At 62.3% G+C, this 56,390-nt stretch carries 51 protein-coding genes and 1 tRNA gene (1 of these 52 running past the window's edge); 22 read left to right on the plus strand and 30 right to left on the minus strand.

Annotated features, from left to right (window positions below; translation table 11 throughout):
* Positions 1–275 precede the first annotated feature (275 nt).
* The 5 genes from HMPREF2743_RS06445 to purD all read right to left on the minus strand — a co-directional run bounded on the left by HMPREF2743_RS06445 (position 276) and on the right by purD (position 7,165).
* The gene (locus tag HMPREF2743_RS06445) at positions 276–959 is read right to left on the minus strand and encodes a DUF2334 domain-containing protein (RefSeq protein WP_070524526.1); all 684 of its coding nucleotides are present in this window, start codon (positions 957–959) and stop codon (positions 276–278) included.
* A 108-nt stretch (positions 960–1,067) separates the two neighbouring features.
* Complete coding sequence (locus HMPREF2743_RS06450; protein ID WP_070818411.1) at positions 1,068–3,176, minus strand: S9 family peptidase; 2,109 nt, start codon at positions 3,174–3,176, stop codon at positions 1,068–1,070.
* A 9-nt stretch (positions 3,177–3,185) separates the two neighbouring features.
* On the minus strand, positions 3,186–4,043 hold the full coding sequence (locus HMPREF2743_RS12625; RefSeq protein WP_070524530.1) for a phosphoribosylaminoimidazolesuccinocarboxamide synthase: 858 nt from the start codon (positions 4,041–4,043) through the stop codon (positions 3,186–3,188).
* Positions 4,044–4,411: 368 nt separating this feature from the next.
* Positions 4,412–5,851 carry an adenylosuccinate lyase gene (gene purB, locus HMPREF2743_RS06460; protein WP_070818412.1) on the minus strand — a complete coding sequence of 480 codons (1,440 nt, stop codon included), beginning with the start codon at positions 5,849–5,851 and terminating at the stop codon, positions 4,412–4,414.
* A gap of 39 nt (positions 5,852–5,890) precedes the next feature.
* Positions 5,891–7,165, minus strand: a complete 1,275-nt coding sequence (gene purD, locus HMPREF2743_RS06465; RefSeq protein ID WP_070524537.1) for a phosphoribosylamine--glycine ligase — start codon at positions 7,163–7,165, stop codon at positions 5,891–5,893.
* A 34-nt stretch (positions 7,166–7,199) separates the two neighbouring features.
* Between purD and HMPREF2743_RS06470 the strand changes: the two genes are divergently transcribed.
* On the plus strand, positions 7,200–7,628 hold the full coding sequence (locus HMPREF2743_RS06470; protein ID WP_070524539.1) for an HIT family protein: 429 nt from the start codon (positions 7,200–7,202) through the stop codon (positions 7,626–7,628).
* A 23-nt stretch (positions 7,629–7,651) separates the two neighbouring features.
* Here the strand turns inward: HMPREF2743_RS06470 and HMPREF2743_RS06475 are convergent, their stop codons facing one another.
* The 3 genes from HMPREF2743_RS06475 to HMPREF2743_RS06485 form a co-directional block, all read right to left on the minus strand.
* On the minus strand, positions 7,652–9,103 hold the full coding sequence (locus HMPREF2743_RS06475; RefSeq protein WP_070524541.1) for a sensor histidine kinase: 1,452 nt from the start codon (positions 9,101–9,103) through the stop codon (positions 7,652–7,654).
* 11 nt (positions 9,104–9,114) lie between these two features.
* Entirely contained in the window at positions 9,115–9,819 is a 705-nt protein-coding gene (locus HMPREF2743_RS06480; protein ID WP_070446030.1) for a response regulator transcription factor, read from the minus strand.
* 133 nt (positions 9,820–9,952) lie between these two features.
* Positions 9,953–10,726, minus strand: coding sequence for a MerR family transcriptional regulator (locus tag HMPREF2743_RS06485; protein ID WP_070524543.1), 774 nt, complete (start codon positions 10,724–10,726; stop codon positions 9,953–9,955).
* 80 nt (positions 10,727–10,806) lie between these two features.
* Here HMPREF2743_RS06485 and HMPREF2743_RS06490 point away from each other — a divergent pair, with 80 nt between their 5' ends.
* Entirely contained in the window at positions 10,807–12,096 is a 1,290-nt protein-coding gene (locus HMPREF2743_RS06490) for an MFS transporter (protein WP_070524544.1), read from the plus strand.
* Positions 12,097–12,146: 50 nt separating this feature from the next.
* Here the strand turns inward: HMPREF2743_RS06490 and HMPREF2743_RS06495 are convergent, their stop codons facing one another.
* Positions 12,147–13,892, minus strand: a complete 1,746-nt coding sequence (locus HMPREF2743_RS06495; RefSeq protein WP_070524547.1) for a pyruvate dehydrogenase — start codon at positions 13,890–13,892, stop codon at positions 12,147–12,149.
* Positions 13,893–14,061: 169 nt separating this feature from the next.
* On the opposite strand from HMPREF2743_RS06495, the gene HMPREF2743_RS06500 reads away from it, so the two are divergent.
* On the plus strand, positions 14,062–15,564 hold the full coding sequence (locus HMPREF2743_RS06500; RefSeq protein ID WP_070818413.1) for an MFS transporter: 1,503 nt from the start codon (positions 14,062–14,064) through the stop codon (positions 15,562–15,564).
* Positions 15,548–16,075, plus strand: a complete 528-nt coding sequence (locus tag HMPREF2743_RS06505) for a TetR/AcrR family transcriptional regulator (RefSeq protein WP_070818414.1) — start codon at positions 15,548–15,550, stop codon at positions 16,073–16,075. The genes HMPREF2743_RS06500 and HMPREF2743_RS06505 overlap by 17 nt, the downstream gene beginning before the upstream one ends.
* A 41-nt stretch (positions 16,076–16,116) precedes the next feature.
* Here the strand turns inward: HMPREF2743_RS06505 and HMPREF2743_RS06510 are convergent.
* A tRNA-Thr gene (locus tag HMPREF2743_RS06510) sits at positions 16,117–16,189 on the minus strand.
* A gap of 185 nt (positions 16,190–16,374) precedes the next feature.
* Between HMPREF2743_RS06510 and HMPREF2743_RS06515 the strand changes: the two genes are divergently transcribed.
* Genes HMPREF2743_RS06515 through otsB form a run of 5 tightly spaced genes read left to right on the plus strand, consistent with a single transcriptional unit; the run spans position 16,375 to position 21,181 of the window.
* A complete protein-coding gene (locus HMPREF2743_RS06515) occupies positions 16,375–18,051 on the plus strand; it encodes a threonine/serine exporter ThrE (protein WP_070818415.1) in 1,677 nt (558 codons plus the stop codon).
* A 50-nt stretch (positions 18,052–18,101) separates the two neighbouring features.
* Positions 18,102–18,461, plus strand: coding sequence for a hypothetical protein (locus HMPREF2743_RS06520; protein ID WP_070524555.1), 360 nt, complete (start codon positions 18,102–18,104; stop codon positions 18,459–18,461).
* Between the two features lie 2 nt (positions 18,462–18,463).
* Entirely contained in the window at positions 18,464–19,885 is a 1,422-nt protein-coding gene (locus tag HMPREF2743_RS06525) for an alpha,alpha-trehalose-phosphate synthase (UDP-forming) (protein ID WP_070818416.1), read from the plus strand.
* Entirely contained in the window at positions 19,882–20,406 is a 525-nt protein-coding gene (locus tag HMPREF2743_RS06530) for a hypothetical protein (RefSeq protein WP_070524558.1), read from the plus strand. Before HMPREF2743_RS06525 ends, HMPREF2743_RS06530 begins: the two co-directional genes overlap by 4 nt.
* 31 nt (positions 20,407–20,437) lie before the next feature.
* Positions 20,438–21,181, plus strand: a complete 744-nt coding sequence (gene otsB / locus HMPREF2743_RS06535; protein ID WP_070744576.1) for a trehalose-phosphatase — start codon at positions 20,438–20,440, stop codon at positions 21,179–21,181.
* Here the strand turns inward: otsB and HMPREF2743_RS06540 are convergent.
* The gene (locus HMPREF2743_RS06540) at positions 21,178–22,263 is read right to left on the minus strand and encodes a LacI family DNA-binding transcriptional regulator (RefSeq protein WP_070818417.1); all 1,086 of its coding nucleotides are present in this window, start codon (positions 22,261–22,263) and stop codon (positions 21,178–21,180) included. The genes otsB and HMPREF2743_RS06540 overlap by 4 nt on opposite strands.
* Before the next feature lie 72 nt (positions 22,264–22,335).
* Between HMPREF2743_RS06540 and HMPREF2743_RS06545 the strand changes: the two genes are divergently transcribed.
* From HMPREF2743_RS06545 to HMPREF2743_RS06560, 4 genes are read left to right on the plus strand one after another with little or no spacing between them, the layout of a single operon-like run.
* On the plus strand, positions 22,336–23,460 hold the full coding sequence (locus tag HMPREF2743_RS06545) for a metal ABC transporter solute-binding protein, Zn/Mn family (RefSeq protein ID WP_070818418.1): 1,125 nt from the start codon (positions 22,336–22,338) through the stop codon (positions 23,458–23,460).
* A complete protein-coding gene (locus HMPREF2743_RS06550) occupies positions 23,461–24,162 on the plus strand; it encodes a metal ABC transporter ATP-binding protein (RefSeq protein ID WP_070818419.1) in 702 nt (233 codons plus the stop codon). It abuts the gene before it with no gap.
* Entirely contained in the window at positions 24,140–25,084 is a 945-nt protein-coding gene (locus HMPREF2743_RS06555; RefSeq protein WP_210400247.1) for a metal ABC transporter permease, read from the plus strand. The genes HMPREF2743_RS06550 and HMPREF2743_RS06555 overlap by 23 nt, the downstream gene beginning before the upstream one ends.
* 11 nt (positions 25,085–25,095) lie before the next feature.
* The gene (locus HMPREF2743_RS06560; protein ID WP_371441230.1) at positions 25,096–25,914 is read left to right on the plus strand and encodes a CE1 family esterase; all 819 of its coding nucleotides are present in this window, start codon (positions 25,096–25,098) and stop codon (positions 25,912–25,914) included.
* 134 nt (positions 25,915–26,048) lie between these two features.
* Here HMPREF2743_RS06560 and rlmB read toward each other — a convergent pair whose 3' ends face one another.
* From rlmB to HMPREF2743_RS06585, 5 genes are read right to left on the minus strand one after another with little or no spacing between them, the layout of a single operon-like run.
* Positions 26,049–26,993 carry a 23S rRNA (guanosine(2251)-2'-O)-methyltransferase RlmB gene (gene rlmB, locus HMPREF2743_RS06565; protein WP_070818422.1) on the minus strand — a complete coding sequence of 315 codons (945 nt, stop codon included), beginning with the start codon at positions 26,991–26,993 and terminating at the stop codon, positions 26,049–26,051.
* Positions 26,994–27,034: 41 nt separating this feature from the next.
* Positions 27,035–28,456, minus strand: coding sequence for a cysteine--tRNA ligase (cysS, locus tag HMPREF2743_RS06570; RefSeq protein ID WP_070818423.1), 1,422 nt, complete (start codon positions 28,454–28,456; stop codon positions 27,035–27,037).
* A 47-nt stretch (positions 28,457–28,503) separates the two neighbouring features.
* A complete protein-coding gene (ispF, locus tag HMPREF2743_RS06575; RefSeq protein ID WP_070524577.1) occupies positions 28,504–28,986 on the minus strand; it encodes a 2-C-methyl-D-erythritol 2,4-cyclodiphosphate synthase in 483 nt (160 codons plus the stop codon).
* Positions 28,979–29,740, minus strand: coding sequence for a 2-C-methyl-D-erythritol 4-phosphate cytidylyltransferase (gene ispD, locus HMPREF2743_RS06580; protein ID WP_070818424.1), 762 nt, complete (start codon positions 29,738–29,740; stop codon positions 28,979–28,981). Before ispD ends, ispF begins: the two co-directional genes overlap by 8 nt.
* On the minus strand, positions 29,712–30,296 hold the full coding sequence (locus HMPREF2743_RS06585; RefSeq protein ID WP_010188874.1) for a CarD family transcriptional regulator: 585 nt from the start codon (positions 30,294–30,296) through the stop codon (positions 29,712–29,714). The genes ispD and HMPREF2743_RS06585 overlap by 29 nt, the downstream gene beginning before the upstream one ends.
* Positions 30,297–30,584: 288 nt before the next feature.
* On the opposite strand from HMPREF2743_RS06585, the gene HMPREF2743_RS06590 reads away from it, so the two are divergent.
* Together HMPREF2743_RS06590 and radA are read left to right on the plus strand one after the other, a co-directional pair.
* Complete coding sequence (locus HMPREF2743_RS06590; protein WP_070524581.1) at positions 30,585–31,160, plus strand: hypothetical protein; 576 nt, start codon at positions 30,585–30,587, stop codon at positions 31,158–31,160.
* A 203-nt stretch (positions 31,161–31,363) separates the two neighbouring features.
* A complete protein-coding gene (gene radA / locus HMPREF2743_RS06595) occupies positions 31,364–32,746 on the plus strand; it encodes a DNA repair protein RadA (protein ID WP_070744588.1) in 1,383 nt (460 codons plus the stop codon).
* Here radA and HMPREF2743_RS06600 read toward each other — a convergent pair.
* Positions 32,733–33,473: a hypothetical protein gene (locus HMPREF2743_RS06600; RefSeq protein ID WP_070524585.1), complete on the minus strand. Its 741-nt coding sequence runs from the start codon at positions 33,471–33,473 to the stop codon at positions 32,733–32,735. The two genes, radA and HMPREF2743_RS06600, sit on opposite strands and share 14 nt — an antisense overlap.
* Before the next feature lie 107 nt (positions 33,474–33,580).
* Positions 33,581–34,204 carry a carbonic anhydrase gene (locus HMPREF2743_RS06605; RefSeq protein ID WP_070818425.1) on the minus strand — a complete coding sequence of 208 codons (624 nt, stop codon included), beginning with the start codon at positions 34,202–34,204 and terminating at the stop codon, positions 33,581–33,583.
* Positions 34,205–34,245: 41 nt separating this feature from the next.
* Between HMPREF2743_RS06605 and HMPREF2743_RS06610 the strand changes: the two genes are divergently transcribed.
* Positions 34,246–35,106 carry an HhH-GPD family protein gene (locus HMPREF2743_RS06610; RefSeq protein ID WP_070818426.1) on the plus strand — a complete coding sequence of 287 codons (861 nt, stop codon included), beginning with the start codon at positions 34,246–34,248 and terminating at the stop codon, positions 35,104–35,106.
* Here HMPREF2743_RS06610 and HMPREF2743_RS06615 read toward each other — a convergent pair.
* Both HMPREF2743_RS06615 and HMPREF2743_RS12440 read right to left on the minus strand, forming a co-directional pair.
* On the minus strand, positions 35,072–36,388 hold the full coding sequence (locus tag HMPREF2743_RS06615) for a threonine/serine exporter family protein (RefSeq protein ID WP_070818427.1): 1,317 nt from the start codon (positions 36,386–36,388) through the stop codon (positions 35,072–35,074). The two genes, HMPREF2743_RS06610 and HMPREF2743_RS06615, sit on opposite strands and share 35 nt — an antisense overlap.
* Positions 36,388–36,558 carry a DUF4236 domain-containing protein gene (locus HMPREF2743_RS12440; protein WP_010188861.1) on the minus strand — a complete coding sequence of 57 codons (171 nt, stop codon included), beginning with the start codon at positions 36,556–36,558 and terminating at the stop codon, positions 36,388–36,390. The genes HMPREF2743_RS06615 and HMPREF2743_RS12440 overlap by 1 nt, the downstream gene beginning before the upstream one ends.
* A gap of 62 nt (positions 36,559–36,620) precedes the next feature.
* Between HMPREF2743_RS12440 and HMPREF2743_RS06620 the strand changes: the two genes are divergently transcribed.
* Complete coding sequence (locus HMPREF2743_RS06620; protein ID WP_070744594.1) at positions 36,621–37,847, plus strand: lipase family protein; 1,227 nt, start codon at positions 36,621–36,623, stop codon at positions 37,845–37,847.
* A gap of 18 nt (positions 37,848–37,865) precedes the next feature.
* On the opposite strand, the gene HMPREF2743_RS06625 is transcribed toward HMPREF2743_RS06620, so the two are convergent.
* Positions 37,866–38,699, minus strand: coding sequence for a DUF1266 domain-containing protein (locus HMPREF2743_RS06625; protein WP_070524597.1), 834 nt, complete (start codon positions 38,697–38,699; stop codon positions 37,866–37,868).
* A gap of 133 nt (positions 38,700–38,832) precedes the next feature.
* Here HMPREF2743_RS06625 and HMPREF2743_RS06630 point away from each other — a divergent pair, with 133 nt between their 5' ends.
* From HMPREF2743_RS06630 to HMPREF2743_RS06640, 3 genes are all read left to right on the plus strand, one after another.
* Positions 38,833–39,393, plus strand: a complete 561-nt coding sequence (locus HMPREF2743_RS06630) for a hypothetical protein (protein WP_070524599.1) — start codon at positions 38,833–38,835, stop codon at positions 39,391–39,393.
* A complete protein-coding gene (locus HMPREF2743_RS06635) occupies positions 39,393–40,253 on the plus strand; it encodes a hypothetical protein (RefSeq protein ID WP_070524601.1) in 861 nt (286 codons plus the stop codon). The genes HMPREF2743_RS06630 and HMPREF2743_RS06635 overlap by 1 nt, the downstream gene beginning before the upstream one ends.
* A gap of 75 nt (positions 40,254–40,328) precedes the next feature.
* Positions 40,329–41,219: a cation diffusion facilitator family transporter gene (locus tag HMPREF2743_RS06640; protein ID WP_070524604.1), complete on the plus strand. Its 891-nt coding sequence runs from the start codon at positions 40,329–40,331 to the stop codon at positions 41,217–41,219.
* A 154-nt stretch (positions 41,220–41,373) separates the two neighbouring features.
* Here HMPREF2743_RS06640 and HMPREF2743_RS06645 read toward each other — a convergent pair whose 3' ends face one another.
* Positions 41,374–44,157 carry an ATP-dependent Clp protease ATP-binding subunit gene (locus HMPREF2743_RS06645; protein ID WP_070818428.1) on the minus strand — a complete coding sequence of 928 codons (2,784 nt, stop codon included), beginning with the start codon at positions 44,155–44,157 and terminating at the stop codon, positions 41,374–41,376.
* A gap of 256 nt (positions 44,158–44,413) precedes the next feature.
* Here HMPREF2743_RS06645 and HMPREF2743_RS06650 point away from each other — a divergent pair, with 256 nt between their 5' ends.
* Positions 44,414–45,679, plus strand: a complete 1,266-nt coding sequence (locus tag HMPREF2743_RS06650) for a serine/threonine protein kinase (RefSeq protein ID WP_070744598.1) — start codon at positions 44,414–44,416, stop codon at positions 45,677–45,679.
* A gap of 35 nt (positions 45,680–45,714) precedes the next feature.
* Here the strand turns inward: HMPREF2743_RS06650 and HMPREF2743_RS06655 are convergent, their stop codons facing one another.
* From HMPREF2743_RS06655 to lysS, 4 genes are all read right to left on the minus strand, one after another.
* Positions 45,715–47,115 carry an MDR family MFS transporter gene (locus HMPREF2743_RS06655; protein ID WP_070744600.1) on the minus strand — a complete coding sequence of 467 codons (1,401 nt, stop codon included), beginning with the start codon at positions 47,113–47,115 and terminating at the stop codon, positions 45,715–45,717.
* Positions 47,116–47,285: 170 nt separating this feature from the next.
* On the minus strand, positions 47,286–48,230 hold the full coding sequence (locus HMPREF2743_RS06660; RefSeq protein WP_070524706.1) for a hypothetical protein: 945 nt from the start codon (positions 48,228–48,230) through the stop codon (positions 47,286–47,288).
* Positions 48,231–48,264: 34 nt separating this feature from the next.
* Positions 48,265–49,221 carry a hypothetical protein gene (locus HMPREF2743_RS06665; RefSeq protein WP_070524610.1) on the minus strand — a complete coding sequence of 319 codons (957 nt, stop codon included), beginning with the start codon at positions 49,219–49,221 and terminating at the stop codon, positions 48,265–48,267.
* A gap of 156 nt (positions 49,222–49,377) precedes the next feature.
* Positions 49,378–50,952: a lysine--tRNA ligase gene (gene lysS / locus HMPREF2743_RS06670; protein ID WP_070818429.1), complete on the minus strand. Its 1,575-nt coding sequence runs from the start codon at positions 50,950–50,952 to the stop codon at positions 49,378–49,380.
* Positions 50,953–51,122: 170 nt separating this feature from the next.
* On the opposite strand from lysS, the gene HMPREF2743_RS06675 reads away from it, so the two are divergent.
* On the plus strand, positions 51,123–53,222 hold the full coding sequence (locus HMPREF2743_RS06675) for a PhoX family protein (RefSeq protein ID WP_070818430.1): 2,100 nt from the start codon (positions 51,123–51,125) through the stop codon (positions 53,220–53,222).
* Positions 53,223–53,249: 27 nt separating this feature from the next.
* Here HMPREF2743_RS06675 and HMPREF2743_RS06680 read toward each other — a convergent pair whose 3' ends face one another.
* The 4 genes in view from HMPREF2743_RS06680 to HMPREF2743_RS13010 are tightly spaced (at most 39 nt apart) and all read right to left on the minus strand, a layout consistent with a single transcriptional unit that may run on beyond the window.
* A complete protein-coding gene (locus HMPREF2743_RS06680; protein ID WP_070818431.1) occupies positions 53,250–54,197 on the minus strand; it encodes a 2-dehydropantoate 2-reductase in 948 nt (315 codons plus the stop codon).
* Between the two features lie 39 nt (positions 54,198–54,236).
* Positions 54,237–55,010 (minus strand): pantoate--beta-alanine ligase, encoded by a 774-nt coding sequence (locus tag HMPREF2743_RS06685; RefSeq protein WP_371326361.1) that lies wholly within the window; start codon positions 55,008–55,010, stop codon positions 54,237–54,239.
* Complete coding sequence (locus tag HMPREF2743_RS06690; protein ID WP_083298930.1) at positions 54,992–55,669, minus strand: Rossmann-fold NAD(P)-binding domain-containing protein; 678 nt, start codon at positions 55,667–55,669, stop codon at positions 54,992–54,994. The genes HMPREF2743_RS06685 and HMPREF2743_RS06690 overlap by 19 nt, the downstream gene beginning before the upstream one ends.
* Positions 55,670–56,390, minus strand: the 3' portion of a protein-coding gene (locus tag HMPREF2743_RS13010) for a DUF6779 domain-containing protein (RefSeq protein ID WP_070818450.1). 518 nt of this gene lie beyond the right edge of the window; 721 of the gene's 1,239 nt are visible here — the last part of the coding sequence; its start codon lies off the right edge, out of view; its stop codon occupies positions 55,670–55,672.

Consider the following 56,390-nt stretch of genomic DNA (forward strand, 5'->3'; position numbering starts at 1 on the left):
ACACACAGCAGAAACAGAAAGGACAGCGCCACCCCTCAAAACACACCGAAACCCGCCAACCACAACCAGGTTGACGGGGATACCGGCGATCCCTAGCCACGATTCACGCGCTTCCCACTGGGGGTTAAGCCCTTAAAGGGCGAAACCCGCCAACCGGATGAAGGTTGACGGGTACTCCGGCGATCCTGGAGGGCGCGTCTCCCTATCCATACAGGCCAGCGGACACCGGGATATGCGGATGGTTTAACGTGACGTGAGGATTCGGGTGGGCACGGCTAGCGCGGCGCAAAGGCCCTGTAGTCAGCGGGGCTGGCGCCTGCTTCGATGGCGCGCTCGGCGGCCTTGAGGAAATCGGACACTACCTTGCGGTCATCGAGGTTGCGGCCAGAGATTGATAGACGGACAGTGTTACCGCGCTGCGCGGAGCGCTCCGCGGCGCGAATAATATTGCGGCGCCACCACTTGGCCGAACCGAAGCCCTCGCCAAAAGACAGGTTGCGGGCTTGGTGGAGCTCGCCGGTGCGCAGGTCATGGATGCCACGGGTGGAGGCAGCAAAGTCGAAATCAAACTCGGGAAGGACTTCTAGTGTTCCCTCCGACATGCGCCAGCGCGGTGGTGCAAAAATAGTCGGCTCAAAGCCGATTCTGGCCATCTGCCGCGTCGCGCCCTTGAGGCGCAGACGCGCCTCGTGCGCATCCAGGTTTGCGAATTCCGCACGACGACCCTGCACGGCTTGATCAAAGCCGTTGAGGATGAGCACTCGGCCTGACTCTGCCTGCTCACGCAACCACGAGCGCGTCGACTCATCCTTAGCTAGGTGCCAATTGCCATCGATGTGGGGTGCCACCAGCAAGGAAACAGGAACGTTTGCTTTGTCGAACTGCATGAGCAGATCTGAGGCTTGGCTTCGGGTGTCGTCGAAGATACTGGAAATCGAAACCAGAAGGTGGCCATGCATAAGAAGAATTATCGCACAGCCACCGCCCCGGCGCGCGCTGAAGGAGATTCGGCGCTCCCCCACATGGGCAGCGTGTAGCTGATTAGCCACACAGCGCACGCGGCAAGCCTAAGACTCAGCACCCGTGGCCTGGTTAATCAGCCACGCATACTCGAATGCCGCCTGCCGCCACTTGGCGTAGCGTCCGGACACACCACCATGACCGGCGGCCATCTCAGTCTTGAGGAGGAATTCGCCGCCGGTGGCGACGTCGCGAAGCTTGGCCACCCACTTCGCCGGCTCGACATACAGCACGCGGGTGTCATTAAGCGAGGTCAACGCCAGAATATTCGGATACTCCTGCGGCGCGATGTTCTCGTACGGCGCATAGGAGGCCATGTAGTCGTAGACCTCCGGATCGTGGTACGGGTCGCCCCATTCCTCCCACTCCACCACCGTGAGCGGCAGCTCCGGCATGAGAATCGAGGTCAGCGGATCCACAAAGGGCACGTTAGCCTCGATGGCCTTGAACCTATCCGGCGCCATGTTCGCCACCGCGCCCATGAGCAGGCCACCGGCGGAACCGCCTTCAGCCACCAAGGTCTCCGGCGTGGTCACCCGGCGCGCGATGAGGTCATCAGCCACCGCGATGAAGTCAGTAAACGTGTTCTTCTTAGCCAGCATCTTGCCGTCGTCGTACCAGTTGCGGCCCATCTCACCGCCGCCGCGCACGTGCGCCATGGCAAAGATCATGCCGCGGTCCATAAGAGACAAACGGAAGACCGAGAAGTACGGGTCCATATTCGCCTCATAGGAGCCGTAGCCATAAAGCAACGTCGGGTTCGGCTGCGTGCGGTCCAAGTCCGCGCGGTGCACGATGGACACCGGCACCTTCCTCCCATCGGGAGCTTCAGACCACACACGGTAGGCCACGTACTCATCCTTGTCATAGCCGCCCGGAACTTCCTGCTCCTTGAGAAGCGTGTACTCGCCAGTGGCCACGCGGTAGTCAAAGAGCTGTGCCGGCTGGATGAAGGAGGTATAGCTCACGCGCAGCACCGGTGCATCCCACTCCGGGTTGCCGGCCACGCCAACGGTGTAGAGCTCCTCGTTGAAGTGGATCTCGCTAAGAGAGGACCAGCCTTCACGCACGTCCATCACCGCGGCACGGCCAATGCCGCCGCGGCGATAGCCCACGACGATTTGGTCGCGGTAGCAATCCACGCCCTCAATGCGCACTGTGTCATCATGCGGCATGAGGAGGGTGAGTTCATCTAGGGCAGGCAGATCCTCAGTAACCGGACAGTAGCCCAACGCAAAGTTGGGGCCGGTGGCATTGTGCGTGACCACCCAATAATCGGTACCTGCCACCACGGCGTGGTCGACGTCGTAGTCCACGCCGGCCTCGCGCTCCCAGAGGCAGCGGAACTCCCCTTCCGGATTATCCTGCTCGAGCACCCACACCTCATTCGTCGTCTTCGAGCCGGAGACAATCATGATGTACTTCTCGCTGCGGGTCGTGCCCACGCCAATGCCGAAACGCGAATCCTCCTCGCGCATGACCACGACGTCCTCCGACTGCGGGGTGCCCACGCGGTGGCGCCACACGGTGTCCGGCCGCCATGCGTCATCCACGGTGGTGTAGAAGATGAACTCCTCCCCCACCCACGTCGCGCCGTAGAAGATGCCTTCCAAGCGGTCCTCCAACAGCTCACCAGTGCGCAGATCCTTGATAAACAGCTCAAAGCGCTCGTCCCCAGCCACGTCGACCGAATAGGCCAACAAATCACCGGAATCGCTCACCGTGGACGCACCCAAGGCGAAGAACTCGTGGCCTTCGGCGAGCGCGTTGACGTCGAGAAGCACCTGCTCCCCGTCGGGAGCGCCTTCCTCCGGAATGGTCGGCGGCGTCCACGGATCAGAGCCTTCCGACACCGGGATGCGGCAGCTGTAGCCGTACTCCTTGCCCTCCTCAGTGCGGCCGTAGTACCAGTACTTGCCGCGGCGCTGGGGCACGGACATGTCCGTCTGCTTGATGCGGGACTTGACCTCGGAGAAGATGTTCTCCGTCAGGGTCTCCAGGTGCGCGGTGCGCTCCTTGGTGTAGGCGTTTTCCGCCTCAAGGTACTCGCGGGTCTCCGGGGCGTCTTTCTCACGCAGCCACTCGTAGTCATCGACGAAGCTGCGGCCGTGGAACTCTCGCGTGATGGGCCGCTTGGCAGCAATCGGGGCGTTCATTCAGCCTCCTTAAAAAGTGGTTCCGGACAGGCGTTCAAAGGCCTCAACATAACGCGCGCGGGTGGCCTGGACAACGTCGTCTGGCAGGCGCGGCGGCGTGGACTCCTTGTCCCACCCGGAGTTGGTGAGCCAATCGCGCACGTACTGCTTATCAAAGGAAGGCTGGACCTTGCCTTCCTCATAGGTATCGGCCGGCCAGTAGCGCGAGGAGTCCGGGGTGAGGACTTCATCGGCCAAGACCAAGGTGCCGTGCTTGTCGACGCCAAACTCGAACTTCGTATCCGCCAAAATAATGCCCTTCTCCTCCGCCAGTGCGGCGGCCGTGGCGTAGATGCGCAGGGTGGCATCGCGCAGCTCCTCGGCGCGTTCGCGGCCGAGCTTCTCCACGACGACATCGAAGGAAACATTCTCATCGTGGTCGCCCTGCTCCGCCTTAGTGGCTGGGGTAAAGATGGGCTCGGGCAGGCGGGAAGCTTCGGTCAGCCCCTCGGGCAGCTCGACGCCGCACACGCTGCCGGATGCCTTGTATTCCTTCAGCCCGGAGCCGGTGAGGTAGCCGCGGGCGACGCACTCGAAGGGCAGCATGTCGAGCTTCTGCACGACCATGGCGCGTCCGAGGACTTCTTCGGGAATGCGCTCATCATCGAGCGGGCCGGCGAGGTGGTTCGGGAAGTCAATGGCATCGAAGAAGAACTTCGAGGTCGCCGTGAGCACGCGGCCCTTGTCCGGAATGGCGGGCTCAAGGGCGTGGTCATAGGCGGAAATGCGGTCGGAGACCACCATGAGCAGGGTATTGCCGTCGATTTCGTAGATATCGCGCACCTTGCCGGAGGCGATGTGGGCATAGGAAGAAAGTTCTGGACGCATGACATACATCCTAGACCCGTCTAGGCTGCTTCAAGATACATCCCAAACTTGGGGAGTAAGGCCTGCGCAGCATCGGTGTACAAGAAGGAATCCCGCCGGCACCGGCGCTACCGGTTCAATGCATCCCCAGAATGGTCTAAAAGCTAGTGTTGGGTAGCCCGGGGATGTTGATAGAAGGTCGTTTCGATCAAATAAGGACGAGAAAACTCAATCTGGGCAACCTTATTTGATCGAAACGTACATGGACCGGGCCAGCGCGGTACGTTTTCGTAAATAGAGCGCCGAAAACTCGCGTTTGAGAGGGCTTGTCTGCGAAAACGTACCGCGCCGGGTCGCCCCAGCTCACCGGATACCCCCAGGCGCGTGAGCTAGAGGATTTCGCCCGGGGTGTAGGCCGCGGCCTTCGGGTGCTGGTCAACAATCGCCTTGATGCGGCCCAGAATCTGGCTCACCTGCGACTCGGCAGCACCGATGAAGGCGTGCTTGTCCGACAGCGCGGCCTCGAGGGCGGTGGCATCGAGCGGCAGGCGCTCGTCGGCAGCTAGGCGCTCGATAAGGTCCTGCTCCCCGCCATTCTCACGCATGTTGAGCGCCACGGCGACGGCATTTTCCTTAATAACCTCGTGCGCGGTCTCACGGCCCACGCCCGCGCGCACCGCCGCCATGAGGATGCGGGTGGTGGCGAGGAAGGGCAGGTAGCGCTCTAGCTCACGGTCGATCATCGCCGGGAAGGCACCGAATTCTGCCAGCACGGTGAGGAAGGTTTCAAACATGCCGTCAATGGCAAAGAAAGCATCCGGCAGTGCCACGCGGCGCACCACCGAGCAGAACACGTCGCCCTCGTTCCACTGCTGGCCGGACAGGTCCGCCACCATCGTCAGGTAGCCGCGCAGGATGACCTGGAAGCCACCGACGCGCTCGCAGGAGCGGGCATTCATCTTGTGCGGCATCGCGGAGGAACCAACCTGGCCCTCCTTGAAGCCTTCAGTCACGGTTTCGTTGCCAGCCATGAGGCGAATGGTCGTGGCCAGCGAGGACGGCGCAGCACCGAGCTCCACCAGCGCGGACACAGCATCAAAGTCGAGGGAGCGCGGGTAGACCTGCCCCACCGAGTTGAAGACGCGGGAGAAGCCTAGGTGATCCGCAATGCGGGTCTCCAGCGCCGCGAGCTTGTCTTCGGAGCCGCCCATCAGGTCGAGCATGTCCTGCGAGGTGCCCATCGGGCCCTTGATGCCGCGCAGCGGGTAGCGGCTCAGCAGGGATTCCACGCGCTCGATGCCCAGCAGCAGCTCGTCGGCAGCGGACGCGAAACGCTTACCCAGGGTCGTGGCCTGAGCGGCGACGTTGTGGGAACGGCCGGCCATCACCAGCGTCTGGTACTGCGCGGCACGCTCACCGATGCGTGAGACCACCGCGATGGCTTTATCACGGGTCAGCTCCAAAGAACGCAGAATCTGCAGCTGCTCCACGTTCTCCGTCAGGTCACGCGATGTCATCCCCTTGTGGATGTGCTCGCAGCCGGCCAGGGCGTTGAACTCCTCGATGCGCGCCTTGACGTCGTGGCGCGTCACGCGCTCACGCTCCGCGATGGAGGCGAGATCTACGTTCTCAACCTGCGCCTCGTAGGCGGCGATAGCCGAGGCAGGGATGTCGACGCCAAGATCCTTCTGCGCCTTCATCACCGCGATCCACAGCTGGCGCTCCAGGATGATCTTGTGTTCTGGGGACCAGATTTCAGCCATCTCTGGGGAAGCGTATCGAGCGGACAGGACGTTGGAAATGTTCTTCTTTTCAGCCACGTCGCTCATTATTCCACGCCTCGCCCCAAAGGAGGCATTATCAGCAGATTAGATGCTGATCTGGCCCTTCTCCGCTGGCAGCGCGATGTCTGTGCGGAAGAAGCTGCCCTCCAGCTCGATACCGCCGAGAACCTCGTAGGCGGCGGCGCGGGCATCGGCGAGGGTGGCACCACGGCCGAGAACGTTGAGGACGCGCCCACCGTTGGAGACGTAGCCGCCCTCCCCCGTGGTGGTGCCGGCATGGAGGATCCGGGTGGGATCATCAAGATCCGAGGAGGTAATCGGATCGCCCTTGCGCGGCGAAGCCGGGTAGCCCTCGGCGGCCAGCACCACGGTGACGGCATAGCCGTCTTCCCACTCCAGCGGCGCCAGCTCCGCTAGCTGTCCGGTCGCGGTGGCATTCAAAACCTCACCCAGCGGAGACTTCAGCAAGGCGAGCACCGCCTGCGTTTCCGGGTCACCGAAGCGGGCATTGAATTCCACCACGGCTGGGCCTTCCTTGCCCCATGCCAGGCCGGCGTACAGCAAGCCAGAGTAGGGAGTGCCACGCTTGACCATTTCCTTGGCTACGGGCACGCAGACTTCGTCGACGATGCGCTGGACGCCGTCGGCAGGCAGCCACGGCAGCGGGGTGTAGGCGCCCATGCCGCCGGTGTTGGGGCCTTCATCGTTGTCATAGGCGCGCTTGTGGTCCTGTGCTGGGAGCAGCGGGACGACGGTCTCACCGTCCACCAAGCAGAACAGGGAGACTTCGGGGCCGTCGAGGAAGGACTCGAGCAGCACCGGGTTGCCGGCGGCGTGGACGGCGTCGACGTGTGCGCGGGCGTCCTCGCGGGATTCGGTCACCACCACGCCCTTGCCGCCGGCCAGGCCATCATCCTTGACCACGAAGTGCGGGCCAAAGCGGTCCAGCGCGGCCTCAATGTCCGCATCGCTGGTACCGGGGGCGAGCTGCTCCGAACGGGCGGTGCGCACACCGGCGGCCGCCATGACATCCTTGGCAAAGGCCTTGGATCCCTCGATCTGTGCCGCGCTTGCCGACGGCCCGAAGACCGCAATGCCGCGCTCACGCAGAGCATCCGCCACGCCCTTCACCAGCGGCACCTCCGGCCCGATGACGACCAGATCCGCATCAATATCAACCGCCAGCTCCGTCATACGCGCGGGATCGTCCACCTGGGAATACTCCGGGTGAATAGTGGCTTGCTTGGCATGTGCCGGAGAACCCGGCGCGATGTGCAAATCGGTAACAGAGGGGTCAGATTTAAGGCCAGTGAGCAGGGCGTGTTCGCGGCCGCCCGAGCCAATAACGAGAATGCGCATGCCGTCTATCTTAACTGGCGGTAGCCTAGGGGCCATGTCTTCCGTATTTACAAAGATCATCGAGGGCGAGCTGCCTGCTCGCTTTGTCTACCGCGACGAGAAATGCGTGGCATTTTTGTCCATCGAGCCGCTGCGTTACGGCCACACCTTGGTGGTGCCGATCGAGGAGGTCGACAAGTGGACTGACCTCGATTCTCAGACTTGGGCACACCTCAATGAGATCGCCCTAGAGATCGGCGGCGCCATTAAGACGGCCTTTGATACCCCGCGCACCGGCTACATCATTGCTGGCTTCGACGTGCCGCACACTCACATCCACCTCTTCCCCACCGAGAAGATGGAAGACTACGACTTCGCCAAGGCCTTCGCTGCCGACGCCACCGACCCCGCCGCCATGGACGAGGCCGCCGCGCGCATCCGCCAGCACCTCGGCACGGATGAGGACGGCCGCCGCGACAGCTAAGAGCTGACTGCTACCTTTGGCAGCTAGGCACTAGCTGCCGCCTTGGGGAGGCGGACGGTAAAGACCGATCCGCTGCCCAGCTCGGAGTCCACGGAGATCGAACCGCCGTGTTGCTCCACGAGTGATTTCACGATGGCCAAGCCCAAGCCCGAGCCACCCGTATCGCGGGTTCGTGAAGTATCCGCACGGTAGAAGCGCTCAAAGATATGGGCCGCATCTTCGGGGGAGATGCCCTTGCCGTCATCGGCGACGTCGATAAGCACGTGCTCCTCATCATCCCGCAGGGTCAGCGTCACCGATGCCTCCTCACCACCGTGGCGGATACCGTTGGACACCAAGTTAAGTAGCACCTGGTGCAGGCGGTCCGCGTCACCGTTGACCATCGGAATCCCGGAGGCCTCATTCTTGACGTTGATCGTGCGGCCAGCAAAGGCCGCGCGTGCCGAAGAACCCACGGAAAGCACGAGCTCCAACATGTCTACCTCGCGCATATCCAAGCGCGATCCCTCCGCACGCGTCAGGGCGAGCAAGTCCTCCACCAGCAACGACATACGCTGCGATTCGGCGTCGATCTTGCTGAAGACAAATTCCGGATCCTTAGTCGCCCCCGAACGGTATAGCTCCGTGTAGCCGCGCAGACTGGTCAGCGGGGTGCGCAATTCATGGGAAGCATCGCCGACAAAGCGGCGCATCTGCTGCTCTTTTTCCTGTGCATGGACGACGGAGTTCTGCAACCGCCCCAGCATGACGTTAAGCGCCGCGGCCAGCTGGCCTACCTCGGTGTGTGGCGGCCACTCCGGCACACGTTTATCCAGGTTGCCGGCCGCGATTTGGGAGGCCGTTTTTTCCACCACGCGCAGCGGACGCAGCGCCCGGTGAATAAGCCACATGCCTACGAGCGCGATGATGAGCATGACCAGCGCCGCGATAATGACCTGGACCATCGCCAGGCCTTTAAGGATGGAGTTTTCCGTCGTCATGTCTTTAGCGACAACCACCACGGAGCCATCCGTTTTGAGCTTCGCCACGGCGCGCCATTCGGTTTCGCCCTGAATTGAGCGAACGGTGCTAGGTTCACCGCCAACGACTACCGAACGAGCATCCGGCAACGCCGCCGTCGGCCGCGTAGTCACCACGGAGCCATCGGGATAATACGCCAGTGCTACATAGTCCGTCGGGGGGCGGCGGCTCCCGTCCTGCGGCGTGTAGAAAGCCGCGTCGAGGTTGCTGGCCCAAGAACTCAGGGCATCATTCAGCTCGGTGTCCACACGGGTGTAGAGCACGTTGCGCATGATCGACGAGACCGCCAGGGAGGACATAGCCAGGCCCAGGCCCGAAACCAGCACCATCAGGACGAGCAGCCACGTGCGCAGGGGCAGCGCTTTAGGGCGCTGCATGCGCCGGCGCAGGGCGCTATTCCGCACCGGCGTGGATCCAGCATCCGGCCCCTGAGGGTTCGCGGTGGATTCGCTCATAGTGAAAAAGCCTACGAGCGCGGTGTGCGCAGCACATAACCGACACCGCGGACGGTGTGGATGAGCGGTGTATCGCCGGTATCAATCTTGCGGCGCAGGTAAGAAATGTAGGACTCAACCACGTTGCCATCGCCGCCGAAGTCGTAGTGCCAAACGTTATCCAGGATCTTGGACTTGGACAGCACCACCTCGCGGTTCTGCATGAGGTAGCGCAGTAGGTTGAACTCGGTGGGCGAAAGCTCCACGATCTCCCCTGCCTTGGTGACCTCGTGGGTGTCATCATTGAGGGTGAGGTCGGCGTAGGTCATGGTGGCGTCGCCGTTCTGGTCATCCACCGTGCTGCCGCGGCGCAGGATCACGCGCAGGCGGGTGATGACCTCTTCGAGGCTGAAGGGCTTGGTGACGTAGTCATCCGCACCAATGGTCAACCCATGGATGCGCTGATCCACGCTGTCTTTGGCGGTGAGGTAGAGGACGGGGCCGTCGAGCCCCTCCGCGCGCAGCTTGCCCAGCAACTCAAAACCATCCATGCCTGGCATCATGACGTCCATGATGTAGGCATCAGGGTTGATCTCACGCGCGATGCGCAGGGCTTCGTTGCCAGAGTTGGCGCTGTGCACGTCGAAACCTTGAAATTTCAGGGAGACGGTGAGCAACTCAACAATATTTGGCTCGTCATCGACGACAAGTACCTTGACGTCCTTTGAATCATCCATGGTCCCGCTTTGGTCCTTTCTCCGCTTCTCTTAACGCCAGGTGGCGCCAGGGATATCTCATTCAGAATGAGAAGTATTGCACTACGCCTTCCCAGCGTACTGAGCGGAGTCTGTACGTGCGCTGTGAACCAAACTAGTCCCACGCGATGTTGTCCAAATCCAAACCTTCCGCCCGGGCTTGCGCTTCAATCAGTTGGCGCAAGTAGCCGGCATTACCGCGGTAGGTCTCATCGAAGCGCGGATCCTCGCAGTACATGCGCGCCAGGATCACTTGCTTGGACCTCGACACCGGGTACCACTGGGCAATGAGGGCGCGGTGCTTGTCGACGATCTCCTTCGCCTCCTCGCTGCCTGCCTTTAGTCCCGCCTTCGCGGCCTCCTCTAGCTCGGCCGCAAAGTGTTCATGCTCCACGGAGAATTCCTCCCAGTCCTTCTTTCCCATCGATTCCGCGACGGCCGCACTGGCCGCCCACTCTGTGCTGTCTCCCCACTTCTCGTGGGCTTCTTCCTGCAATTGGGGCCATGCGTCACCCAGGTTGCGCATTTTTTGGCTGGGGCTTAGGTTCTTATCCATTTCAGTCTCCTCAATTAGTCTTTCCACTGCGTACAACATGGCATCGACGTCGGCTCGCCGCTTCTGCAAAGCCTCGTGTTGGGCACGGAGGCGGGCCAGGGTGGCGGAGGAAGGGGCATCGAGAAGCACTGCGATGTCCTTCAGTTCAATTCCCACGCTGCGATAAATCAGGATGTCCATCCCGCGTTGCACGTCATCTTCGGTGTACAGGCGGTGATCACCCCCAGTGCGCCACTGTGGGCTGAGCAGCCCAATGTCATCCCAGTGCCGCAACGTGCGGGTGGTGACTTTGAGGATTTCGGCAACGTCGCCGATGCTGTAGTCGTTACGCATGCCGTTGAGCCTAAAAGTTGACGTCGCGTTAAGTGCAACTCCTGCCACTCAGCACATGTTTTTGCCTACGATAATGAAGCATGACTCACGCCTCGACACGCACTGACCGCCTCACCGTGGCTGCTTGGGCCCTGTGGGACTGGGGTTCGGCAGCTTTCAACGCGGTTCTCGTGACGTTTATTTTCTCGGTCTACCTCACCGACTCGGTGGGCCAGCAGATTGATTCGCAGTTCACACCGGCACAATGGTTGTCGTGGTCCATGACGGTGGCGGGGCTGGTGATTTTTGCGGTCACCCCCGTGATGGGCCAGCGCTCTGACCGGCTGGGCACGCGGCGGCGCGCGCTGGGTTTCTGGTCCCTGCTGACGTTCTTGGTCATGGCTAGCTTATTCTTCATCCGCAATGATGCGCCCGCGTATTTCTGGCTCGGGCTTATCGGCCTGGCGGTAGGTTCGATGACCATCCAATTCGCCGAAGTCAATTACTTTGCCCAGCTCAATCAAGTGGCCTCCGAGGACAAGGTGGGCCGGGTATCCGGCTTGGGATGGTCGGCGGGCTATTTCGGCGGCATCGCGCTGCTGCTCATCTGCTATTTCGGATTCGTCTCCGGCGAGGGCGGCGCACTAGGGCTAAACACGGAGGGCGGCTGGAATATCCGGCTCGTAGCGTTGCTTTCAGCAGCGTGGTTTGGGTTGTCTGCCATTCCTGTGTTGCTGCGTGTGCCGGAGATTGCGCCGTCGGGTGAATCGACGGGTGGTGTGGCGGCGTCTTACCGCGAGCTGTGGCGCACGGTGGTGACGCTGTGGCGGGAGGACCGCAATGCCTTTGCTTTCCTCTTCGCTTCGGCCATTTTCCGCGATGGGCTCTCGGCCGTGTTCAGCTTCGGGGCGGTGCTGGGGGTGTCCGTCTATGGATTGTCTCCCGGTGACGTGCTCATCTTCGGCGTTGCCGCCAACGTTGCGGCCGCGCTCGGCGCGGTGGCGGGCGGGCTGATCGACGACCACGTGGGCCCCAAAGCCATCATCCTCACCTGCCTGGCTATCTTGACGCTCATGGCCGGCATCATGTTCGTGGCGCAGGGGCCGACGGCCTTCTGGATCTGCGGACTCATCTTGTGCCTATGTGTGGGACCAGCCCAGGCTTCCGCCCGCGGTTTCTTGGCGCGCGTTGCCCCGCCAGGGCGCGAAGGCGAGATGTTCGGCCTCTACGCCACGACCGGGCGGGCCGTGGCGTGGTTGACGCCTTTCCTGTTCGGTGTCTTCGTCTCACTGTTGGGCCAAGGCGACCGGGGAGGCGTGCTCGCCATTGGGCTGGTCCTGCTCGTAGGAGCCCTCGTGCTCATCCCGGTCAAAGACCCCGCCAAGGTGTGAGCTCCTTCGACGTAGCCCCCTTTTAATGTGTGGCGCTTAACGCCGGCACATTAAAAGTCCTGCGGGCGCGGGATGTTGCGCAGGTTGGACTTCGCCATGGTGAGCATCTGACCCACGCCGCCGCCGAAGACGGTGCGGGTTGCCGCCTTGGAGAAGCCGAGCAGCTGCTCAAAGGTCAGTGTGGGTGGCAGGGAGAGGGCGTTGGGGTCGGTGACGACGTCGATAAGCGCAGGCCCGTCGTAGGCCAAAGCCTCCTTGATGAGGCGCGGCGCTTCCTTCGGGTCCTCGATGCGGAAGTGCTTGATGCCCGCGCCCTCCGCAATCTTGGCGTAGTTCACGTGCTCGTGGTCGGTCTCATGCTCCGGCAGGCCCTGGACCAGCATCTCCAGCTTGACCATGCCGAGGGAAGAGTTGTTGAACACGAACATCTTCACCGGCAGGTTGTGCAGCTTCACCGTGAGCAGCTCTCCCATGAGCATGGACAGCCCACCGTCGCCGGAGAAAGTGATGACTTGGCGGTCCGGGTGTGCCGCCTGCGCGCCGATGGCCATCGGCAGGGCGTTGGCCATGGTGCCGTGGCGGAAGGAACCAATCTGTTCGCGCTTGCCGTTCGCAGTGATGTAGCGCGCGCCCCAGACATTGCACATGCCGGTATCGACGGTGAAGATGGCGTCGTCATCGGCCTGCTGGTCGATGAGGTCGGCGATGTACTCCGGGTGGATCGGCGTGTGCTTTTCGACGCCTGAGGTGTAGGCCTCAACGACGTGATGCAGCTTGTCGTAGTGCTTCTTGAGCATCTTGTCGAGGAAGGAGCGATCCTTCTTCTCCTCCACGTGCGGCAGGATGTTCTCAATGGTGGCGGCGACATCACCCGTCACCGGATACTTAATGCGGGTGCGGCGGCCAATGTGGGAGCCATCGATGTCGACCTGGGCCACGTTGGCATCCGGCAGGAAGTCGTTGTAGGGGAAGTCCGTGCCCAGCAGGATGAGCAGGTCTGCCTCGTGGGTGGCCTCGTGTGCCGCACCGTAGCCGAGCAGGCCGGACATACCGACGTCGAAGGGGTTGTCGTACTGGATGTACATCTTGCCGCCCAGGGCGTGGCCGATGGGAGCCTTGATCTTCTCGGCCAGCGCAAGGACCTGCTCACGGGCATTCTTGACGCCGGCGCCAACGAAGAGGGCGACAGTCTTGGCCTCATTAATGGCCTGGGTCAGCGCAGCGGCCTCTGCCGGGTCCGGGTAGACAACCGGGCGGCCGGAGGAAATAACGGAGGAGGTGAAGGTGTCCTCTTCCGCCTCTTGAGTGGAGACATCGCCCGGGATGACGAGGACGGACACGCCCTTGCCAGCCATGGTGCTCTGAATGGCGTGGTGCAGGACCACACCTCCCTGCTCCGCAGAGTTGACCATCTCGCAGTAGCCGGAGCATTCCTGGAAGATGGCCTCCGGGTGAGTTTCCTGGAAGAATTTCGAGCCGATCTGGCGGGAAGGAATGTGGCTGGCCAGGGCAAGGACCTTGGCGCCGTTGCGGTGGGCGTCGTAAAGCCCCTGAATAAGGTGCGTATTTCCCGGACCGCAGGAGGCAGCGCACACGGCGAGGTTGCCGGTGGTGAGGGAATCGGCCTCAGCGGCGAAAGCTGCGGCCTCTTCGTTGCGGACGTGGACCCACTCGATGGAGGATTGCCGCACCGCATCCACGATGGGGTTGAGGGAATCACCAACGAGGCCATAGATGCGCTTGACCCCCTGGGCTTCCAAGGTTTCTACGAGTTGCGTGGCGTAATTGCGTGCCATGTTTTACCTCTCTAACTTTTGTCGCTAACGGCACCCAGTGTTCTCCTACCCGATGATGTTTCGCCACCATAAAGCTGCTTTCTCACGTCACGCAGACTTTGTGACTTTAACAACAAGCCAACATTCAAAGCTTTGAAACTGTAACGACCGTTCGCTATAGTTTCGCAGCATGACAGACGTTCACACGAAAGCCTCCGCAGAGGCCTTAAGCACCTCAGCAACCCGCCGGTGGACCTTCTTTGGCGTAGTCTCCCTAGGCCTTCTCATGATCGGCCTGGACAACTCAATCCTCTACACCGCACTGCCAGAGCTCTCCGAGCAACTCCATGCGAACTCTCTGCAGCAGTTGTGGATCATCAACGCTTACGCGCTCATGCTCGCCGGACTCCTGCTGGGAACCGGCACGTTAGGTGACAAGATCGGCCACCGCCGCATGTTCGTTATCGGTCTCTGGGTCTTCGGCATCGCGTCGCTGGCCGCGGCACTTGCGCCCGGCGCGTGGGAGCTTGTCGCCGCCCGTGCTTTCTTGGGACTCGGCGCCTCCATCATGATGCCCGCTACCCTGGCGCTGATTCGCTTGACCTTTGAAGATGAGATTGAGCGCAACACCGCCATCGGCATTTGGGGTTCCATCGCCGTCGTCGGCGCGGCCGCAGGCCCCACGGTAGGTGGGTTCTTGCTTGAGCACTTCTGGTGGGGATCGGTCTTTTTGGTCAACGTGCCCATCGTCATCATCGCGCTCACCCTCACTGCGTTCCTCGCCCCGCCTAACGTGGCGAACCCGGCGAAGCATTGGGATTTCTTATCTTCCCTTTATGCGCTGATCACGCTGGCCTCGCTGGTGCTTCTCATCAAGTCTGTAGCCAGCCCCCACCTCAACGCCATGCTTATTGGGGGCGCGCTGGCTGCCTGCCTCATTGGTGCTGTCTTCTTCACTCGCCGCCAGCACAAACTGGAAGAGCCGCTTCTCACCTTCGATATCTTCCGCTCCCCCATCTTCAGTGGTGGCGTGTTGGCCGCAGCCGGCGCCATGTTTGGCATGGCCGGGCTGGAAATGACCACCACGCAGAAGCTGCAGTTGGTGGACCTCTACTCTCCACTGCACGCTGGGCTCATCATTTCCCTCATCGCGATTGCAGCGCTGCCCATGTCTGCGCTGGGTGGGGCTAACCTGCACCGCTGGGGTTTCTTGCCCATCATTGCCGGCGGCTTCCTCGCCATGGCAGCAGGCATTGGCTGCGTGGTGTGGGGCGGCACGCACGAGGTCTTCCCCGCATACCTGGCTGGTCTGTTCGTCACCGGTCTCGGCGCGGGTTTCGTGATGTCGGTGTCCTCCACCGCCATCATCGGCGCCGCGCCTGCCTCACGTTCCGGAATGGCCGCGGGCGTGGAGGAAGTTTCCTATGAATTCGGCACGCTGCTGTCCATTGCGGTCACCGGTTCAGTGTTGCCTATGCTCTATAAGGGCGGGCTGCCCGAGAACATTCAAAGCTTGGGTATGGATGCACTCCACGACCCCGCGCTCGCAGAGGCTGCCGGCCCCGCGTACACCGACGCATATCTGGCCACCGCCGCTGGACTCGGCGTAGTCATGCTCATCTTCGCCGCGGTCACGGGCTGGTGCTTCCGCACCAACCCCACTTCGGGAGATGCCGATGCCACGCGTAAGTAAGAAGGTTGAGGCGCTCGAAAAGGCACTCGCCATCATCGAGAAGGATGGCGTCCACGCACTAACCTACGATTCCCTGGCCACCGCCACAGGCATGAGTAAGTCGGGGCTCATCTACCCCTTCCCTACCCGCCACGAGCTGCTCATTGACTGCCACAAGCTCTGCGCGGAGCGCTGGGAGGAAGAGCTCATCGGGCTCTCCGGTGGCAAGACGGCGGAGCAGTTGAGTCCTCGCCAGCGCTACCGCGCCACATTGGAGTCGATGGGCAAGAATGACCCGCTCATTGAATTGCTCATGTCCATCCACTCGCAGTCCCATCCGGACTTCCAGGAGGTGTGGAAGGACGTCGATAGGCGCTGGATCCCCGACCCTACCGACGAGGATGAATCCGTCGTGCTGGCCTCGATCATCGCCGACGGCCTGTGGGTCCACGATCACCTCACCGACCGCCCCCTGCCGCCACAGCGACGCCGCGCGCTTATCGACGTTGCCTTAGGCCACCTCGCCGAATAAACCCCAACTATGAAAAAGGGGCCTTGAAAAAGGCCCTTTTGAGCTGGAGACGAGACTTGAACTCGCAACCTACGCATTACAAGTGCGTTGCGCTACCAATTGCGCCACTCCAGCACCGCGGCTAATCCGCTATGGGAATCGTACCTGAGCCCACCCCCTAGAATGAAAGCCAGGGTGCCTGCGCTGCGGAAAAGTGGGCGTGAATGCCGCGAAAAGCACTGGCAGGTGCATAAATCGACGGTAGTTACTAAAGTGCTGACTTACCGAACCCAGAAGTGTTGTTGAGGTCTATCTTTTCCGTGTCTGTTCTTTCTTCCTTGCGCCAGCGCCTGCTGTACCGGTCGGCTCCGGTCGCCACCATTGACGCCGCTAAGGCCGCACCACCGCCCTCCCCTCTCGCCCCTGTCGATCTCACCGATCCGGCCCAGGTCACCGGCGTCATGGAGATCGCTGCACGCGTTGGTGAAATCCTCATTGCAGCGGGCTCAGCCAATACCGACGTGCAGGCGCAGATTCACCTCGTCGCATCCTCATATGGCCTTCACTACTGCCACGTGTCGATTCTGATGAACACCATCACTATCCACACCTCCATCGGCACCGGGCCGGATAGGCACAACCTCCACGTCTTCCGTGTAGCGCCGAGCATCGCCGTGGACTTCACCAAACTCTCCGCCGTCGACCGGCTCATCCGCTCCATCCACTCCGGTGCGACCCCGCCGGCGATGGCGGAAAAAATCCTGGATGACATCGACGCGATGAAGAACCCCTATTCCAAAACCACCATCGTCAGCGCATGGGGTGCCATGGGTGGATTCATCGCCGTGATGCTGGGCGGCGACCTTCTCGTCGGTGTTGTCACCTTCCTCATTTCAGCACTCATTATGGGCACGAACATGTTCCTGGCGGACTATCGCTTGCCGCCCTTTTATCAAAACCTCGTCGGCGGCCTGCTCGCCGTTGTCCCTGCCGCCATCCTCTACAACGTCTTCGCGGGATTTGGCATCCAAATGCTGCCCTCCCAAATCATCGGTTCCGGCATCATCGTGCTGGTGGCGGGCCTGACCTTGGTGCAGTGTCTGGTGGACGGCATCACGCGCGCGCCCGTGACTTCATCCGCCAAGTTCTTTGAGGCTTTGATGTCCACCGGCGCTATCATCGCCGGCGTTGGCCTAGGTATCCAGGTGGCGGCGTGGTTGGGCTTCAGCCTGCCGCCGCTGGCGACACTCGCCCCGCCCGTCTATCACCAAATCCCCCTTCTGGTGCTGTGCGGTGGAATCGGTTCCGCCGCCTTCGCACTAGCGCTGGGAGCCTCGTGGTCCGAGGTCACCATCTCTGGGCTCACCGCGGCCGCCGGTATGGTTTTCTACTATTTCCTCGTCGTCTTATTGGGCGTCGGAGCTGTCGTCGCCTCCGGTATTTCGGCCGTGGCGGTCGGCCTCGCCGGTGGTCTCCTCTCCCGCCGCTACATGATGCCGCCGCTCATCACCATGATCGTGGGCTATACCCCCATGCTGCCGGGCCTGACTTTGTACCGCGGCATGTACGCCATGCTCAACGAACAGCTCATTACCGGTCTGACCAACCTGGCCAGCGCCCTCGCCATTGCCGGTGCACTAGCCGCTGGCGTGGTCTTCGGCGAGCGAGTGGCCCGCCGCCTGCGCCGCCCGCAGTACTTCCGCCCGTACACCGCCTTCAAGCGCCTGGGCACGTTCTCCTTCTCGCGCGCTACCCGCTTGGCCCAGCGCGCCCGCATTCCGCGCGTCCCCCTATCGCCCTTCGCTCCGCGCCACAACCTGCCGGCCCCACCTCCGCAGTACGGCCCCAAACCGCCCACGCCTGCACAGCAGGCGCGCTTCCAGCAGGGCGATGCCGTCACGGACATGTGGCCCGTCACCACGCAATTTCCAGCGCAGCGCCCCACCTACACGGTGCCCGGCAAAGATGACCCGAGCGCCCCATCGGCGTCGCAATAGCGTAGAATAGCCGGTCTGAAAGCTTTCACACTTCATCCCAGGAGGACTCCGTGCCACCAAAGGTCACAGATACTCAGCCCGCCGCTGATCAGACTCATGCAGTAGAGGAAGAGACCGCCCGCGCCGCGCGTCGCGTCGTCGCCACCTATGCGGAGGATTTCCTCGACGGCGTGACCCTCATGTCGATGCTGGGCGTCGAACCAGAAGGCTTGGTCCACCGCAAGGTTTTGGCTGAGCAAGCCGATGCCGCTCCGAAGAAGAGCAGCAAGAAGGCAACGAAGAAGGCCTCCAAGAAGTCCACCAAGAAGACGACGAAGAAGGCTACGAAGAAAGCCACCAAGAAGGCCACGAAGAAGTCGACCAAAAAGGCTACAAAGAAGGCAACTAAAAAGGCCGCGAAGAAGGCCTAGTTATGTCCGGGCGCAGCAATAGCTTCGTAGTCGTGGCCAACCGCCTACCGGTGGACCTCGAGACCGCCGCCGATGGCACCCGCGAGTGGAAGGCCTCCCCTGGGGGCCTCGTCACCGCGCTCTCCCCTGTCCTAGAAGAACACCAGGGCTGCTGGGTGGGCTGGCCCGGCGTGGCCGACGAGGCTCCCGAGCCTTTCACCACCGACAACGGTGTCCTGCTTCACCCGGTGCGCCTGACGCAGGAGGATTTTGAGGCCTTCTACGAGGGCTTTTCCAATGCCACCCTGTGGCCGCTCTACCACGACCTCATCGTCACCCCCATCTATAACCGCGACTGGTGGGACACCTACCGCGAGGTCAACCTGCGTTTTGCCAACGAGGTGGCGGCCGTCGCTGCGGAGAATGCCACGGTGTGGGTGCAGGACTATCAGCTGCAGCTCGTGCCTGGCATCCTGCGCCAGCTGCGCCCCGATCTCACTATCGGTTTCTTCCTCCACATCCCCTTCCCCTCCCCGGATCTCTTCCGCCAGTTGCCGTGGCGTGAGGAGCTGGTGCGGGGGCTTCTCGACGCCAACTTGATCGGCTTCCACCTCGAGTCCAACGCCCGCAATTTCTTGGAGCTGGCCCGCACTCAGGGCCTCACAGTAGAAGGCGAGGTCAGTACCCGCGAGGTGACCGCCCACATCGTGACGAATAGCGGTCATTCCGTCGGGGTCGGGGCCTTTCCCATCTCCATTGCGGCGAGTGAGTTCGCTGAGGGTGGCGATGCAGAGGACGTCGCCCAGCTCCGCGCTGAGTTGGGCAACCCCGCACACGTCATTTTGGGGGTCGACCGCTTGGATTACACGAAGGGAATCCTGCAGCGCCTCACTGCCTTCGAGGAACTCCTCGAGACCGGGGCACTGAATCCGGAAGAAGTAACCTTCGTCCAACTGGCTACTCCCTCGCGCGAGCGCATCGATCATTACCGCGCCACGCGCTCGAAGGTGGAGGAAGCTGTGGGCCGCATCAATGGACGCTTTGGGCGCCTCGGCGCGCCGGTGGTGCATTACCAGCACAGTTCCGTGCCGAAGGACGTCCTGCGGCGCTACTACCGGCTCGCGGACATCATGCTGGTCACGCCGTTCAAGGACGGCATGAATCTGGTGGCCAAGGAATACGTGGCTTCCCACAGCGATGGCTCCGGCGCACTCGTGCTCTCCGAATTCGCAGGCGCTGCAGCAGAGCTCACCCAAGCCAACTTGTGCAATCCCTTCGACATCGAGTCCATCAAGCGCGCGCTACTCTCCGCGGTCAAGGCGCTGGAGGAATCCCCCGAGACCATGCGCGAGCACATGATTGCTATGAACGAGCAAGTCCGTCAGCACGATATCGCGCTGTGGTCGCAGTCCTTCCTCGGCGCGTTAAACCAGGAGCAAGCATGACGCAGCACCGAACAGCTGCAGCGCTCACCTCTGTGCTCAGCACTGCGCTGCTCGCGCTTGGGGTAGCCGGGTGCGCTTCCACGGAGGAGGAACCTACCCCACGCGGCGACGACCGCATTGTGGGGAAGGATTGGCAGGTTATCAACCTCTATACCTCCCCTGATGCTCCTTCCACCATTCCGGACGACACCGCGCAGGTGCCGCACATGAGTTTCGGCGAGCACACCGCCGTGGGCTCAACTGGCTGTGTCTCCTTCACTGCTGAGGTTTCGTTCCACAAGGATGACAAGGCCTCCACCATCTGGGAGGGCGATGTGATGCGGGTGGAGAAAGCCATCTACGAGAGCCCGCCGCGCAGTGTTGATTGTGAGGGCTCGGTGCAGTGGGCCGATTCGCTCATGCGCAACCTCATCGCCGAAGGCCATGAATTTGACTTTTCCCTTAACCCCAACAATCAACTGGTCTTGACGCTGCGCACCGACAAGGTGGATTCCCCCATCATCCGCATGGCCTCACTGTAGCCCTGAAGATTTCAGCGCTAGGGTGGGGACCATGATTGATGCCCTTGCCTCCGCTGAACACCTCGCGGTCGTTTCCGACTTTGATGGCACCTTGGCAGGCTTTGCCCGTAACGCATATGAAGTAAGCCCAGAGCAGCGCTCGCTCGATGCCCTGGCCGCCCTAGCTCAACTCCCGAACACTACCGCCGCGGTGCTCTCTGGCCGGCACCTAGAGGGCCTAAAACAGGTGTGCCCGCTGCGCGAACCGGTGCTTTTTGGCGGCTCACACGGAGCTGAGTCCTCGTGGGAGAATTCCGCCCTCACCCCAGAAATGGAAGCGCATCTGGCTAAGAAGGAAACAGAGCTCAAAGAAATTATTGCCCGCCACCCCGGCGCGGAATTGGAAATCAAGCCCTTCCAGCGCGTGCTGCACCTGCGCGCATTGGAATTGCAGGACCCGGACGCCGCGGCCGCAGCATATGCGGAGGGAGAGGCACTAAGCGCCGATGGTTTCCCCAAGACTGCGGGCAAGTGCGTCGTCGAGTTTTCCGCAACGCAGGCCACGAAGGGCACATGGATAGCGGCCCTCCGCCAGCGCGTCGGCGCCACGGCGGTGGTCTTCTTAGGGGATGACACCACCGACGAGGACGGCTTCGCCGTGCTCAACCAGCCGCCGGACCTCGGTGTCAAGGTCGGTGAGGGCGATACGCAGGCGGCGCTGCGCGTGCCCGATATCGCGGCGGTGACGGAGTTCCTCGAAGAGCTCGCCGCCGCCCGCGCGCAGCACAGCGCTTAAGCCCCAGCCGGGGCCACGGTCCGCCCAGACTGAAAGGTAGTCGGCAACAGTGTGCGCGGCACCTCGCCGCGCCCCTCGATGAGGCGGGCCAGCATGCGCCCGGCCGCCGCCCCCTTCTCCTTGTTCGGCTGCACGACGGTGCTCAGCCCCAGCGCCAGGGCGGGCGCAATGCCGTCGAATCCGGTGACAGAAAGCTGCTCGGGCACCGCAATTCCATGATCGCGGGCATAAGCGATAACACCGAGCGCCATCGAATCCGTCGTACACAACACCGCGGTGAGGTCCGGGTGCCTAGTCAGCAATTCCTCCGCAGCCGCATAGGCGGTGCGCGGATCATTGATATGGCGCGTCACCACGGGGATACGTGCAGGATCGAGGCCGGCTTGCCCGAAGACATCGAGTGCACCCAATACACGTGAGCGCTGCACGTGCATATCCGCCGCGGCCAGTTGCGCGGCCGTCACTTCGCCGTCGAGGCGTTCGCGGTGTAGGCGGATGGCAAGGATGCCGATGCGGGTATGGGAGGCGTCGACAAGCGCCTGCGCCGCCGGAGCGATCGCGGCGCGGTCATCGATGCCCACGAAGGGCAGGCCCGAGTCTGTGGGCTGGTCGCACACCACCACCGGCAGGCCGCGGCGCCGCACTGCTTCAAGGTAAGCATCACCCGCCGCCACGGAATAGACCACGAAACCGTCGACGGCAGCCGACCCTACGAGCTGCGCTGCCTGGGCGTCACTAGGAACACCGACGGTATCTGGACCAGCGGGAATAAGGGTAAGCGTTGTGCTCGCTCCTGCCGAGGCCTCCGCCATGCCGGCGAGGAAATCCACCGAGGCCATGTCCTCGAAGGCATAGGACAGGTGCTCGGTGAGCAGGACACCCAGCGACCCCTGGCGGCGCGTGCGCAAGCTGCGCGCCGTGGGATCCGGTCCTGTGTAGCCACGCTCAGCCGCCGCGGCGAGGATGCGCTCCCGAGTGGCAGGCGCCAGCTGGTCTGGGCGGTTATACGCGTTGGACACCGTGGTGGGCGAAACCCCGAGTTCGGCGGCCAAGGAGGCCAGCGTCGTGCTGCGTTTAGACATGACGGTAAGGTTACCCGTTTTCAACTCATTATCATTTGACAACAATTTTCACTAAAGCGTAGAAATAGGGACATGACCACTTCCTTCTCACGCCGTGCTTTCCGACGTCCCACCGCCCTCCTCTTCGCCGCCACCCTGGGCGCCGCCACGCTGAGCGCCTGCTCCTCCAGCGGCGATAACGCCGATGGCGGCTCGGATGCCGGTTCCGATAAGGAGACAATCCAGGTCGTCGCCTCGACCTCCATCTGGGCTGACGTGGCCCAGGCGGTGGTCAACACCGCGCAGACCGACGTCAACATTGACGTCCACCCCATCGTGAGCGGTAACAGCGTGGACCCACACCACTTCGAGCCCACCGCCGCGGATATCGCCCGCGCCAACGAAGCCGACGTCATCATCGCAGGTGGCGGCGGCTACGATGCATGGCTTTACCAGGCTGTGAAGAATCAGGACCAGATCATTCACGCGCTCCCGCTCACCGCGCATGACCATGGCGACCATGCGCACGACCATGACGGACATGGTCATGGAGAGGAACACGACCATGCGCACGAGGAACACGCGCATGACCACGACGAACATGGTCATGACGAGCATGACCATGGAGAAGGTCATGATCATGACCACGCTCATGAAGGCGAAACCGTGACCATGGACGAGGCCAAGAAGATCGCCGCCGAGCACCCCGAGCAGATCACCAACATCGATGGCAACGAGCACGTGTGGTACGACGCCGCAGCCATCGAGAAGGTGGCGACCGAAGTGGCCGAGCTCGTTAACGAAACCAACCCGGAAGCCAAGGCCACTGCTGATCCGCTAGTCGAGCGCGTAGAGGGCCTGAAGGCACGCATCGAGAAGCTCCCGCAGCGCAACTACGCGCAGACCGAGCCCATCGCGGACTACATCTTCAAGTACACCGACAGCACCGACGCCACCCCGGAGGGCTACCGCAAGGCCACCGTCGCTGAAAGCGAGCCCACCGCCGCCGACTTGGCCCGCTTCCTTGAGGGCATCAAGCAGGACAAGATCGACCTGCTCATCTTTAACCCGCAGACCGAAACCGACATGACCAAGCGCATCCGCGCCGCCGCCGAGGACAAGAACATCCCGATCGTAGAGATTGGCGAAACCCCGCCGGAGGAGACCAACTTCCTCGACTACTACGAAGAAGTCGTCAACGCACTCGAGGCTGTGTAAGTGCTCATCTCTTTTAAAAATGCCGCAGTAGAACCACTGTGGTCTGACATGAACCTCGCCGTAGACCGCGGCGAGTTCATCGCCGTTTTAGGCCCCAACGGCGTGGGCAAATCCACGCTGCTGGGAACTATCCTGGGCACCCGCCAGCTCACCGCGGGCAGCGTGGACGTCACGTGCCGCGTGGGCTTTATCCCACAGCAAAGGATGTTCCCGCAGGACCTGCCGCTACGCGCCCGGGATCTGGTGTCGCTGCCCCTCGCCCACGGCACGCTGCGCAACCGGCTCCCTGCCCGGGGACGCGTCGATGAACTCCTCGCCGAGGTCGGCGCCACCGGAATTGCCAACCGCCGCGTGGGCCAGCTCTCCGGCGGGCAGCAACAGCTCATCCGCCAGGCCCAGGCCCTAGCCAACGACCCAGAACTCATCCTCGCGGACGAGCCGCTATTGTCCTTGGACCCGGCGCGACAGCAGGCGACCGTCACCAAGCTCGATGCCTGGCGCCACGAGCGCGGCACCTCCGTGCTCTTCGTTACCCACGGCATCAACCCGGTGCTGGGCGTGGTGGATAAGGTGCTCTACCTTGCACCCAATGGCCACATGTTCGGCACGGTCGATGAGGTCATGCGCTCCGAGGTGCTCTCGGAGCTCTATGGCTCCTCCGTGACCGTCCTCAACGTCGATGGGAGGCTCATCGTTGTCTAAGTTCATCGAAGATACCCAGTACCTGCTGGGCGTTGATTTCGTGCAATCCTCGCTCATCGCCTGCGCCCTGCTCGGAATCCTGTCCGGAGTGATGACCTCGCTCATCGTCCTGCGCCAAATGTCCTTCTCCGTGCACGCCACCTCTGAGCTCGCGCTCATGGGCGCGGCCGCCGCTTTGCTCTTCGGCCTCAACATCGGCTTCGGTGCGATTGCCGGCGCCATCGTCGCGGCCATCATCCTGGCGGTGCTGGGGCTCAAGGGCCAACAAGACAGCGCTATCGGCGTGGTCATGAGTTTCGGCCTGGGTCTTTCGGTGCTGTTCCTGCACCTCTACCCCGGCAACGCCAAGACCGCGATGACGCTGCTGACCGGGCAAATCGTCGGTGTCTCCTCCGCGTCGGTGTGGCTGCTCGCCGCCACGACCGCCATCATCGTCGCCGTAGTGGCGCTGTTCTGGCGCCCGCTGCTCTTCGCCTCTGCAGACCCCGTCATGGCTCAAGCCGCCGGCGTGCCGGTGAAGTCTCTGGCGGTGTGTTTCGCCATCCTCGTGGGCCTGACGGCCGCGCAATCCGTGCAGATCGTCGGTTCCCTGCTCGTCATGGCGCTGCTCATCACCCCGGGTGCTGCGGCGGTACAGATTACTTCCTCCCCGCTGCGCGCGGTGATGTGGTCCACCATCTTCGCGGAAGTCTCTGCCGTGGGCGGCTTCCTGCTCTCCCTAGCACCCGGCCTTCCGGTATCGGTGTTTGTGACCACGATTTCCTTCATCATCTACCTGGCCTGCCGCTTCATCGGCTGGCTGCGCGGGCGCACTGCGGTGCGCGATGACATCGCTGCTGCACGCTTCCACCGCGAGCACAAAGACTCAGGCGAAGAGCACCACACAAGCACCCACGACGAGAACTGCGCGCATACCGACTAAACTATCTGCCCGTGAAAGAATCCCTGGAACTCGATGGCCGCACCCGCACGTTTATCATCGTGGAGCCCCCTGAGCCAGGCGGGGATCTGATCCTTTTCTTCCACGGTTCGCTGCAATCGGGCAGCGTCATGCGGAGGTTTACAGCCAATACTTTCGATGAGATGGCCCAGCGCACCGGCCGCGTCATCATCTATCCGGAGGGCGTGGACCGCCACTTCAACGATGCTCGCGGCACCTTGCCGGTCAAGGCTCGGGAGCTCGGCGTCGATGACGTCGCCTTTGCCCGCACCCTCGTGGAACTGGCTCAGAAGCGCTACGGCACACAGCGCACGTTTGCCTGTGGCTACTCCAACGGTGGCCAGATGGTGCTGCGCCTGCTTTTCGACGCCCCCGGGCTTCTCGACGCCGCCTGTATCTTCGCCTCCACCCTCGGTTCCGGCTCCAACCACGCGCCGAGCAACCCGGATTCGGCCTACCTGCCCACCCCGGTTCTGCTCATGCACGGAACCGCTGATCCGCTCGCGCCCTATGAGGGCGGTGTTGCTGGGTTGGATGCAACCCGCACGCGCGGAAAGGTGACCTCAGCGCCCTGGACGGCCGCGCGCTTGGCACAGCTCAATGGCTTATCTGGAGAGCCGGAACTGACCCACCCCTACGAGTCAGTGAGCACCCAAACATGGGCGGGTGAGAACCCTGTGGAGCTGTGGACCATGGAGGGGACCGGGCATGTCATCCCGTCTGGCAACCAGCTCGATGCACGCCTAGGCCCCAACACCGACGCCTTTCAGGCCGCCGATGTGGTGGAAGATTTCTTCGCCCGCGTTTCTTAGCTGCAAAGTCCACACACGGCCACAACTGCCCGAGTTGCCAAAGATCTGGCCAGATCTGAATCAGCGCGGAGAAGTTTGGCAGGTAGGTCAGTGCCGTGTGGACGCGGCGCGTAAAGCATCAGTCCTGCCGCGCGCTACTGTGCGCGACGCTGCCGGGCGAACTCCGAAAGGACCGCACCGGCCGCCACGGAGGCGTTGAGGGATTCCACCCAGTCCGTCATGGGGATGGACATGATGGCATCGCAGTTCTCGCGGACGAGGCGCGAAATGCCCTTGCCCTCAGAGCCGATGACGATGACAACGGGGTCGGTGCCACCGCTATAGGTGTCGAGTGTGTGCTCGCCTCCCGCATCGAGGCCGACGACCTGGTAGCCGGCCTTCTGGAAATCCTGAACCGTGCGGGTCACGTTGGTCACGCGCGCTACTGGCAGGCGCGCGGCGGTGCCGGCGGAAGTACGCCAGGCCACCGCGGTGACGGAGGCGGAGCGGCGCTCCGGGATGATGACACCATGGCCGCCGAAGGCCGCGACGGAGCGGATGACTGCGCCAAGGTTGCGCGGATCGGTGATGTTATCGAGGATGACGAACATGCCCGGCTCCTGAGCATCGCGGGCCCGATCCATCAGGTCATGAACATCAGCGTACTTATATGGCGGGATCTGCAGGCCAATGCCCTGGTGCATGCCGTTGCCGGTCATGCGATCCATCTCGTGGCGCTGGACCTCGAGAATCGGAATGTTGCGGGTGTTGCACATGGCTACTGCCTCGGACAGGCGGGCATCATTACGCGTGCCCTGCACGATGTAGAGAGAGGTAGCAGGCACCTTGGCATGCAGGCACTCGATGACCGGGTTGCGGCCAACAACCATCTCCGCGGTTTCCTTCTGGTGACGGCCTGAGTTACGGCGCTCGCGCTCCAGCTTCGCCTTGTGCTTGGCGTGGTAGACGCGGTCCTCCGCCTTGGGCGTGGGGCCCTTGCCGGCCAAGCCCTTTCGACGCTGACCACCAGAGCCTTTGGTAGCACCCTTCTTATTCGTCTTGCGGATACCTGCGCCGCCGCGGCCATGGGTACGTGCCATAATTCTTCTCCTTTGTTGTCCTCGGCTTATGCCAAGGACGGTTAATCCGCCAGGGACCAGGTGGGGCCGTCGGCGGTGTCGGTAATGCTAATACCCGCGGCTGCAAGGCGGTCGCGCACGGCGTCCGCAGTAGCCCAATCCTTTTCTGCGCGGGCGGTGGTGCGACGCTCCAATTCGGCTCGGACGAGGACGTCCAGTGCCGCTTCAGCGCCGCTTTCTTCGCCACTATCTTTCCACTGTTCATCAAGTGGATCAAAGCCAAGAACCGCAGCCATAGCGCGCACAGCCCCAGCGAGGCGCTCGGCCTCCTCACGGTTGCCTTCACTGAGCGCCTTATTGCCCGCGCGCACAGTGGTGTGGATTTCCGCCAGCGCTTTCGGCACAGCGATGTCATCATTCATCGCTTCTTCGAAGGCCGGAGTCCACTCGCCCTTCTCGACGCCCTCGAACTTGCCCACGAAATCCTCGATGCGGCGGTAGCCAGCCGCAGCTTCGGTCAGCGCTGCCTCGGAGTATTCGAGGACCGAGCGGTAGTGCGCGGAACCCAGGTAGTAGCGCAGCTCCACCGGGCGGACGATCTCCAGCATGTTCGCAATAGAAAGGACGTTGCCCAAGGACTTCGACATCTTCTCACCGGCCATGGTGACCCAGTGGTTGTGCATCCAGTAGTTGGCGAACTTATCCCCCGCCGCATGGGACTGCGCGATCTCATTTTCGTGGTGCGGGAACTGCAGGTCCAAGCCGCCGCAGTGGATATCGAATTCGCCGCCTAGGTAGTAGGTGGACATGGCGGAGCACTCCAAGTGCCAGCCCGGGCGGCCCTTGCCCCACGGGGTGGGCCAGGACGGCTCGCCCGGCTTAGCCGCCTTCCACAGCGCGAAGTCCTGCGGGCTGCGCTTGCCCACGGCATCCGACTCGCCCTGCTCCATATCCTCGACGCGGTTGCCAGACAACGCGCCATAGTCCGAGCCTTCCGTGGCATTCCACGCGGCGACATCAAAGTAGACGGAGCCAGAATCTTCCTCTCCCCCCGCCGTGCCGTTAGGCACGGCATAAGCAAAGCCGGCATCGATCAGCCGCTGCATGTACTCCACCATCTGGGTGACAAATCCCGTCGCGCGTGGCTCCACGGAAGGGGGCAGAACGCCCAGGGTGTTATAGGCCTTGGTGAACTCACGCTCATAGGTGGATACCCACTCCCACCAAGGACGGTTATTCTCAGCAGCCTTGGTGAGGATCTTGTCATCGATATCGGTGACGTTGCGCACGAGCGCCACGTCATAGCCTTGCGCGCTAAGCCAGCGGCGCAGGATGTCGAAGGCAACGCCGGAGCGCAGGTGCCCAATGTGCGGCTGGGACTGCGGGGTGGCACCGCACAGGTAGATCGACGCGTGGCCGGGGCGAACCGGCTCGAACTCACGTTGGCTGCGGGTGGCGGTATCAAAAATGCGCAAAGTACTCACCCGGCCTAGTCTAATTGACTCGGGCGCGGCGGCTAGCGCGAGACGGCTTAGGCGCGCCAGACCACGGCGGTTGCCACGGCAGCGCGGCCCTCCTTACGGCCGGTGAAACCGAGATGATCCGTCGTCGTCGCAGAGACGGACACTGGGGCACCGAGAATTTCGGTCAGCACGGACTCGGCTTCTTTCCGCCGCGGGCCCATCTTGGGGCTCTGTCCAACCAACTGTGCGGCGGCGTTGCCGATAATGAAGCCTTCCTTCTCCAGCAACTCGCGGCACTCGCGCAGCAGCTGGGCACCGGAGACCCCGTCGTACTCTGGCCGGCCCACGCCGACGAAGGAGCCGAGGTCGCCGAGGTTGGAGGCGGAGAGCAGGGCGTCGACAAGCGCGTGGCTCACCACGTCACCATCGGAGTGGCCCTCGCAGCCATCCGCGTCCTCGAAGAGGAGACCTGCGATCCAGCAGGGCTTTCCGGGCTCGATCTGGTGGGCGTCGGTGGCGATTCCCACACGCGGGATAATCGGGTTAGTCACTAGGCACCTCGAAGATGGTCGGTTCGGCCTCATCCGTCACGGCCTTGGCCAGGACGAGGTCGATGGGGGTGGTGATCTTGAAGGCGAAGGTATCTCCCTGCACGGTCTCCACGCGCTCGCCGTGCCATTCCATGAGGCTGGCGTCATCGGTGGCGACGAAGTCAGGGTCCTGCGCCCAATAGTCTAGGTTGGCGCGGCGCAGCGCAGCCAGGTCAAAACCTTGCGGCGTCTGCACGGCACGCAAGCGGGAACGGTCCGGGGTGGACAGGACCGTCTGGCCCTCCACCTCTTTGATGGTGTCCGCCACGGGAAGGACCGGGATGACTGCGGTGGCACCGTCGAGCACGCGCTTGGCGACGCGCGCGATCATCCCCGGCGGCGTCAATGCACGGGCGGCGTCGTGGATGAGCACCACGGCATCCTCATCCGGGATGGCCTGCAGACCCGCCCAGACGGAATCGGCGCGCTCACCCCCGCCGTGGACGATGCGCACGGGAACATCAGAATCGATGCGGTTGAGGATACTGGCGGCATAATCTTCCATGGCCGGACTGACCAGCACGATGATCTCATCAACGAATTCGGAGGTGATCATCGCCCGAACGGAGCGCTCCAAGAGGGTGCGCCCGCGCAGCTCCACGTAGGCCTTGGGAACCTCGGCCCCGAGGCGCGTCCCCTGACCGGCGGCCGCGACGAGAGCAATGACGCGGGCGGTGGAACGGGTATTAGTCTTCGTCGTCGAAGGAGAGGTCATCGAGATCGACGTCATTGTCAATGTCGGTGGTAATGGACTTGTCCTCCACCAGGCCGGCGGCGCGGTGGCGCTCGATGGTGGCGTTGATTTCCTCCATCATGGTGTCAGCCTTCTTCTCATCAACCGGCTTGGCAAGGGAGAGCTCACCGACCAGAATCTGGCGGGCCTTGGCCAGCATGCGCTTCTCGCCGGCGGACAGGCCGCGGTCCTGGTCGCGGCGCCACAGGTCACGCACGACTTCCGCCACCTTGTTGATATCGCCGGAGGCGAGGCGCTCCTGGTTAGCCTTGTAGCGGCGGGACCAGTTGCCGGCCTCCTCAACGTCTACTTCGCGCAGAACGGAGAAGACCTTCTCGAGGCCTTCCTTGCCCACGACATCGCGCACGCCCACCATCTCAACGTTCTTGGAAGGCACACGGACCACCAGGTCGGACTGGTTGATTTGGAGAACGAGGTATTCGAGCTCCTCGCCGCCCATCTCCCGCGTTTCAATCGCCGTAATCTTGGCGGCGCCGTGGTGGGGGTAGACGACGACCTCTCCGACCTTAAATTCCATTGCCACTCCTTGTGAAGCCTTTGAGACGATGCCCATCGTGTGCGCTCGGCGTACTCTCGGTGGGCCGCATATACAGGGAGTCTATTCTAGCACGCTGCTTTCTACCCCTCCTCCCCCGCCCAGGTGCTGCGCACTGACTGCACTACACCACAATGGCGGCTGATATAAAGCCCGGCTACCCCCGGTCTACCCAAGGGGTTTAGCGGAAACTGTGTGCTTTCCCCCCAGAGGTACTAGGCTAAAGCGTTGATAAGCTTTGTGATCGCAATTCAATGGAGGACACTCACAGTGCAGTCCCTGAAGTCCGCCGCTCGCTGCGGTGCCATCATGTCAGTTACCGCCCTCTCCGCGCTGGCCTTGGCGTCCTGCTCGGCCGGTCATGTTGCGCAGACCGCGGAAAAGGTGATTGCTGTCGACGGCGCATCCGCAAGCTCCGAAGATGGCAAGGTGGCCGTACGTGACGTCACCATTCAGGTTGAGCCGGACACCGGTGAGACCTCCCTGAAGTTCGTCGCCGTTAACCAGGGCTACAAGGTTGATGACGTTACCCTCGAGTCCGTCAGCGTCGATGGCCAGGACGTCCCTCTGGAAGGCGTCGAGCCGCTTCCGCGTGATCATGCCCTCTACGCCGATTCCCAGGCGAACCTGGACCGCCTCCCCAAGGATGGCAAGGACGAAAAGATCACCTACGTGACCACCTCCCTGGAGAATGAGGACTATGGCTTTGGCGGCTCCCGCCCGGTGACCTTCACCTTCAACACCGGCACCATTGAGGTTGATGCCACCGTGTCTGCCTCCCCGCTGCAGTCCGGCAACTATGACCGCGACCCGCAGTCCACCGAGGGCTACGCCGAGAACAAGTAGGCCTTTTCTTCATAGAAACCGCCCCAGCTGCCAAAGTTGCAGCCCGCGATTCAAAGTTCCGGGAAAACTTTGGCAGGTGGGGCGGTTTCTTTTACGTTTTTACATAGCGTTAAGAGAGAGAAGAAGAGCCGTCCCGCGGTACATGGCCTGCACCGTCCTGCAGGCTGACGTCGATGTCCACGCGGCTTACTAGAGTGAGAAGCATGGCAAAAAAGGTTCGTCCCGTCCACACCTGCTCCGAGTGTGGCTTCGTCTCCCCCAAGTGGCTTGGCCGCTGCCCCGAGTGCGGCTCTTGGGGAACGCTTCAGGAAACCGCGGCGGCAGAGAGCGGTACTGCTGCCCAAGCTGCGGTGTCTGGGCGCCGTCCCACAGGCCTAACACCGACGAGCCCGGCGGTGCCGATAACCAAAGTGGGCGCGTCAGCAACGAAGGCCATCAATACCGGCATTGGGGAGCTTGACCGAGTCTTGGGCCGCGGCATCGTCCCCGGTTCGGTGGTGCTCATGGCGGGTGAGCCGGGAGTCGGCAAATCCACACTCCTGCTTGAAGTCGCTTCCCGCTGGGCGCAGCTAGGACGCACTGCACTTTATTCCACCGCAGAAGAATCCGCCGGGCAGGTCCGCGCCCGCGCTGAACGCACAGGGGCTTTGCACGAGACGCTCTACCTCGCGGCTGAGTCGAACCTCGACGTTGTCTTTGGGCACGTGGAGCAGCTCAAACCCAGCCTGCTCATCGTGGACTCCGTTCAAACCATGCACGCCGCCGGAGTCGAAGGCGTGGCCGGCGGCGTGGCGCAGTCGCGCGCGGTGACCGCTGCCCTGACCACGCTGGCCAAAACCACCGGCATCCCCATCCTCCTCGTCGGGCACGTGACTAAAGACGGCAACGTCGCCGGCCCGCGCGTGCTTGAGCACCTCGTGGACGTCGTCCTGAATTTTGAAGGTGACCGTCAATCCTCCCTGCGCCTTCTCCGGGGCCTGAAGAACCGCTTCGGTGCCACCGATGAGATGGGTTGCTTCGAGCAAACTGCGGCCGGTATTCGGGAGGTCGCGGATCCTTCTGGCCTCTTCCTCTCCCACCGCGGCAGCACCCCGGATGGCTCGGCGGTGACCGTCGCCATGGATGGTGTGCGCCCGATTCTGGCTGAGGTCCAGGCTCTCACCGTAGATCCAGTGGCGAAGAACCCGCGGCGCGTGGTGACGGGGCTTGATGCCAACCGCGTTCCCATGGTGCTCGCGGTGTTGCAGGCCCGCGCGGGCGAACGCACCAATGACAAGGATGCCTATGTGGCCACGGTGGGCGGCATGAAGATTCAGGAACCGGCAACGGACCTTGCAGTGGCCCTTGCCACGTGGTCCTCCTTGCACGAGCGGCCTTTGCCGCCGAAGACCGTGGTCATTGGGGAGGTTGGCCTCGCCGGCGAGGTGCGCCGCGTGCCCAACTTAGACCGCCGTTTGGCGGAAGCTACCCGCTTGGGTTACCGCTACGCCATCGTCCCGCCCGGAAAGGTGGAGGTCAGCGGGGGCATGCAGGTGCGCCAGGCAGCGACGCTAAGCGAAGCAATCGCTGCGCTTAAAGCAGATTGAAGGGGAGCGCCGGGGAGTAGTTCTCACCGATGACGGAGTGCAAGAAATAAGCACCTGGCTCAGCGTCCTCGCGGTCGGTGCACTTGCCTGGCTCGGAGCGCTTACGGGACCAATCCGCTTGGAAGTAGCGGGTCTCACCGGATTTGAAGGTCTGCTTGCCGGTTTCCACCGAGGCATAGCAATCGGTATCGGCCCACACGCGCTCGTTAGAGCCCATCTTGTAAACCTCGAAGCGCAGCTGTTCCTCATCCAGATCGATGGAGCAATCTGCCGTCGTCGGGTTAAAGACCTCCAAGTAGAAGGTCGGCATCTTATCGGCCGGAACGCTGTCCTCGTTAGTCTTGGCCAGCACCTTGAGGTCTTGGAGGGAACACGTCTTCTTGGTGGGATCGACGGTCAACTCCCCCGGCTTCGCCTCAGACGATGGCGCTTCCTTGTCCTGCTCGCCTTCCTTCGGCTCAGCAGATTCCGAGGCTTCAGCGGATCCCTCGGCCGCGGTGGACTCGGTTGTCTCGACCGGCGAGGTGGTTTCCTTCGAAGGTGCCAAGGTATCCGAAGCCGCTGCCTGCTGCGATTCCGTTCCCGGTTCCTCCGAACCGCTAAAAAGCGCGGTGGCAGCCCAAATAAGAACGATCACGAGTACCAAGATCGCCACGAGCGCGGCGACGCGACGGCGCACATAGATCTCTCGCGGCAGCTGCTTCGGGGTACGGGATGGCTCAGTCACAGCTCTTAGTTTAAGGGGACCGAAGCCTAACCCGGGCCAGCCCGGGGCCGCGTGTCTTGAGCAGCAGCTTCTATGCACTCACCCGAGTAACCGGGTGAGTACAACGGTTACTTCACGCCGTGTAGGACGACGGTTTCCACGCTAGAATCCTCAAGGAGGTAGCGCAGGCCGACGATGCCGAGCGTGCCGGCGTCGAGAAGCCGGCGTGCAGCCGGAATATCGGAGATGATCTGGGAAACCACCTGCGCGGTGTTTTCGCGCTCGAAGTCAGCGCACTCTTCGCGGCCATCGCGCTTGGCCACCAGCGAGGCCGCGGCAACTTGCTCGATGATCGGGCGCTGCAGGCCCGTGGGTAATTCGCCACCATCCAGGAAGGCCTTAGCCGCGCCCACTGCACCGCAGGACTGATGCCCCATGACAACGAGCAGGTTGGCGTGGAGGTTTTCTAAGGCGTAATCCAGCGAGGCCATCACCGCGCTGTCCAAAATGTGGCCCGCGGTGCGGATAACGAAGGCATCGCCGAAACCAATGTTGAACACGTGCTCGATCGGCGCGCGGGAATCGGAACAGGCCAACACGATGACGCGCGGATCCTGGCCCTGGGTCAGGCCAGCGCGCAGCTTCGCGTCCTGGTTAACGGCGATGAGGTTGCCCGTAACCAGGCGATGGTTACCTTCCTGGAGGGCTTCCCACACCTTCTGTGGATTTTGAGGAACTTTTGCTAGAGGCATGTTTCTTAGCTTAGCCCTCAGAGCCCTACACTGAGGTGCCTATGGATACCCAAGCTGTCGTGGAATGGTTCGATGCCCATGAGCGCCCCCTGCCGTGGCGCCGGCCGGGTACCTCGGCGTGGGGTGTGCTCTTAAGCGAGGTTATGAGCCAACAAACCCCGGTCGCTCGCGTGGCCCCACAGTGGGAGGAGTGGATGCGGCGCTGGCCCACCCCGCACGACCTCGCGTCGGCGTCCAAAGCAGATGTGCTGCGCGCCTGGGGAAAGCTGGGCTACCCGCGCCGCGCGCTGCGCTTGTGGGAGTGCGCGAAGGAGATTGGTGAGGGGGAGGTTCCGGAGGACGTCGCCAAGCTCTTGGCGTTACCGGGGATCGGTGAGTACACCGCCCGTGCTGTGGCCTGTTTCCATTTTGGCCACAACGTTCCGGTGGTGGATACCAACGTTCGCCGCGTCTATGCCCGCGCAGAGGAGGGGCGCTTCCTCGCGCCACCTCCCGCAAGACGCGAGCTGGCGCAGGTAGAATCCCTGCTTCCGGAAGAGAACGGCCCGCGCTTTTCCGCCGCACTCATGGAACTCGGCGCCTTGGTGTGCACGGCCAAGACCCCGGACTGTGCCGCCTGCCCCATCAAGTCCACGTGCGCTTGGCAACTCGCGGGCTGCCCGGAGCCCAGTGAGGAGGAGGCCGCGCGGGCTAAGAAACGCGTGCAAAAGTTCACCGGCACGGACCGGCAGGTGCGGGGGCTGCTTCTCGACGTCCTCCGCGCCACCCCTCATCCCGTCGAGCAATCCGCGCTCGACGCGGTATGGCCAGATGCGGCGCAGCGCTCGCGTGCACAAGCCTCACTGCTCGAGGATGGATTGATGGATATCAACGACGAGGGTTTGTTCCACCTGCCGCACTAGGCACGTGCGAGAAGTCGATGAGGTGACCGAAGGTCCAATCGCGGTCAGTCAGCAGGCGAGCGAGGATGAGCCCGCAGCCAATGGCCGCCACGGCCATCGAAGCGGTGGCGAAGTTGTTCAACGCCTGGTCCATGTTGCCCACATTAAGGTGGTAAACGGTGCGGAACATGGAGGTTCCTGGGATCATGATGACGGACGCCGGCACCGTCGTGGTGATGCGCGGTAGATGCGCGCGCTTGGAGGCCACCGCACCCAAGAGCCCCACGATGAGACCGCCGGCGAACGCGCCGACGTAGCTTGTGGCCCCGACCCCGATAAGGATCAGGCGTACGAGGTTGGCCACCGTTCCCACCGCGGCCGCTACGAGCACCATCCGGCGCGAGGAGTTAAAGAGGAACGCGAATCCGGAAATGCCCAGGAAGCTGGCCGCCGCGGCGGCGAGGTACCACACGGGCGCATAGTCCGGGATTCCCGGTTCCGGGGTGAGCTCCGTGGTCCAGCTGACCAGAGCCACGGTAAAGGTCGCAGCGGTGATCACGGTCAGCGCGTAGGTCAGGCGGGACAGCCCGGCCTCGAAGTCGAAGCGCGCGAGGTCAATGAGCGCGGAGAACAGCGGGAAGCCGGGAATGAGGAAAAGTACGGCGGCCACATAGCCTGAGGAAAACTCCGACGGGTCCGCCACTCCGGCGGCGGCTACGGCCTCGGTGGTGAAGAAGTACACGAGGCTAGCCACCGTTCCAGCCGCCACGATGCAGCCCAGCTGGTGAACGTGCTTGCCGTGTAGGACCGCGCGGGTGAGCTGGCCACAAAAAGCGGCGAGAGCCACCAGCAGAATCGCCAGCGGCGTAAAAAAGTTCAGGACCGCGAAAGAGGCGCACGCAATCGCTGCCGCGGCCGCCAAGAACCAACGATTCCACCGCTTGACCACCCTCGACTCGATGGAATCAAGCATCTCCGTGAGCTCTTCAGCCGTAATGCCCGCGTACAGCCTGTGATGGGTAAGGTCCTCCAGCGCCTCAATGCGGGAGGCGTCGACGGCGGGTGAATGCTGCTGGGCCACCACGGTGCGAAACTCGCGGCCGCGGTGAAACGTGCATGTTATCTGGGTGACGCCGACGTTGGCGTCGAGCCGATCAAAGCCGAGCGCGCGGGCGGCACGCTTCATGCCGCGCAGCACGCGGTAGCCGGACGTTCCCGCACCCATGAGCATCATGCCTAGGCGCAGGACGACGTCGGCCTCGTACCCCATGCGGACATAGTCGCTGTTGGGGTGAGAAGTCATTAGCGCCAGCGTCCCCGGAAGTTCAGACCGCCGGGCAGGTTGACCCACATGCCGCCGCGGGAGTTAAAGGTCACGGGGCCGACCTTCGTCGACATCGACGCACCGGAGCCGGAAACGTTGATCCAGCTGTTCTTTCCGGTCTTCTTGCGCTTACGAAAATAGATTCCCATGCGCGCTAGCTTAGCGCAGCGAAGTCGCTGCACCCCAGCGAAAGAAGGATTAGTCTAACGACATGAAACTGATCTCTCCCCGCGCCCTCCTAGCCGCCCTCGCACTCGCGGCTACCGCACTGGCACCCGCAGTGGCATCGGCGGCGCCCGGCACGCCGGTCTCCTCGCATCCGATCGATCACGTGGCTGCCATCTCCGGAGTCAAAGCCGAGAAGATTTCCTACGAATCCACCCTCATGGACGGCCGCCTCACCACCGTCACGGGTGTCATTTACGAGCCTTCCGCTGCGTGGAACGGCCCAGGTGAGCGCCCCACCATCGTCTTCGCACCCGGTACCCGCGGCGCGGGTGATCAGTGTGCACCGTCTAATGCCGCACAATCGGTGGGCAACCTCGCTCTGGGTCCGGCCAACCAGGTCACCCTCAATATGAACTACGAGTACGCGCTCTATCAATACGCCGCGCAACAGGGCGTGCGCGTGGTCACGACGGACCTGGTTGGTCTCGGCACGCCAGGTCACCACACCTACGTCAACCACGTTGAGGAAGCGCACGCGGTTCTCGACGCCGCCCGCGCCACCCTCCGCCACGTCAACGCGCCGGCCGATGCCCCCGTTGGCTTCGCCGGCTATTCCCAGGGTGGCGGCGCCGCCGCGGCCGCAGCCGAGTACGCGGCAACCTATGCTCCTGAGCTCAACGTCAAAGGCACCTACGCCGGCGCCCCACCGGCTGATCTCTTCGAGGTTATGAACGCGGTCGATGGCTCCTCCATCGTTCACGTTTTGGGCTATGCCATCAACGGCTATGCGGAGCGCAGCCCTGATTTTTATAACGAGATCGTCACCGAGATGAACCCGCGCGGCATGCACTTCCTCGCCAGTGCCGCCCACGCCTGCATCGGCGATTCGATCGCGACGTGGGGCTTTACCCATACCAGCCAGCTGACCAAGACGGGTGAGTCCTTCGGCGAGCTCGTCCGACGCAAGCCAGCCGCCGCCCAGATGCTCGCGGAGCAACGACTGGGCCAGCGTGCCCTCAACGCCCCGATGTTGGTCATGAACTCCCCCACCGATGACCTCATCCCCTACGAGCAGTCCCGCACGATGGCGGGCAACTACTGCTCACTCGGCGGCACCGTCCAGTTTGAGGCCGCGAACCCCGTCGATATTCTCCCCCGCTCTGGGGCTAACCACGCCGTTGGCATCATCAGCTCGGTTCCACGCGGCGTGGATTATCTGATTGACCGCTTCAAGGATGTCCCTGCACCCTCTAACTGCCAAGCTTCCTAAGGGCTTAGTGCAGAGGCTCTAGTGCAAACCGCCCAGGGATGCGAATGGCTCCTCGGCCTGGATGTCGTGCAAGGGCACGCGCACCCAAGGCGAATCACTGTGTGCGAGCAGCTCGGTGAGCCGTTGCGATTGATCCTTCATCGCAGCGGTGACGTCGGGCTCACCATCACTCGCCCAGATCATTCGGCCCCACCAGAAACTTGCGGCTACGTCAGCCCACGACACGAAGTAGCGCTGCAGGGTCGCCACGGCCTTGTCCGAAATCTGAAGGAACTCTTCTGGAGAGATCCACCCCAGCTCCGTTGCCGGGCCACCAACGTTGTGAACACGGATTATGTCCCATGCGCGCGTAGTGGTGGGCAGTGCCGGGGCCGCTGCTTTGGCAAAGCCCTCCGAGCGCAACATCCTTACGAGGTAGCGGAACTTATGTTCACCACGACGCGGATCCGCGCCTTGGGCAATAAAGAAGTCTTTGATGAACTCGACCTTTTCCTCCACTTCCGCATCTAGCTCGCGCTCGGGGACGTCCTTCACGGCGTATGCGAGGGGTAAAACCAGGTCATTTTCCACGTGCTGGCCACCTTCGAGCAGAGCATCAATAACCTGATACGCTTCCTGTGCACCAGTGACCCCCCAGTTTTGCTCGAGAGATGTTTTGTAGTACTTGGCCGCCCTTGCGTTGATGGCCTCAACCCCTAGCGGGGTCGCAAACGCCTTATTGCTCTTGTACACCATTCCCCAAGAGTGGCGGCGCACCTCATCTTTGCTCGGCGCCGGCTCCGGCCACGGGAACTTTGTAAGGCGGTAGATCCAAGTATCATCAAACTTTGCTGGCGTGAACGTTGAGCTCATACCCACTCAACGTACCGAGGTTTCTGGCGCGGTTCCGTGGTGCCCCATCCATCACCCCTATGCTGGGGGGTGATCTACGCCATAATTCAGCACACCCAGTCACAGTTTTTGATGGGTTGTTAGTCTCGTGTGCATGACAGGACCCCAAATTGCATTGACAGACCGGCCAGATCTCGGTGCTGCACTTAAACGTGCTGGTGATTCCGAGATTGTGCACGCTGCCGCCGCAGCCGTTGTAGAAGGCCTTGGTGTCGACGAAATTGTGCTGGAAGCCGCCGCCACGAAAGCAAGCGGGGTGGATGGTGCCGCGTTTGTCACCAACCGCAGGATCCTCGTGACCGCCGATAAGAAGGATCCAACTCATTTTGAGTTCCTTGAACTTGACAACCTAGGCAACGTCACAGTTCTGCCCTACCAGGATGGCTGGGCCGTCGTGGCTCAGCTCTACAACACATACAAAGTGTGGAGCGGGTTCACGGAAAAGGCCGCGCGTCGCGTGCAGTTTGCCGCCCAGTGGGCCCTGACCGCAGGCCGGGAGGCACGAACGGAGGCCTCGCGCACGGTGTCTTCGGAGGAACTTTTTAAACGGTGGAAAGAAAACAAGCACCGTCTCAATCGCGACAGCGTAGAAGCGCGTGTTGAGTCGATGCGCTCCCTGTATTCCGACATTGATTCACGGTGGTGGACTGAATAATGAGCCGACTTGCATACCCGGGTTCGCCCGATCACCTTAACGGGGCGGAAGACACGTCACACATCAAAGAAGGCCAGACAGTTGCGGATAATGGCTACCGCCATTTCATCAAGCATGGCTCACTACTAGACCCAGGCGCGGCTTCGAAGAATGCATCGGGCACTGCCTCCACGTCGAACCCCACCGCGGGCACGACAGGTGTCCACACCGATGGCCCGAAGCAAGGCCTCAGTGTAAAGAAGCAGCTGTTGCTCCTTCCGCTAGTAATCGCGGTCATCGTGGTGGTAGCGATTGGTTACGTCGCAGCTAAAGACGCTCTCTTTGGTGACAAGTCTGAGGATTCGGCCGCTCCTGCGCAGCCCGCCGCTGAAGCACCTGCCGATTCCGGGGCTTCCAACGGTGACACCGACGGCGCGACCGGTGGCGATTCTGCTGGCGACGCTCAAAGCGGCCTCACCCCCGCCGACCAAGCACCCGAGCCGATTGCTGACTTCGTGGAAGTGTGCACAGATTATGAAGTGATGTTCAGCTACTACGGCGCGGATAACTCCCCTGCCCCAGAAGCGAAAGGCATCAACTGTTCCGTGGATACTACGAAAGCACCTGAGGTTGGTTACGTAGTCTTCACCGATGACCCTGCCGCCACCGCTGCCGTTCGTGACGGCAAACCCGTCTTGAAGGCCGCTGAGATTTCCGCAGAATCAACGCGCGGTTCCACATTCAAGGCCCAGCGATTGGAGGCCATGTTCACTGTTCAGGAAATCCTCCCTGACGATAAGGGCATCGTTGAGTACATGATCAAGAGTGATGACCCTGAGGTGGCAAAGAAATCACTGGTAGATCTCGGCGTGGCCAAGTAAAACCGCATCGATTCGCCCACCGTTTTTCATTTTCATTTAATTGTCAATAGGCACCGGCGGTGATAGGCTGAGTGCATGGCACACGAGCACCACGACCACGATCACTCCAGCACGCCGCTGCGCGCACTTATAATCGCGCTGAGCATTACCGGCACCGTCTTCTTCGCGGAGTTGATCGGCGGCTGGTTGGCGGGTTCGATGGCGCTGATGGCGGATGCGATGCATATGCTTTCCGACGCCGCCGGGCTCATCATTGCGGTGATCGCGGTGTTGATTGGGCGTCGACAAGCATCAGCCCAGGCCACATACGGCTACCGGCGAGTGGAGGTGCTTGCGGCGCTGGCAAATGCGGTGATGGTGCTGGCGATCTCGGTGTGGATTGTCGTCGAAGCGGTGCGCCGCCTGCAGAACCCGGCCGAGGTGCAGGGCGAGGCAATGCTGATCATCGCGGTGATCGGTCTCGTGGCGAATGCGCTATCGGCGTGGGTGCTCCACCGGCACCGCGAATCCTCGATCAACGTGGAGGGCGCGTTCTTGCACGTGCTGGTGGATTTGCTCGGTTCGGTCGCCGTGATTGTGGCGGGCATCGTGGTGCTGACCACGGGGTTTGTGGCGGCGGACGTGATCGCCTCCCTCGTGATCGCGGCGATGGTGCTGCCGCGTGCCTGGCAGCTCATGCGTTTGTCGGCGAGCGTGCTACTCGAGCAGGTTCCGGCGGGCTTCGACGCCAGCGTGATCGAGCCCGCACTGCGGCAGGTCGACGGCGTTGCCGATATTCACGACCTGCACCTATGGAGCCTGGACGGAGTAAACGTGCTTACGACCGTGCATATCGTGCGCGACGGCACCGTCGACACCGGCCCACTGTTGGATGCCGCCCAGCACGCCCTGCGCGAACACGGCATCGAGCACTCCACCATCCAGATCGAGCACCCGGAGCACGAATCCCACGAGACAGTGTGCTGATTCAGTTCTAATACTGGACCGGTCATGGTGTTAAAGAGGGATTAGATTCCGCCGCGCCCGATCGCGCAAAGAAAGCCCCGAACCGCACGGAGTGTCACTCGCATGCGGTTCGGGGCTATTCCTTATGGGCCCAGTGTAGGGCCCGAGTCAGCGCTTAGAGCGGCTGGCCAGCACCGGCACCTGCCGGCGGCGGGTTGCCGTCATCACCATCATCGTTGTGGGATTCCTCAGCGGAGTCGCTACCAGACTCATCGAGGACGTCCGGGGCGACAGTGTCGGGGCCATCGGAGTCTGGGCCGTGAGTTTCGGCATCGATCTCGGTGGCGAGTTCCTCATCGGCCTCACGCACGGCGGTCTCCTCAAGCTCCTTGTCGAAGGTATCCTCCGGCAGCGGGCGCGGACGCGGGGTGAAGGTAAAGGATGCGGAAGAGTTGTCCTTGGACTCGCCGTCCCAGCCTTCAACATCCACGGTGATGATCTCACCGGCGCCAATTTCACCGAAGAGGATCTTCTCGGAGAGCTGATCCTCAATCTCGCGCTGAATGGTGCGACGCAGCGGGCGAGCACCCAAGACCGGGTCGAAGCCACGCTGAGCCAGCAGATCCTTGGCCTTCTGGGTGAGCTCGATGCCCATGTCACGCTCGGAGAGCTGCTTCTCCACGCGGGCGATGAGCAGCTCCACCATCTCGACGATCTGCTCCTGGGTGAGCTGGTGGAAGACCACAATCTCATCGATACGGTTGAGGAACTCGGGGCGGAAGTGCTTCTTCAGCTCATCGTTGACCTTGTTCTTCATGCGCTCGTACTGCGCATCCGCATCATTCTCGGAAGAGCCGGTGAAGCCCAAGCCCACGGCCTTCGAGATGTCCTGGGTACCCAGGTTCGAGGTGAAGATGAGCACCGTGTTCTTGAAGTCCACGATGCGGCCCTGACCATCGGTCAGGCGGCCATCCTCCAGCACCTGCAGCAAGGTGTTGTAGATCTCCTTGTGGGCCTTCTCAATCTCATCGAAGAGCACCACGGAGAAAGGCTTGCGGCGGACCTTCTCGGTCAACTGGCCGCCTTCCTCGTAGCCAACATATCCCGGAGGGGCACCGAAGAGGCGGGAGGCGGTGAAGCGATCGTGGAACTCACCCATATCGATCTGGATGAGGTCATCATCCGAACCGAAGAGGAAGTTAGCCAGCGACTTCGACAGCTCCGTCTTACCCACACCGGACGGGCCGGCGAAGATGAAGGAACCGGAAGGACGACGCGGGTCCTTCAGACCAGCACGGGTGCGGCGGATGGCGCGGGAGACAGCCTTGACGGCATCGTCCTGGCCGATGATGCGCTTATGCAGCTCCTCCTCCATGTTGAGGAGACGGTTGGACTCCTTCTCGGTGAGCTTAAGAACCGGAATGCCGGTCCAGTGAGCGAGAACCTCTGCGATCTGCTCCTCACCGACCTCGGCGATCTCCTCCAAGTCACCAGAGCGCCACTGCTTTTCCTTCTCCGCACGCTCTTCACCGAGCTTGCGCTCCTTATCGCGCAAACCAGCGGCCTTTTCAAAGTCCTGGGCGTCGATCGCGGCTTCCTTCTCCTTGCGGACCTCGGCGATGCGGTCATCGACCTCACGCAGGCCCTCCGGAGCGGTCATGCGCTTGATGCGCATGCGGGCACCGGCCTCATCGAGGAGATCCACGGCCTTATCCGGCAGGAAGCGGTCGTTGATGTAGCGGTCAGACAGGGAGGCGGCAGCCTTGAGAGCTTCATCCGTGTAGGACACGCGGTGGTGTGCCTCGTACTTATCGCGCAAGCCCTTGAGGATCAGAATGGTGTCATCGAGGGAAGGTTCTTCCACCTTGACCGGCTGGAAGCGGCGCTCGAGAGCAGCATCCTTCTCAATGTGCTTGCGGTACTCATCCAAGGTGGTGGCACCAATGGTCTGCAGCTCGCCGCGAGCCAACTTCGGCTTCAACAGCGAGGCAGCATCGATAGCGCCCTCAGCGGCACCCGCGCCAACCAAAGTGTGGATCTCATCGATAAAGAGGATGATGTCACCGCGCTGGTTAATCTCCTTAAGCACCTTCTTCAGGCGTTCCTCGAAGTCACCGCGGTAGCGCGAACCAGCCACCAAGGAGCCCAGGTCCAGCGAGTAGAGCTGCTTATCCTTGAGGGTCTCCGGGACCTTGCCGTTAACGATATCGAGAGCCAGGCCTTCGACCACGGCGGTCTTACCCACGCCGGGCTCACCGATGAGCACCGGGTTGTTCTTCGTGCGGCGGGACAGCACCTGCATAATGCGCTCGATCTCAGAATCGCGGCCCACTACCGGGTCCAGCTTGCCATCGCGCGCCGCCTGGGTGAGGTTGCGGCCGAACTGGTCCAGCACCAGGGAGTTGGAACGCTCACCCGAGCTGCCGGGGCCGCCACGGCCACCCTGGCCAGCGCCGGCACCGGCACCGGCACCTACCGGGCCTGCACCACCCTGGGACTGGTTGCCCTCTCCCTCGTTGCCCTCATAGCCGGAGAGCAGCTGGATAACCTGCTGGCGAACACGCGGCAAGTCAGCGCCTAGCTTCGTCAGCACCTGGGCTGCTACGCCGTCGCCCTCGCGGATGAGGCCGAGCAGCAGGAATTCGGTGCCGATGTACTTGTGTCCCATCTGCAGGCCCTCACGCAGCGAGAGCTCCAGAACCTTCTTCGCGCGCGGGGTAAATGGGATGTGGCCGGTGTGCGGCTGAGAACCTTGACCAATAATCTCTTCCACCTCACGGCGGACATCCTCCAGTGAGATGCCCATGGACTCCAAGGCCTTGGCTGCTACGCCTTCGCCTTCGTGGATGAGTCCTAGGAGGATGTGCTCGGTGCCGATGTAATTGTGGTTGAGCATGCGTGCTTCCTCCTGCGCCAAAACGATGACGCGGCGAGCACGGTCCGTAAACCTCTCGAACATTACCTCTTACCTTTCGCTCTAAATGTGTCATCCACTCTAACGCGCGGGGAGGACACTCCATTCACGATTTCCCTTCCCCCCTTCCCCTAAACCAACATTTCTGCAGGTAAAGGCACTGTACGCCGGTAGCGAACAGGTCATGATAAGGCAGCTTTTCGCACTAACCTGCCACAGAAGCTTCGCCACCTTAGAATGAAGAGGATTCTATATATCTCATCATCGACACCTCCACGAAGGATTTCCTCTCATCGTGACTATGCTCCCAGAATTTTTCACCACCCAGCACCAGCTGCGCCAGAAGGCAGTCCTGGACCAAGGAGCGGACTCCACGCTCTTCCTCGTGGAAGATCCCTCGCATGATGAGATGCTCGTGGAGATATATGGCCCGGAAAACCGCGGTGTGCTCCGCCAATCCGGCATCGTGGGGCAGCTTCAGCACAGCGCCATCGCCCCCATCGTGGGCACGGGAACGATGAACAGCGGTCAGGAATTCTTTGTGCGCCGCAGCCTGCCGGGCCAGCAGTTGTCGGATTTCACCTCCTCCGGCATCGGCGCGCAGCACCTTTCCCGCGATGAGGCCATCGCTGTCTTCGCGCCGTTGGCTGACGCGACCGATTTCCTGCTCCAGAAAGGCCGCGCCAACTACGCTCTCCGCGCGCTCAATCCGCGCCGCATCATCCTGACCAATAATCGCTCGAATGCCTTCTTCGCGGCAGTTGGCCCAGCCACGGGCTCCGAGGCCCCCAACGCAACGGCGAAGGAAGCAATCGACCGCCTCGCACAACTCCTCGCCGCCGCTTACCCATCCTTCCGCGCAGCAGCCGCTTATACCTCGGCATCCGCCGTCGTTGATTCTCTCCGAAATGCTGGCGCGGGGACCTCCAATGCCAGCATGACCGGCGCCAACGCGGCTGGTATGAACAGGTCCGACACGGGTACGCCGCAGTGGCAACCGGAGCAGCAGCACGCTGCCACCCCGCAGGGAGACTGGGGGACGCAGCCGCAGCAGCAGGTCCCCGCACCCGCCCCCGCGGAAGCCTCCGGAAAACGCGGGTCGACATCGAAGAGCAAGGTCTTTGCTGGCCTCGGCGTGGGTCTTCTCCTCTTGGCCCTGATCGGCGGCCTGCTGTGGTTCTTCTTGGGACGCTCAGCGTGGTCTGAGGCGGAGCAGGCGCTTGTCGACGACCACCCGGGCCTCATCAGCTCCCGCCCCGGCGGGGAAGGTTTTGACGGCGCTACCTGCGAATCCCGCGATCCGGAGGATGGTCAGGACGCGAAGATCACCTGCGTTGGTGACGGTGTGGGCTACTCCGTGGCGCGGTACGGGGACGTCGCCAAGCGCGATGCAGCTGCCCCAGCGCAGGATGCACAGGAACTGTCCAACGGGCAGTGCACCGTGCACAGCTACGATGTTTCCGAATCCGAGCCGGTGTTCTATATGAGCGCCGAGGACTCTGCTGACGCCGTCCTCGTGTGGGGCGAGGATGCCGAAGAGCTACGCCTGAACATGCCGCTGTGCTAAGCCGCGCGCTCACTCCGCGTAGCTAGTCCGAACGGTTAGTCCGCACGCCGGAGCAGCGGTGCAATCACCGCAATGGCAGTACCGGCTACGCCGGCGAAGAGGAAAGCCCAGTGTGTTCCCTGAGCCGTCGCTGCGGCCGGCCCCATCCCTGCGGCGGCGCCGGCTTGGGTGCCGCGCGTGAGGAAGACAACGAGGAAAGCAGTTCCCATCGCACCAGCCAGTTGCTGGAAGGTGTTCATGATGGCCGAGCCGTGCGAGTAGAGCTTCTCCGGAAGTGAGGACAGCGCGGTGGTCATCAGCGGCGTCATCATCAAACACATGCCGAGGGAGAAAACTACGTGCATGCCCACGACCATCCACACGGCTGAGTTCTCTCCCAAGGTGGCCATGAGCCACAGGCTGGCCACCATGAACAGTGAGCCCGGAATCATCAGGGGGCGCGGGCCATAGGAATCAAAAAGACGGCCTACAATCGGGGAAAGGAAAGCTTGAAGGATGCCTCCCGGCATCACCGCGAGCCCCGTGGTGAAGGCCGTAGCGCCCAGGGTAGTTTGCAGGTAAATGGGCAGGACCGTGACCATTCCCAGCATGAGTCCAAAGGACAGGACGAGGATGATCACCGCGAGAGTGAAGTTGCGTACGCGAAAAGGTCGCAGATCCATCAGGGCGCGGTCCTCAAGCGCGAGGCGCCTCTGCCGGCGGATGAAGACGACGAGCGCGATAACGCCCACCACGGTGACGGCGATATCCACCCAAGCGCCGCCCTGCAGCATTTTCTCTATCGAGGACAATCCATAAATCAGACCGCCGAAAGCGCATGCGGAAAGAATGACGGAGAGACCGTCGAGTGGGGTATCGCGGTTCTCACCAACATCGCTCAGGCGCCAGAGCCCGGCAACCAAGATGAGGGCGATGAGCGGCACCATGGCCCAAAAGATGACGTGCCAGGTGAAGTGGTTGAGAATGGCCCCGCCAACCGTTGGCCCCAGTGCCGGGGCGACGGAAATCACCACGGAAATAATGCCCATGACCGTGCCACGGCGCTGCGCTGGGACCAACGTCATGGCAACGGTCATGAGAGTGGGGATCATCAGCGCGGTTCCACCGGCCTGAAGTACGCGCCCCAAGAGTAAAACGATGAAGCTCGGGGCGAGGGCCGCCACCACGGTTCCGGCTAGGAAGAGTCCTGCGGAGGCGATGAAAATCTGCCGTGTGGTGAGCCGCTCCAACAGGAAGCCGGTTGTCGGGATGACGACGGCCATGGTGAGCATGAATCCCGTCAACAACCACTGCGCGCTCGTGGCGGGAATGCCATAGTCCGCCATGATGGCCGGCAGCGCGACGGATAGCGAGGTCTCGTTGAGAATCATGACCATCGCCCCCAGCACCAGGATGCTGAGGTTGATCACTACCTTGGAGGGAATCTCAGCGGACATGCGGCCAGCCACACCTTTCAACTACTTAACTCTGTGGACCTCGCACTGGAGCTGTGAAAGTCAGCGCGCGAAGATTTTAGAGTACTCCCAAGGTCACCGGGCATGCCACATGAGCCAAGCCGCGGGCCTTCTTAAGACCGCCGCGGCTGGCGATGGCTTCGTGATACGCCTTAGGGCATGGTCTCCATGTTGCGGGGTGTGATGACCACGACGCTGCCACCGCTGTCCAGACTGCAGCCCAGCAGACGGTTTTCAGGGGTATCCTCCCACAGTTTCGGTGCACCGTAGGAACAGTGTCCAAGGTCAGTGGTGAGGTGGCCACGGTTTCCGCCCTCGCCGGCCTGCCAATCATGGTTGGCGTATTCATCCAGCAGCTCCATGGCGTCAGTGCAGTCGGTGCCATCTTCCTGCACGTACACCAAGCCGGTCTCCTCCCCGCGTGTGCCGCTCTCACCGCACACCGCTCCGGTGTTGGCCATGCCATTCGCATCTGGCTTCGCGGGGAAAGTATCGGAGTAGTACTGGCCATCGTCCTTGACGGTGAAATGGTGCCCGTTCGCCTTGACCACGAACTCGTTGCCGCTGAGTGCTTCAAAGGTTCCGCCATCAAAGCTCACGGTCTCACCCTCGTTGAGCGTTGCAACCTCTGTCGGTGTATAGAACTCAATGGCCCACACCGGGAAGAAGCCGCGGTCGCCGAGGTAGCTCACCGCATTTGACCTCCAGCTCTGCATAACCGGCCCTGGATAAATTGGCGGATCGGCAAAATCGACCTTGCAGTTCGGGGCATCAGCCTCTTCGTGAATGAGGCAGAGGACGCGCCCATCAGGGCTCTTGACGGCCGGGATGGGGTTCGGAATGGTCGCCAGATCACCGCCGGCCATAAAGTCTTGCGGATCGCGTTCCTTCAATCCGCCGGGTTTGTCTTTGTCAGGCTTGTCGCTGCTCGGCGCCGCCGCCTCGGAAGTGTCATCAGAGGCTGACTCAGAGCTGGCAGAGCTGGATGAGTTCTGTTGGAATTGTGGCTCATCGCCCGCCGGTTCGCTCGTGAAAGAACACGAAGCCACGGCGCAGGCCATGAGGGAGGCAGAAAGGATAGAGAGAAGCTTCTTCATAACAATCATCGTTCCACGAAATAGCGCTGTGCCACTAGTTTTCCGAATGCTTCGGATCTTTAGGATTTGCAGCGTCAAGAAGAATAACGCGACCGGTACCGGATAGATCTTCACAATGAATCCGACGTGCATACGGATTGGGTGTTTCAACGAATTCCGGTTCTTTGTGGGAGCACTTCCAGCCGTCAAGCTCCAGGATTCCGCGAGTGTTCACTTCTTTTATGTCCCACTCGTAGTTGACGTACTTGTCCACGATGTCCATCGCAGTCGTGCAATTCGTCCCGTCTGTCTGCACAAAGACCTTCTGGCGGCCAAAATTAGTATCGGCCTCTCCACAGACGGCACCTACAGGCGCATAGCCATTGGAGTCCGGCTCCAGCGGATAGGTATCCGCCGAAAACTGGCCGCCGTCCTTCACGGTGAACTGGTGCCCTTGGGCCTGAACGGTGAATTCATCTGCGCTAGGGGCTTCAAAAACCACGCCGTTGATATCGACTTTCTCGCCCTCCTCCAGCAGCTGTGGCGGAACCACGTCCCCCGGGTCCACTACGCCACTGGGGAAGAAGCCTGCGCCATCTTTGAAGATCACCATGTTCGCCTCCCACTGCGGGTTTTCGGGGTCGGGCACAATGGGGGGATTGTCAAAACCAACTAAGCACGTCGGCGCTTGAGAACCCTCATACAGAGAACACCGCACCCTACCGTCTGGGCTGGCTATACCCCAGGCAACCGTGGTCTCATACCTGAATCCAGTGGCGCGGAACTCTTCGGCATCGCGTTCTTTGAGCCCGGAAGATTGAGAGCCAAACTCCGGCTCACGATCTGTGGAATCGCTCGCTGCCGCAGTACTGGGTTCCTCCGAAGCGATCTCTGTGCCAGAGCTATCCACAACTTCGAACCGAGGAGTGTCCTCGGTCTCTTCATCCGGGGAGCAAGCCACCAAACCGGCCGCCACCAGCGGCAGTGTGAGAAGAGAGAAAAGTTTTTTCATATTTTGTATTGTTCCACGCAGGCAGGCTTCGCGCGGAGTGATGTGCGCTGCAGCGAAACTGAAAGCTCTTAAAACAGCTCCTAAAACAACAACGCACAAGCCTTCGGCTGCGGGGCCAGTGGCTTGTGCGTTGAGTGCGTAGAGCTTACGCGGAGACTAATGCTCAGGCTTCACGATGGGGAAGAGAACGGTTTCTCGGATACCCAGGCCAGTCAGGGCCATGAGCAGGCGGTCCATACCCATGCCCGTACCGGCTGTCGGCGGCATGCCCTGCTCCATGGCGGCGAGGAAGTCCTCGTCCAAGACCATGGCCTCCTCATCACCGCCGGCGGCCAGGCGGGCCTGGTCCTCGAAGCGCTCGCGCTGGATCACGGGATCGACCAGCTCCGAGTAACCCGTGGCCAATTCGAAGCCGCGCACGTAGAGGTCCCACTTCTCCGTCACCCCCGGCTTGGAGCGGTGCTGGCGGGTCAGCGGGGAGGTCTCAACCGGGAAGTCCTTCACAAAGATCGGGCCCTCAAGCTGGTCCTCGCAGAGCACCTCCCAAATCTCCTCCACCAGCTTGCCGTGGCCCCAGCCACCGTTCTTCGGGACGTCGAGCCCGATGACGTCAGCAAGCGCCTTGAGCTCCTCGACGGTGGAGTCGATGGTGACCTCCGGCTGGCCCGGGAACTTGCGCTGTAGTGCCTCGTTGAGTGAAGGATACATTTCAATCTCCGGCCACTCTTCGCCGCCGAAGTCATACTCAGTGCCATCCGCCAAAGTAACAGTGGTGGAGCCGAAGACCGCACGTGCTACCGATTGGATGGACTCGCGGGTGGTGCGGGCACAATCGTTGTAGTCACCCCACGCGGCGTAGGTCTCCAGCATGGCGAATTCCGGGGAGTGGGAGCGGTCAACGCCCTCGTTACGGAAGTTGCGGTTGATCTCAAAGACGCGATCGATGCCGCCGACAACGGCACGCTTAAGGAAGAGCTCCGGCGCGATGCGCAGGTACAGGTCAATGTCCAAAGCATTGGAGTGCGTTACAAACGGGCGGGCCGCTGCACCGCCGTGGAGAGTCTGCAGCATCGGGGTTTCGATCTCTACGAAGCCCTCATCCTCCAGGTAGTTGCGCAGTGCACGCATGACCTTGACGCGGGTCATGGCATTCTTGCGGGCTTCCTCGCGCACGATGAGGTCGTTGTAGCGCTGGCGCACGCGGGTTTCCTCATTCATGTCAGCGAAGGACACCGGAAGCGGGCGCAAGGACTTCGCCGCCATGGTCCATTCGTTTGCCATGACGGAGAGCTCGCCGCGGCGCGAGGCAATTACTCGGCCGCGCACGGAGATGAAATCACCCAAGTCAACGTCGGACTTCCACGCGGCTAGGCGCTCCTCCCCAACCTCTGCAAGGGACAGCATGGCCTGCACCTGAGTACCGTCGCCATCCTGCAGGGTGGCGAAGCACAGCTTGCCGGTATTGCGCATGAAGATGAGACGGCCGGCGATGGCCACCTCAACGTCAGTCTCCTCACCAGCGCTGAGGTAGGTGACGCCCTCTTCCGCGGCCGGCTCCTCACCTTCCGCCACCACCTGGAACTGCTGTCGGAGATCCCGCAGGGAGATCGTGCGGTCCACGGTCACCGGATAAGGATCGGTGCCGGACTCCAACAGTCGAGCGCGCTTCTCGCGGCGGATGCGCAGCTGCTCGGGAACGTCAGTAACTTCAGTATTCTTCTTCTCGCTCACGGTTGTCTAGGGTAGTCGATCCCCATACGCTGGCGCGATCCCGGTTCACAGAGTGTTCATCTGGCGGTTAGACAGTATCAACCGCGCGGTCATCTCAACCGTATTAACTCATGAGGTCCGTTGCGACATCTCTACGCAACTAACGATTTCGATTTTGGAGCATAACTTTCATGGCACTCAATGGCCGCAATCTCTTGGCTAACATGTTTACCTCTTCTCGTTCTTCCCTTACCTGCACCTACAAGTGCGGTAACGCCTGCTTCGGCGAGTGCGAGAACACCTCCGATAACCCTTACTTTGGTGACCAGTTCTCGCGCCGCACCGCACTGCGCGCCGGCGGCCTGGCCGTGGTCGCCGTCGGTGGTTCCTCCGCGCTTGCCGCGTGTGCCGCACCGGACGAGAAGGATTCCGCGGCCGGAAGCGGTTCTTCCTCCAAGACCAGCGAGGTGAAGGGCTCTGACATCGAGCTCACCTCCGCCGAGGGCATGCACTTTGAAGCCGTAGAGGCCAATACCAAAGATGAGGTAGTCATCCCGAAGGGCTACGAGCAGTCCGTACTTATCGCCTGGGGTGACCCGGTCATCGAGGGCGCTCCGGAATTCGACGTCAACAACCAGACCGCCGCGGATGCGGAGAAGCAGTTCGGCTTCAACAATGACTTCGCCGGCCTCATCGAGCACCCTGATGACAAGAACCGCATGATCTACATGTGCTCGCACGAGTACACCACCGAGCCGATGATGTTCCCGGATTACGATCCGGAGAACCCCACCGAGGAGCAGGTGAAGATCGGCTGGGCTGGCCACGGTCACACCATCCTCGAGGTCTCCAAGGTGAAGGGCTCCGGCGAGCTCAAGCGCGAATTCGGCCCGCTCAACCGCCGCATCACCGCTACCACCCCGTTCACCCTGGTTGGCCCAGCTAAGGGCACCGACCTGGTGAAGACCTCCGCTGACCCGAAGGGTGAGAAGGTCCTGGGTACCCTCAACAACTGCTCCGGTGGCGTGACCCCGTGGAACACCATGCTCTCCGGCGAAGAGAACTTCGACCAGTACTTCGCCGGTGGCGATGTCAAGGATGAGAAGGCCGCTGAGTCCCTCAAGCGCTTCGGCATCGAGGAGGGCCCATCCGACCGTAAGTGGGAAAAGTACGATGACCGCTTCGATGTAGCCAAGGAGCCGAACGAGCCGAACCGCTTTGGCTGGCTCGTGGAGATCAACCCGCTGGACCCGAAGTCCACCCCGATTAAGCACACCGCAGTGGGCCGCTTCAAGCACGAGGCCGGCAACATCCACATCACCAAGGATGGCACCGTGGTCTGCTACTCCGGCGATGACTCCCGCTTCGAGTACGTCTACAAGTTCGTCTCCTCCAAGAAGTACAAGGAGGGCGACCTGGAGCACAACATGACCATCCTGGACCACGGCACCCTGTACGTGGCCAAGATGGAAGGCAACTCCCCGGAGAAGGAAATCGACGGCTCCGGCGTCCTGCCGGAAGACGGTGCCTTCGACGGCAGCGGCGAGTGGGTCAAGCTGCTGACCTCCGATACCGACAACAACAAGTTCGAGTCCCACGTGGACGGCATGTCCGCCGAAGAGGTCGCCGTCTTTACCCGTGAGGCCGCCGACAAGGTGGGCGCCACCAAGATGGACCGCCCTGAGGACGTCGAGGTTCACCCGGAGACCGAGAAGGTCTACATCGCGCTGACCAACAACAAGTACCGCGGCGCCACCGGCGAGAACGCCAAGAAGAACAAGGAAGACGCCAAGGAATGGGCTCCGGTCAAGGAGAACAAGAACGGCCTGGTCATGGAACTCGAGGATGACCACGCCGGCGAGAAGTTCACCTGGAACCTCTTCCTGGTCTGTGGTGACCCGCGTGAGGCCAGCACCTACTTCGGTGGCTTCGATAAGGAGAAGGTCTCCCCGATTTCCTGCCCGGATAACCTGGCCTTCGACAACCACGGCAACCTGTGGATCTCCACAGACGGCAACGCGCTGGATTCTAACGACGGCCTCTATGCCGTGACCACCGAGGGCGAGACCCGCGGCGAGCTCAAGTGCTTCCTCACCGTCCCGGCTGGCGCGGAGACCTGTGGCCCGATCGTCGACGATGACCGCGTCATGGTCAACGTTCAGCACCCGGGCGAGGCTGACGACGCCACCTTTGAGAACGCCACCTCCCACTGGCCTGACGGCGGGAAGTCCACCCCGCGCCCGGCCGTTGTTGTGGTGTGGAAGAAGGGCGGCAAGATCGGTACCGAATAAGGCACCGACGTTGCGTAGTGCGCACTCCTAGGCGGTGCGCAGCTGCGCCTCCAGCACCTCCTGTGCAAAGTCCCACAACGGGGTTGCAACGCCAGCTTTGACGCCCATGCGTCGGATCGCTCCGACCTGGGCGTCTAATTCGTTGGGCAGCCCTTCCTTGATATCGCGCTGCATCGAGGACGTACTGTCCGGGTGCTGCTGGCGGGCAAACTCCATGGTCTGTTCCACCACGTTCTCCGGCAGCTTCACGCCGAGTGCGCACCCGACAGCCTCGACTTCCCGCATGAAGGCCTCGAGCTGGCCGGGGATTTCCTGGCAGAGGTACCCAATCGGTTTATCCACCAAGGCGCCCAGAGTGCCTGTCGGGGTGACGAACATGGCTTTCGACCAGACGTCGACAAGCGCGGCGTCGTGGAACTTGCTGGAGGCACCCGCCTCCTTCAGCGCGGCCGCCAGCTCCTCGCCCGTACGCCGCAGTGACTCCGGGGCGTTGGCACTCAGCGGACCAAAGGCCAAAGCCAAGGGCCCCGGATTGCGCTTGATCCGTGCCGGGCCCAGGCGCGTGGCATAGACGCGAGCGACACCGGCAAGGATGTTTTCCTCCCCGAATTCCTCGGCCGCCACGTACGGAATCTCGACCGAGTTGTGCGTGGTCACCACCGGGATTCCCTGCAGGGCCTCGCGGTCCTCCACGCTGCCAAAAGTCTCGTTGCCCGGCAGCGCCTTCGACGCGATAATCGCCACGTCCAGCCCGCCCAAGAGTTCTTTGACCTCGGCAAAGGTTTGGGCAGCTGGGACCTTAATGTCCTCGGTGGTGGTGGGTTCCGCGTGGGCGTCGATCAGCGTCACGCCCGTCTCCCCCAGCACCCGCAAGGTCTCACCACGGGCCACGAAGGCGACGTCGTGGCCCGTTGCTTTCAGTTTTCCGCCAAAGTATCCGCCGATGGCGCCGGCTCCCAGAATTCCAATCTTCATGTCTCCAACCTAACTGGTGGAGACCTGCGCCACAGACTTTTATCCGCGCTGTTCTAAGTTTCGGAACCCAATTCCCAACGGCACGCCCGCGTTATCGATGAGCCGCACCCCACCCACGGTGGCTGCGATTAAGAGGCGGGCATCGCCCTCTGCGGGGGCCTCACCCAGGTCGCGTCCGCGCAGTTCCACGTACTCCGGCTCCACGCCCGCGGCGGCCAACACTTCACGTGCCACGCGGACGACTTCCTCGGCCCCGGACTCCGCCGCGTACGCACCGGCGGTGAGTGCCGCCGACAGCGCGCTGGCCTGCTCGCGGGTTTCGGGTGCGACGTCAGCATTGCGCAGGCTCATCACCACTCCGTCCGGCATGCGCACCGAAGGAACTCCCTGCACACGCGCCCCGATGTGAAGGTCAGTAAAGGCCTGCTGGGTGGCCACGAGCAGCTCGTAATCCTTCTCCCCCATGAGCACATCGCTGGGCCCCAGCGCACAGGTCAGCGCCACAATGCGGGTCAGCTCCGCGCTCACGTCCTCCATGCCGTGATCGGGTGCGAGGACCCGCGTGCGCTGGCTCTGCTCGCCATAGCGCCACACTACGTCAACGCCGCCGAGTGCAGAGGTGTCCGTCTCCGGTTCTACCGCCACGACGACCACGCCGCCGCGCACGCGTTGGGCCGCCTGTACCAGGGCAAGGTGCCCGGCGTGAATATCGCGGCCCAGCGGTACGAGTACCACACGCTTGCCCGTCTTGCGGTAGGCGCTGCCGACCATGCGGATGCGCTCGATATCCTCCACTAGGAGTTGTTCTGCCACGGCGCTTCCTTTCTTACTGCCCACAGTTCCAGTTCTTCCATATTCTTCTTCTCACCCACCATGCGGGCGACGTCGCGGTAGTTGCGCGCCATGCCCAGTTCTACGGCGGCGGGATAAGCATCGATGATGTCCCCGGCGTCGAGGTCAAAGGTGCTGCCCATAAAATCGTCGATAATCCCCGCCTTAAGCGCCGCCCACGCGCTGAGTTCACCGAGCATCTCCGCGTAATACAACCGCGCCGCGCGTTCGGCACGGCGGGCTTCTGGTACCGCTTCTGCCGTTTGGTGAATCTCTGAGAGCAACAATCTAATGACGGTGTCCGCCACCTCATCGAGAGTGCCCACCGCGTAGGAGTCACCCAGGGGCGCTGCGGCAATGGTCACGCACCCGCGCGTTTCCAGGTCATCGAGTGCTTCCACACCGGCCAGCAACGAGGTATGGATGACGATCTGTCTCGGGCGCACGTGCTTGGCGACGTCTCCCACAGCTGCCTCCAGCTCTCTCGCCGTTGCAGCGATAATCAGTGCATCGAAGCGGTCCAACTGGGCGGGGTCCTCAAGGCTCTCGATGGTATGGCCCGCCCACTCGAGGTGTCGCGCGAAGTTAAGGCCGGCCCGGGAGCTACCCCAGACCGCCACCCGCATGCGTGGTGCCTTCATCTACTTCTTGTCGCCCTTGTTCTGCTGTTCCTGCTGACGCTTGCGGCGTGCCATGAGCTCCGCCACGGAGACCGCGCCCTCGCGGTGCTCATCGCTGCGGCGGCGGCCACGGGTGCTGGGCTGTGCGGTGTCTGCCTCCGGCCTGCGGTGGCGGTGGTGCGGCTGCGCGGGGGCAGGGTTCTCCTTGACGTGCTGCCCGCCCGCGGCGCCCTGGTTCCACTGCACGGCCTGGAAGCTATCGGTCTTGAATTCCGGCGTCTTCTGCTGCGGCTGAGCCTGGGGACGTGGCTGTGCCTTTGGCTGCGGTTGGGGCTGATGCGGCGGCTTCTGCTCGGCGCGTGCCTGTGGCTTCTGCTGCGGCTCGCCCACGGGGCGGAACGCCGGAGGACGGCCCTGTGACGGCTGCGGTGCGCCGAACGGGGATGGTGCTGGGCGGGTGCCCTGCTGTTCTGCGGGTTTCCCGGCGGGTTTCGCGGCTGGCTGCTCGGCGGGCTTCGGGGTGGGTTGCTGAGCTGGCTTCGCGGCCGGCTGCTGAGTGTTGGCACCGGCATTATCTGCCAGCAGGTTATCCAGCGGATTGCTCACCGGGTGGGTCGGCTGCGAGCCGAGGCGGCCTGCGACGGCGTCGGCAGACGGCGCACCGCCGGACTTCTGGGTGAAGTTCACGTTGGGGGCATCGCCGCGCTCATCCACGCCAGCGCCGCCAGCCTTGCGCTCCAGC

Origin of the sequence: Corynebacterium sp. HMSC036D02 (assembly GCF_001836165.1) — a bacterium.
Lineage (GTDB): Bacteria > Actinomycetota > Actinomycetes > Mycobacteriales > Mycobacteriaceae > Corynebacterium.

Excerpts from the sequence above, each read along its gene's own strand:
- HMPREF2743_RS06445 (WP_070524526.1), bottom strand. The coding sequence starts at position 959 with ATGCATGGCCACCTTCTGGTTTCGATTTCCAGTATCTTCGACGACACC.
- HMPREF2743_RS06450 (WP_070818411.1), bottom strand. The coding sequence starts at position 3,176 with ATGAACGCCCCGATTGCTGCCAAGCGGCCCATCACGCGAGAGTTCCAC.
- HMPREF2743_RS12625 (WP_070524530.1), bottom strand. The coding sequence starts at position 4,043 with ATGCGTCCAGAACTTTCTTCCTATGCCCACATCGCCTCCGGCAAGGTG.
- purB (WP_070818412.1), bottom strand. The coding sequence starts at position 5,851 with ATGAGCGACGTGGCTGAAAAGAAGAACATTTCCAACGTCCTGTCCGCT.
- purD (WP_070524537.1), bottom strand. The coding sequence starts at position 7,165 with ATGCGCATTCTCGTTATTGGCTCGGGCGGCCGCGAACACGCCCTGCTC.
- HMPREF2743_RS06470 (WP_070524539.1), top strand. The coding sequence starts at position 7,200 with ATGTCTTCCGTATTTACAAAGATCATCGAGGGCGAGCTGCCTGCTCGC.
- HMPREF2743_RS06475 (WP_070524541.1), bottom strand. The coding sequence starts at position 9,103 with ATGAGCGAATCCACCGCGAACCCTCAGGGGCCGGATGCTGGATCCACG.
- HMPREF2743_RS06480 (WP_070446030.1), bottom strand. The coding sequence starts at position 9,819 with ATGGATGATTCAAAGGACGTCAAGGTACTTGTCGTCGATGACGAGCCA.
- HMPREF2743_RS06485 (WP_070524543.1), bottom strand. The coding sequence starts at position 10,726 with ATGCGTAACGACTACAGCATCGGCGACGTTGCCGAAATCCTCAAAGTC.
- HMPREF2743_RS06490 (WP_070524544.1), top strand. The coding sequence starts at position 10,807 with ATGACTCACGCCTCGACACGCACTGACCGCCTCACCGTGGCTGCTTGG.
- HMPREF2743_RS06495 (WP_070524547.1), bottom strand. The coding sequence starts at position 13,892 with ATGGCACGCAATTACGCCACGCAACTCGTAGAAACCTTGGAAGCCCAG.
- HMPREF2743_RS06500 (WP_070818413.1), top strand. The coding sequence starts at position 14,062 with ATGACAGACGTTCACACGAAAGCCTCCGCAGAGGCCTTAAGCACCTCA.
- HMPREF2743_RS06505 (WP_070818414.1), top strand. The coding sequence starts at position 15,548 with ATGCCACGCGTAAGTAAGAAGGTTGAGGCGCTCGAAAAGGCACTCGCC.
- HMPREF2743_RS06525 (WP_070818416.1), top strand. The coding sequence starts at position 18,464 with ATGTCCGGGCGCAGCAATAGCTTCGTAGTCGTGGCCAACCGCCTACCG.
- HMPREF2743_RS06530 (WP_070524558.1), top strand. The coding sequence starts at position 19,882 with ATGACGCAGCACCGAACAGCTGCAGCGCTCACCTCTGTGCTCAGCACT.
- otsB (WP_070744576.1), top strand. The coding sequence starts at position 20,438 with ATGATTGATGCCCTTGCCTCCGCTGAACACCTCGCGGTCGTTTCCGAC.
- HMPREF2743_RS06540 (WP_070818417.1), bottom strand. The coding sequence starts at position 22,263 with ATGTCTAAACGCAGCACGACGCTGGCCTCCTTGGCCGCCGAACTCGGG.
- HMPREF2743_RS06545 (WP_070818418.1), top strand. The coding sequence starts at position 22,336 with ATGACCACTTCCTTCTCACGCCGTGCTTTCCGACGTCCCACCGCCCTC.
- HMPREF2743_RS06555 (WP_210400247.1), top strand. The coding sequence starts at position 24,140 with ATGGGAGGCTCATCGTTGTCTAAGTTCATCGAAGATACCCAGTACCTG.
- rlmB (WP_070818422.1), bottom strand. The coding sequence starts at position 26,993 with ATGGCACGTACCCATGGCCGCGGCGGCGCAGGTATCCGCAAGACGAAT.
- ispD (WP_070818424.1), bottom strand. The coding sequence starts at position 29,740 with ATGACCTCTCCTTCGACGACGAAGACTAATACCCGTTCCACCGCCCGC.
- HMPREF2743_RS06585 (WP_010188874.1), bottom strand. The coding sequence starts at position 30,296 with ATGGAATTTAAGGTCGGAGAGGTCGTCGTCTACCCCCACCACGGCGCC.
- radA (WP_070744588.1), top strand. The coding sequence starts at position 31,364 with ATGGCAAAAAAGGTTCGTCCCGTCCACACCTGCTCCGAGTGTGGCTTC.
- HMPREF2743_RS06605 (WP_070818425.1), bottom strand. The coding sequence starts at position 34,204 with ATGCCTCTAGCAAAAGTTCCTCAAAATCCACAGAAGGTGTGGGAAGCC.
- HMPREF2743_RS06610 (WP_070818426.1), top strand. The coding sequence starts at position 34,246 with ATGGATACCCAAGCTGTCGTGGAATGGTTCGATGCCCATGAGCGCCCC.
- HMPREF2743_RS06615 (WP_070818427.1), bottom strand. The coding sequence starts at position 36,388 with ATGACTTCTCACCCCAACAGCGACTATGTCCGCATGGGGTACGAGGCC.
- HMPREF2743_RS12440 (WP_010188861.1), bottom strand. The coding sequence starts at position 36,558 with ATGGGAATCTATTTTCGTAAGCGCAAGAAGACCGGAAAGAACAGCTGG.
- HMPREF2743_RS06620 (WP_070744594.1), top strand. The coding sequence starts at position 36,621 with ATGAAACTGATCTCTCCCCGCGCCCTCCTAGCCGCCCTCGCACTCGCG.
- HMPREF2743_RS06625 (WP_070524597.1), bottom strand. The coding sequence starts at position 38,699 with ATGAGCTCAACGTTCACGCCAGCAAAGTTTGATGATACTTGGATCTAC.
- HMPREF2743_RS06630 (WP_070524599.1), top strand. The coding sequence starts at position 38,833 with ATGACAGGACCCCAAATTGCATTGACAGACCGGCCAGATCTCGGTGCT.
- HMPREF2743_RS06635 (WP_070524601.1), top strand. The coding sequence starts at position 39,393 with ATGAGCCGACTTGCATACCCGGGTTCGCCCGATCACCTTAACGGGGCG.
- HMPREF2743_RS06640 (WP_070524604.1), top strand. The coding sequence starts at position 40,329 with ATGGCACACGAGCACCACGACCACGATCACTCCAGCACGCCGCTGCGC.
- HMPREF2743_RS06645 (WP_070818428.1), bottom strand. The coding sequence starts at position 44,157 with ATGTTCGAGAGGTTTACGGACCGTGCTCGCCGCGTCATCGTTTTGGCG.
- HMPREF2743_RS06650 (WP_070744598.1), top strand. The coding sequence starts at position 44,414 with ATGCTCCCAGAATTTTTCACCACCCAGCACCAGCTGCGCCAGAAGGCA.
- HMPREF2743_RS06655 (WP_070744600.1), bottom strand. The coding sequence starts at position 47,115 with ATGTCCGCTGAGATTCCCTCCAAGGTAGTGATCAACCTCAGCATCCTG.
- HMPREF2743_RS06660 (WP_070524706.1), bottom strand. The coding sequence starts at position 48,230 with ATGAAGAAGCTTCTCTCTATCCTTTCTGCCTCCCTCATGGCCTGCGCC.
- HMPREF2743_RS06665 (WP_070524610.1), bottom strand. The coding sequence starts at position 49,221 with ATGAAAAAACTTTTCTCTCTTCTCACACTGCCGCTGGTGGCGGCCGGT.
- HMPREF2743_RS06675 (WP_070818430.1), top strand. The coding sequence starts at position 51,123 with ATGGCACTCAATGGCCGCAATCTCTTGGCTAACATGTTTACCTCTTCT.
- HMPREF2743_RS06680 (WP_070818431.1), bottom strand. The coding sequence starts at position 54,197 with ATGAAGATTGGAATTCTGGGAGCCGGCGCCATCGGCGGATACTTTGGC.
- HMPREF2743_RS06690 (WP_083298930.1), bottom strand. The coding sequence starts at position 55,669 with ATGAAGGCACCACGCATGCGGGTGGCGGTCTGGGGTAGCTCCCGGGCC.